Here is a 52,804-nt window from a genome sequence, read left to right as displayed (position 1 = left end):
CCGGCTGTGATCAGGTATTGGCCAAGTCAGCATTCTCACAGATGCTTCCGGCTTTGCTCTCACAGCTCGCCTGAGCTCAACCTTACGCCAAATTAAAGACCACGCCCCTTGTAGGGGGTATCGTTGTTGGCGTCCGCTGACATGTGGTGTTTTGAACCGAGCGAGCTCCCAGCAGCGGCGGCAACCGCCGACCAGAGGAGCGCCAAGCGTGCAACGGCTGGAACAACAGAGCAAGCCCTGTGGTGGTCTGTTCGTGACGCGCCATAGCAGCGCATCCGTGATGGGGCCTTGACAACATGAACGAGTTAATGAGGGAACGGGTCGCGCCCCTTTAGGCAAGAGGGCTTGGGGATGACCTCCACCCAGATGGTGCACATCTGGCAATGTGATCACGGGCCACTTGCATGGCCGCTGGATGCTGCCCCACCATCATGCCGATGTCATCAAATGCGCACAGAAAGTCGTTAGGACGTCGCTTGGGATGTTCTGCTCCTGCTCTCCAGGTCGCTTCATAAAAAACAGCCTTTCTCGGAACTCTTGGCAGCAGGGGCGATTTTTAATTGCGTTTAGCCTTGTTGCCCCGCATCTTGCGCGTAATGCACGTTGGAAGCGGGCGCTCCCAGCGTAACTTATTCGCAAACCGCTCTAGTGCAACCCAGTGCGCTCTAACGGCAGGCGGGGCTAATCAGCCACGGACATCTATCTGCTCTACAACTAACACCAGTTGCGTCGGGACGGGACGCCCGTCAGCCAGCGCCGGACGAAAGCGCAAATTGCTCAATGCGCCTTGCACACGAGCCACGAGTTGAGGCGAGCTCGGCGGGTCTAACACTTCGATCAAGGAAGCTCGACCGTCGGAGCGAACATACGCTAAGACAACAATGGACGCGGCAGGCAATCCAACCGATGCCAGATCAATCTGACTGCCGCGTTGGACTCGCGGAAATGCGTAAGACCCCGCGCGAGGCAGTGAGTCATCCCGACCATTGACCTGATCAAACTGAGCCTGCGTTAACTGCACAAATCCGGCAGTCGAAACAACGTTGAGGGGGATTGGTTTGAATTGTCCTAAGATCGCTCCCGAACAGAGGATCGTGATCAGAAAACTGCAGACAGTGGAAACGAGCCGTGAATGGATGAACGCGAAATTAACCAGCGACCGCCACAGGGTTGGCTTCGGCTCATAGCGAAGCTCTTTGAAAGCGACGACGGTTCGCTCAACAAAGTCTGTGGGTAAACTGGGCGCTGAAAGGCGTGCCAGCCGATCCGCGACTGCTTGAAGCTGCGCCAAATACTCGCGGCACGCTCGACAGTGGCTCATGTGCTGCTTCAACGTCCGTTGCATTGCTGGGTCCAACTGACGATCGTGATAAGCGGATGCCAGTTTTTTGTATTGCACGCACTGCATATTCTCAAACTCCTCATCGCACCAACAACAGGTATGATTCACCGGCTCCGGCTTGGTCCGCTCCAGGCGGACAGAAGGGTTGTTGACCTGACGTTCAACGAGCCCGCCGTTTGACCCATCGGCGTTTTTCAATTTTCAAGCCGGAGCTGGTCAATCATCCGAGCCACCCACGCGGGTCCTGGATCACCTCTTGCCTCAACAACTCTCGGCCCCGCCAGATGCGCGACTTGACCGTTCCAACGGAAATCTTTAGCACGGCAGCGATCTGCTCGTAGCTGAGTCCTTCGATGTCTCGTAACACGACGGCCACCCGATAGGCGGGTTTGATCTTGAGCAACGCTTGGGCTAATCGGCCATCGCGTTCGCGCTCCAGCAGCGCTTGCTCCATGCTCGGATGTTGGTCGCTGATCGTCTCGCTCAGCACGCACTGCTGCTCATCCGCCGGCTCGTCCAGCGAAAGCGTGCGATGCCGCCACCGGCGTAACCACCATCGGCGATGATTGATCGCCTGATTGGCGGCGATCCTGAGAATCCACGTTTTCAAATCAGCCTCTCCACGAAATTGGTCAATCTTCTGATAAACCTTCAAAAACGTTTCCTGAGCAAGGTCTCTGGCTTCTTCCCCATCGCCAATCATGCGGTACAGCAAGCGATAAACGCTGTGCTGGTAGGTTCTCACCAACTGCTCAAAGGCGAGGTGATCGCCACGTCGAATCCGCTCGATCCACTGCGCTTCTATCTCGTGGCCCGCCACCTGGACCGACGCGCTGGAATAAACCTGGTCAACAACCACTGCCGACATCATGCGGCTCCTATTTGACGAACTCGGCTCGTTCACCTACGCTCTTCTCAACGTCTTCTTTGACCCGAATTACTGAGACACCGGATCGCACCGATCTGTTCCCAGAAAATTGAGAAAATTTATTGTAGCAGTGAATCCCCGCGAGGAAAAACGGATACAAGGCATTTCACACCCGCTATCAAATTGCCTCTGGAAAAATGTTCAGGCTATAATGCCGCTTGCAGATCAACCGCCACAACACGATGAATACCTCATCGTCGGCAAGCACGACAAGGAAAGACTGAAGTCATGGAAGCGAAAAAATTCATACAAGTAGCGCTGGACGAAGAGATGCGGCGCAGTTATCTGGACTACGCCATGTCGGTCATCATTGGCCGCGCGCTGCCCGACGTGCGCGATGGATTCAAGCCGGTCCACCGTCGCATTCTCTGGGCTATGCATGAGCTGGGCAACACGCATAACAAACCACACAAGAAAAGTGCGCGCGTCGTTGGCGACGTCATCGGCAAATACCATCCCCACGGCGACTCAGCGGTCTATGAAGCGATGGTTCGGTTGGTTCAGCCCTTTTCCCTGCGCTATCCGATACTGGATGGACAAGGCAACTGGGGAAGCATTGATGCTGACGAACCTGCCGCCATGCGCTACACCGAAGTCCGCATGGGTCGGCTGGCCACGCAGATTCTGGCCGACATCGAAAAAGAGACGGTTGACTTCCAGCCGAATTACGATGAATCGCTGCAAGAACCGGTCGTCTTGCCGGTCCGTTTTCCGAACCTGCTGGTTAATGGCGCGTCAGGCATCGCCGTGGGCATGGCCACTAACATCCCGCCGCATAACTTAGGCGAGATCATTGACGCGACCATCTACCTGATTGAGCATCCCGACGCAGACATTAAAACCTTAATGAAATTTGTGCCCGGGCCTGACTTCCCCACCGGTGGATTCATCTACGGTCGGGCCGGCATTCGACAGGCCTACCACACCGGTCGTGGGACAATCATCATGCGGGCTAGGGCGGCCATTGATAAAGTGGGACGAGGCGCGCACGAACGGGATGCCATCGTTGTGACGGAAATTCCCTATCAGGTGATCAAAGCCAAACTGGTGGAAAAAATCGCTGAATTGGTCAATGAGCGCAAGCTGGACGGCATTGCCGACCTACGCGATGAATCCGACCGTGAAGGCATGCGGATTGTCATCGAATTGAAACGTGATGCTATCCCGCAAATCGTGCTGAACAACCTCTACAAGCTCACGCCCATGCAATCCAGCTTTGGCGTGATCAACTTATCCATCGTCAATGGCCAACCGCAGGTGCTGAACCTGAAGCAGACGTTGGAGGAGTTTATCTCATTCCGGCGGGAGGTCGTTCGTCGGCGCACGGTCTTTGAGCTGAATAAAGCAGAAGCCAGAGCCCACATCCTGGAAGGTCTCAAACGGGCGATCGACCAGATTGACGCCGTTATCGGGTTGATTCGCGCCGCCAAATCAACAGCCCAGGCGCGCTCAGGCCTGATGGAGAAGTTCCAATTCAGCGAGAAGCAGGCCCAGGCAATCCTCGACATGCAATTGCAACGGCTCACCGGCCTCGAACGACAAAAACTGGTTGATGAATATCAGGAGATCATTAAAAAAATCGCTGAGCTGAAAGAAATCCTGGCGAATGAGATGGTGCTGCGTAACGTTATCGTTGAGGAGCTTCAAGCCGTTCGTAAAGAGTTCGCCGACGCGCGACGCACCCAGATTGTTGATGAAGAGGTCGAGTTCGCACTGGAAGATTTGATTCCTGATGAAGAAGTGGTCATTACGGTTACTCACGCCGGTTTCATCAAGCGCACGCCGCTGGCCATCTTCCGCAGTCAGACACGGGGCGGCAAGGGGCGCTCCGGCATCAGCCTTCGTGGCGAAGATTTTGTCACCCATGTCTTCGTTGCCACCACTCATAGCTATATCATGATCTTCACCAATCAAGGCAAGGTTTACAATCTGAAGGTTCACGAAATTCCCGAAGCGCAAGCGGCCAGCCGTGGCAGAGCGATTGCCAGCCTGGCCCACTTCTCGAGTAACGAGAAAGTAGCCGGCGTCATTGCTGTGCGTGACTTTCCGGAAGACCGCTACGTGGTCATGGTCAGCCGAAAGGGCATAATCAAAAAGACCCGGCTTTCCGAATTCGATAACTTGCGAGCCAGCGGCTTGATTGCCGCCAGTGTGGAATCAGACGACGAGCTGATCAGCGCGGAATTGACCGACGGGACGATGAAGATATTTCTTGCGACGCATGACGGACAGGCCATCTGCTTTGACGAATCGGATGTTCGCGCGATGGGCCGGCAGGCGCGTGGCGTTCGCGGCATCGCGTTAAGTCCGGGCGACTACGTCGTCAGCGTGTGCGCCGTCACCGGTGATGAACAAATGCTGTCCATCACGGAGCGCGGTTATGGCAAGCAGACGGCGCTGTCGGAATACCGGGTGCAATCGCGTGGCGGCAAAGGCGTCATCAATGTGAAAGTCACTGAGAAGACCGGTCATGTCGTGGCTGTCATGCCGGTGAAAACCGACGATGAAGTCATGCTGATGTCTCATCAGGGGAAAGCGCTTCGATTGGAAGCAGCAGACATTCGCGAAACAGGACGTAATGCGCAAGGCGTCCGTGTGATCACGCTGGAGGAAGGCGATAAGGTCGCATCAGCCGCGTTAGCCGGGCGAGGGCAAGAGGACGTTGATCGCGCCACCGATAACAAAACGGCGCCAGCTCCACAGCCACCTGAGCAGCCCGACACAGGCTCAGATCAACTGACCGACCAACCTTCTCAATAGAGGCGCTATGACCGCGATCAATTGGCAGAGAGCAAAGCGATGGCTGCAAGCACCAACGAGAGCACCGCTCCCTTTTGCCAACTTTTATCAGAAGACCGATTGACGATGCCGGTAGCCTGTGGTTCAATTGCCAATCGTTAAGGAATCGTTTATGTCGCTGGTGGCGACGCGGGAGAAACAATGAAAAACAAGCACAGATTCGGTGAGTGTGAAAACCTGTTCATCAGTGAATCTGCGCCTGCCTTTTCACAGGAACCGCCCATGAGCTTTGCGCTCATCACGAACGATGAAAATAGAATTCTTTCGTGAGGTTCGTGTGTTTCGTGGGCGATTTTCAGAGGAGTTGTTCATGTTGTCTGGACGACACGAGAGAAACGATGAAAAACACCACAGGCGGGAACGCCTGTGCCACTTTTTCAGAGGGGAAAGCGCCGTCGCCGCTTCGCTCTGCCGGCGCACTCCAAGGTAAAGTCAGGAGCATATAAGAATGCGTTTTGGAGTGCGGCGGCAAGCCCGCAGGGCGCGACGCCGCTTTGGCCAAGATAAAGTCAGGAATCGCCCATGAGCTTTGCGCTCACCACGAACCATGAAAATGGTTATCTTCGAAGGAGAAACAATTTTCTATGGATCAAACCGGGCATCGGGAGTCAATCCAACCGATTTTGCAGCGTGTGCTGAGCGGACAGCGCATGACAGCGGAAGAAGCTGTGACGTTGCTCGCTTCAGACGATATGCCCGCACTGCGGCAAGCAGCTCACGCAATGCGGCTGCGATGGCATCCAACAAACATCGTCACCTACATCATTGACCGCAACGTCAGCTACACCAACGTGTGCGTCGCCTTCTGTAGCTTCTGCGCGTTCTATCGCTTGCCTGGAGCCGATGACGCATACGTCCTGCCAAAAGAGGCTATCTTTCAGAAAATTGAAGAAGTCCTGGCCCTGGGCGGCACAGGCATCCTGATGCAGGGCGGCTTGAATCCATACTTGAAAATTGAATGGTACGAAGACTTGCTCCGCTCGATCAAAGCGCGGTATCAGATTCACCTGCACTGCTTCTCGCCAACTGAAATCGTCCACATCGCCAAGGTCTCGAAACTGTCCGTGCGTGAGGTCATACGGCGACTCAAGGCGGCTGGGCTCGATTCAATTCCCGGCGGTGGCGGCGAAATTCTAGATGACGATGTCCGCATGAGCATCAACCGGCGTTGCACCTCAGAAGAATGGCTGGGAACTATGCGCATCGCTCATGAAGAAGGTCTGCCAACAACTGCTACGATGGTGATCGGTTTTGGTGAAACGCTGCGGCAGCGCGTCATTCATCTGCAACGGATTCGCGACCTGCAAGACGAAACAGGCGGATTCACAGCATTCATCGTGTGGACCTATCAGCCAGATAACACTGAATTGGGCAAACATGGCTGGAAGAAAGCAACGGCGGAAGAATATCTGAAACTGGTTGCCGTTGCGCGTCTGTTTCTCGATAACATTGCTCACCTACAAACCTCGTGGCTGACGATGGGCTATGAAACAGCCAAGGAAGGCTTGCACTATGGAGCCGACGATTTCGGCAGCATCATCATCGAAGAAAATGTCGTCACAGCAGCCGGCATTCCGCACATCTACCCAAGCGAGTTAAAAGTTCGCGAACTGATCAGAGAAGCCGGCTTTGAACCGCAGCAACGCGATACGCTCTATCGCTACGTGACCAATCGCCAGGTGGCTAATGTCTAATCAGCCATTGAACATGCCCAACCCATCAACCACCATTCCCCTGGTCAACCTGAACGCCCAATACCAGACGATTAAACCGGAGATTGATGCAGCTATCCGGCGGATCATTGAGACCAGCTCGTTTATTCTTGGCGAGGAGCTGGCCGCGTTTGAGAAGGAATTTGCTCAATACTGTGGCGTTCAGTTTGCCGTTGGCACCAGTTCAGGGACAACAGCAATTCATACAGCGTTGGCTGCGCTCCGAATCGGGCTCGGCGATGAAGTCATCACCACGCCGATGACGTTCATCGCCACAACCGCTGAAATCACGCATGCGGGGGCGCGGCCTGTCTTCGTTGATATTGATGAACAAACATTCACCCTCGACGTGGAGAAAGTCCGAGAACGGATTCATGCCGATTACTACTTTGACGAGCGAATCGGATATCTCGTCAACCGCCTGTCACAACGACGGCTGAAAGCTATCATGCCGGTTCATCTGTACGGACAGATGGCCGACATGAAACCGTTGCTCGAACTAGCACGCAGCTATAATCTCCACATCATCGAAGACGCAGCCCAAGCGCACGGCGCCGAAGCGCGCGATGAACATGGCGCCTGGAAACGGGCTGGCAGCTTCGGCATAGCCGCCACATTCAGTTTCTATCCTGGCAAAAACTTGGGCGCTTACGGCGATGCCGGGTGTGTCGTCACTGACGACGTGCGCTTAGCCTCCTACATGCGATTGTTTGTTGACCAAGGTCGCACCGATAAATATACCCACGCGTTTGAGGGGCGTAACTATCGGCTCGACACCTTACAGGCAGCTATCTTGCGAGTCAAACTGCCCTACCTTGATTCGTGGAATGCTCGACGTCGTGCAATCGCGCAGCAGTACAACCGACTCCTGAGCGATCTGCCGGACGTTACAACGCCGACGATTTCAGACTTGCGACGACACGTCTTCCATCTGTACGTCATTCAAACACCACGGCGCGATGAGCTGTTCCGATGGCTCAATGAACAGGGCATCAGCGCCGGCATCCACTATCCGAAGCCACTGCATGTGCAACCGGCCTATGAATATCTCGGCTACAAACAAGGCGACTTCCCTGTCGCTGAAGCCTGCGCACAACGTGTTCTGTCATTGCCTTGCTATCCAGAATTGACCGACGAACAAATCGAATTCATCGTTGAGACGATCAAACGCCTGTTGACTGGCCACCGACCATCATCTACCAACCAATGAGCGCAAAGCTCATGGCAAGCACATTCACAGAGATTTATCGCATTGTGAAACGCATTCCGGCTGGGCGGGTGCTGTCATACGGCGATGTGGCGGCGATGTGCAAAAGTCCTGTCTCGGCGCGCACAGTTGGCTGGGCGATGTCGGTTGCCCCTGATGGCGTGCCCTGGTTTCGCGTTGTAAATCATCGAGGTGAATTATCCATCGGCAAACGGTCGGTCGCGCTGGCCGATCTGCAAAGGCATTTGCTTGAAGCGGAAGGTGTCGCGTTCATGGCCTCAGATCGGGTCAACATGGAACGACATCGTTGGCGGCCCCGAGCTACGCAACAGCCGCATCACGCACGCCACGCGACGAACAAACGATCCACCGGCGCGACCCGCCGTTCACCGGTTCGATGAATGGAGATGATACTCCTGCAATGTGCAGACCTCCAATTGCTCCCGCTGCAATGATTCAATTGCGCTGACCGTCGCTTTAGCGCCCGTCATAGTCGTAATGCAAGGCACACGGTACTGAACAGCGGCGCGGCGAATGGCTTTCTCATCAAAAAACGAGGCGCGGCCAAGCGGTGTGTTGATGATCAATTGGATTTGCTCGCTCTTGATCAGGTCAACCACGTTTGGTCGTCCTTCATTCACTTTAAATACTGAGCGGGCAGCCATGCCATGGCTCTGGAGCAAGTTCGCCGTGCCGCGCGTGGCGACAATCGCGAAACCAAGTTCAAGGAGTCGGCGAGCAATGGGCAGCAGCGCCGGCTTATCACGATCATTGACGCTGAGAAAAACAGTACCCTGCCGCGGCAAGCTCATGCCTGCTGCAAGCATGGCCTTGAGAAACGCTGCGCCAAAACTCTCGGCAATGCCCATCACTTCGCCGGTTGAACGCATCTCAGGGCCGAGAACTGGGTCAACGCCAGGAAATTTGGAGAACGGAAACACAGGGGCTTTGATGTAAAATCGGTCTACACTCAGCTCCGCCGGCAGATTGAATTCTTTGAGCCTCCGACCAGTCATCAATCGCGCGGCGATCTTAGCCAGCGGCACGCCGGTCGCTTTGCTGACAAATGGCACGGTTCGTGAAGCTCGCGGGTTCACTTCCAGGACAAAGACCTGACCATCTTTGACCGCATACTGCACGTTCATCAATCCAACCACATGCAGCGCCGAGGCTAATTGCCGCGTGTAAAGACGAATCTTTTCAAGCACGCTCGGCGTCACGTTGGTTGCTGGCAACACTGACGAGCTATCGCCTGAATGGATGCCGGCCTCTTCGATATGTTCCTGAATGCCTGCGATCACACATTCATAGCCGTCGGCCAGCGCATCCACATCATACTCAACGGCATCTTCCAAAAACCGATCAATCAGCACAGGGCGTTCAGGCGAGGCAGCGACGGCTGAGGTCATGTAATTATCCAGGTCGCGCTCATCATAAACGATGGCCATCGCGCGCCCGCCGAGCACATAACTGGGACGCACCAACACAGGATAGCCAATTTGCGCTGCCACGCGACGAGCCTCTTGGGCGCTACTGGCCGTCCCGTGAGGGGGCTGCGCAATATCCAGATCGCGGAGCAAGCGCCCGAAGCGCTGCCGATCCTCGGCCAGATCAATTGAATCAGGAGAAGTGCCAATGATCTTGACGCCCGCTCGCCACAGGCGCATGGCCAAATTCAGAGGCGTTTGCCCACCAAACTGAACAATGACGCCATCGGGTTGTTCAACCTCGTAGATGTTCATGACATCTTCGAATGTCAATGGATCAAAATAGAGGCGATCGGCCGTGTCATAGTCAGTCGAGACCGTCTCAGGATTACAATTGACCATGATCGTCTCGTAGCCATCTTCCCGTAGCGCGAAAGCGGCATGGCAGCAACAATAATCAAACTCGATGCCCTGCCCAATCCGATTGGGTCCGCTGCCTAGGATCATGATCTTCTTACGTGGTTGCGGAGAGGATTCATCTTCCAGACCGTAGGTTGAGTAGAGGTATGGCGTGAAGGATTCGAATTCAGCCGCACAGGTATCCACGCGATTATAGACGGGTCGCACGCCCATCTGCCGACAATGGCGACGCACATCTTCGACTTCACAGCCGAACGTCAGCGCCAGCCGCGCATCAGAGAAACCTTTTTGCTTCAAATTGAACAACTGCGCTGCCGTCAGGCTCTCCAGCGTTTGCTGCTTCAGCCAGAGGCGGTCATCAATAATCTCACTGAGATGCTGCAAAAACCACGGGTCAATGTTGGTCAGTTCAGCGACCAAGTCAACGGAAAAGCCCCGCTCAAACGCATGCTGGATGTAGTAAAAACGCTCGGCATTGGGCACAATCAGTTTGCGCCGCAGCTCATCGTCACTGAGCGGTGGCGGAGTAAACACGCGGCCAATTTCGAGCGAGCGCACAGCCTTCTGAAACGCTTCCTTGAACGTTCGACCAATCGCCATGACTTCGCCCACCGATTTCATCTGAGTGGTCAACGTCGGGTCGGCATCCGGGAACTTCTCAAATGCCCACTTGGGAATCTTGACCACCACATAATCAATCGTCGGTTCAAAGCAGGCCGGCGTTTTCTGCGTGATGTCATTGGGAATTTCATCGAGCGTGTAGCCGACGGCCAGTTTGGCGGCAATTTTGGCAATGGGAAAGCCCGTCGCCTTAGACGCGAGCGCCGATGAACGCGACACGCGCGGATTCATCTCAATCACGCGCAGGTCGCCGTTGCGTGGATTGACGGCAAATTGGATGTTCGAGCCGCCGGTTTCGACGCCCACCTGACGAATCACCGCGATTGCCGCATCGCGCATGCGTTGATACTCTTTGTCCGTCAGCGTCTGAGCCGGCGCAACCGTCACTGAATCGCCTGTGTGGACGCCCATCGGATCAATATTCTCGATGGAGCAAATGATCACGACATTGTCCGCGCGGTCCCGCATGACTTCCAGTTCAAATTCTTTCCAGCCGATCACCGATTCCTCAACCAACACTTGATGAATCGGCGACGCAGCCAACCCGCGCTCGACGATCTGAACAAACTCCTCGTCGTTGTAAGCAATTCCACCGCCAGTGCCACCCAACGTGAAGCTCGGACGAATGATGATGGGATAAGGCAACTGAAACTCTTCGACGACTCGCCATCCTTCGTCCACCGAATGAGCCGTGCGAGCACGCGGCATCTGCAGGCCGATCTGTTCCATAGCTTGCCGAAAGAGCTGTCGGTCTTCAGCAACTTTCACAGCATGCAGATTAGCGCCGATCATGCGCACGCCGAATCGCTCAAGGACGCCACGCTCGGCCAACTCAACAGCCAAATTTAATGCGGTCTGCCCACCCACCGTCGGCAAAAGGGCGTCGGGACGTTCGCGCTCGATAATTTTTTCGAGCGCCTCCACCGTCAACGGCTCCACGTAGGTGCGATCAGCGATTTCTGGGTCCGTCATGATCGTTGCCGGGTTTGAATTCACTAAGATGACCTCGTAGCCTTCACCGCGCAGCGCCTTGCAGGCTTGCGTCCCCGAATAATCAAACTCACAGGCTTGACCAATGACAATTGGACCAGACCCGATGATGAAAATGCGATGAATGTCTGTTCGTTTCGGCATTGTTGATCTTGTTGGGCGACAGATGATAGGCAATTGAACCATCAAAGACAAGCGTCCACACAGCGATGCCTATACAGACGTGCGCCACACGGCCATACACAGACGCTGAAACTTTAGCAGGCGCGAGGTTGCTCGGTTTAAAGCACCAAACTTCAGCTCAAAGGCATTTGGCACGAGGCCGCCTATATACTCCCCCAACCGAAGCCGCAAACAACGCCAATAATCCTTGTAAGCCAGATACTCGGTCAACTGATAACCCATTGATAACACACGAGAAAAAAACTATTGTTTGACACTTCAAGCGATTTTATGTTAGGGTTAAAGCGCTCGCGCATGAGAGAAGGCCGTGGGCATATCCGTGGGGTTGCGTGAAGCGCCAGCAGTTCAGGCGCAACATTATTTTGGAGCGGAAAGAACGGATGATAAGAAGAATAATCTGCACGGCGCTGATAGTGTTGGTTCTCATGCCTTCATTGGTTTTAGCTCAGCATCATTCCTCTTCGATGCCGGAAGCAAAGGTTGATGCCATCATGGCCGCAGCCCAGCACCACTACGATCTGGGCCTGCAAGCGCTTCAGGCCGAAGGCATGGAGGCAGCGAGAGTTCAATTCGACCAAGCTGTTGATGCGATCCTCAAAAGCGGCTTTGATACCCGTACTCACCCTCGCTTACAAACCTACTACCGAAACTTAATCGAAAAGATTCACCAGCTCGAGGTTCAAGCTGCTTTGCGGGGTGATGGCGTCAGTGAGCAACATTATGAGCCTTCTTTGTTAGACGAGCTCGCTCAAGTTGAGTTAGATGAGGAAGACCTAGCTGCTGCTAACATCGTCATCGAAAAGCCATCATTGGATTTTGCTTTTACGCTCACTCCGCAGGTTCTTCAATTCATTCATTATTTTTCGCAGAATCCCAAAGGTCGCGCCACGATGGCTGCCGGTCTACAGCGAGCGGGACGCTATTTAGCGTTGGCCAAGAAAGTGTTCAAAGAAGAAAAAGTCCCACAAGACCTTGTTTGGCTGGCGCAGGCTGAAAGCAATTGGAAGCCGCGCGCCCGATCGTGGGCTGGCGCCGTTGGCATCTGGCAGTTTGTGTCAGGAACCGGTCAACGATATGGCTTGAGGCAGAATCAGTGGATTGATGAACGAAGTGGAATCGAACAGGCCACGCGCGCGTCGGCGCGTTATCTGCGGTTTCTCTACAATCGGTTTAACGATTGGCAATTGGCGATGGCGGCGTACAACTGCGGTGAAGGACGTATTGACAGCGCCATCGCGGCAACGGGCTATTCTGACTTTTGGTACTTTTACAATCGCGGCCTCCTGCCCAGAGAGACAAGCAACTACGTGCCAATCATTCTGGCCATCATCATCATCGCCAAGAACCCTGAGCGATTTGGCTTCGGTCATATTAAACCGGACGCACCGTTGCAATATGAAACAGTTCCTGTGACCGATTCAATTGACCTTCGGTTGGTCGCTGAGATCACAAATACGCCCTATGAGACGATTCAGGAATTGAATCCTGAGCTGAAGCGTGGCAAGACGCCACCCGATATGCGATACCACCTGCGACTGCCGCCGGGAACAGCCGCGACGTTCCAGACCGTGATCAGTCGCATCCCTGAAGACCAGAGAGACTCGTGGCGCGTCATTCGCGTCAAGGATGGTGACACGTTAGCCAGCCTCAGCGAACAACATCGCATTGAGGTTGAAGAGCTGGCCCGAATCAATCAACTTGCGCTTGAGGAGACGCTCCGTCCTGGGATGCCGTTGGTGTTGCCCATCAGCACGGCTCGTGCTCCACTGCGCAATACGGTTGAACCGGCAAGCATCCAACTGGCGCGAGCCTCAACGACCCGCATGTCCATAACCGTTCGGCCCGGCGATAACCTGACGATGATCGCCGCTCGCTATGGCGTGTCAGCCCGCGAGCTGGCCAGACTCAACCGTATCAGCACACGAGCCAAACTGCGCACCGGTCAACGACTCTACTTGAACGTCCCGAACCAATCTCACCCGATCGCATCGGCGGCTTCACGGATCACGACGAAAGCCCAGCCACCGACCATGCACCTGGTCCGGCGCGGCGAGACATTACAAAGCATTGCTCGGAAGTATGGCGTGAGCATAGCCGAGCTACGCCAGTGGAATGGCCTGCGGTCATCCACGGTGAAATATGGTCAACGTCTGGTGGTGACGCCCCAAGGCATGTCCTCGCCAGAACGTTCGGCCAATGCCAAATCGCCAGCCAAAAAGAACTCCGTTTACCGCGTGCGTAAAGGCGATACCCTGTCCAGTATCGCTGAGCGGCACGGCATCAGCGTGGCGACACTGAAGAGTTTGAATCGAATGAAGACCAATAAGGTCCTGGTTGGATCGGTTTTGACAGTGCCCCGCTAAGCTATCAGATGCCTTCAACCACCAATCATGCTTGCCACGTGGGCTGCTTCGTGTCGGTTGCATAACCGCATAGGAATTTGGGTTGCTGCCAAAAATTGACAGTCAAATAGCGCCTATGTATAATCGCCACCTTTCGTGAGTTCATTGTATGGAGGCAGGACCTGTGAATTACGCGGTCATCGAAACTGGAGGAATGCAGTTTCGCGTTCAACCAGGAGAGCGCATTCGTGTTCCTTCAATCAAGGCAGAGGTTGGCTCGACCATCGAGTTCAAGCCGCTTGTCCTCAAACATGAGGGCGGCATTGTCATCGGTCAACCACGTGTGGAAACGGCATCGGTCACCTGCCGTGTGGTTGAGCATGGGCGTGGACGGAAACTGGTGGTTTTCAAATTCCGCCGAAGAAAACAGTACCGCTTGAAGAAAGGACATCGTCAAGGTTACACGACGCTCCACATTCAGCAGATTACGCACGCATGAGGAATTTGCATCATGGCACATAAAAAAGGATTGGGCAGTTCTCGCAACGGCCGCGACTCCAACGCGCAACGATTGGGCATCAAACGGTTTGGTGGAGAATTCGTCAGCGGCGGTTCAATTCTCGTGCGGCAACGAGGCACTCGCTACAAACCCGGACTCAATGTTGGCCGCGGAAAAGACGACACCTTGTTCGCCAAGATTGCCGGGACTGTTCAGTTCGTCAATCGAGGCAGCAAAGGAACGTACATCAACATCATTCCGACAACAACGAATTGATCCGTTTCCACTCGTAGCCGGGATGACCCTTCCAACCCGCTCCCTAGGCCGGGCGCCAGCGACGCATGTTTGTTGATCAGGCCAAGATTTTCGTCAAAGCTGGTGATGGCGGCAACGGGTGTACAGCTTTTCGTCGGGAGAAGTATGTGCCCAAAGGAGGCCCATCGGGCGGGGACGGTGGACGAGGCGGCCATGTTTACATGGAAGCAGCGCCCGGCATGAGTTCCCTGCTCCACTTCCGTTTTAACCCTGAATATAAGGCTGAACGAGGCCGGCACGGAGAAGGCAACCACCGTCATGGACGCAATGGTGAAGACCTCACGATTCGCGTGCCAGTGGGGACGGTCGTCACCGACGCTGAGACAGGCCAGATGATCTACGATTTTGCCAAGCCCGGCGAACGCGTTCTTGTGGCACGCGGCGGGATGGGAGGTCGCGGCAATGCTCGATTCGCTACGCCGACACGCCGCGCGCCTCGCTTCCATGAACGCGGACAACCGGGCCAGCAACGCGTGTTGCTGCTGGAACTGAAGCTGCTGGCCGACGTCGGACTTGTTGGCCTCCCCAACGCAGGTAAGTCAACGCTCATTGCCCGAATCTCCGCTGCCAAACCGAAGATCGCTGATTATCCCTTTACCACGCTCGTGCCTAACCTCGGCGTGGTTCGATTGAGCGATGATCGCTCCTGTGTTGTCGCTGATATTCCTGGGCTCATCGAAGGCGCTCATCAAGGCGCTGGGCTGGGGCATGAGTTCCTGCGACACGTTGAGCGAACGCGATTGCTGCTCCATTTGATTGACGTCTCCGACACCGCGCCAGAACCAGACCCAGTTCGTCGTTTCCACATTATCAACGATGAACTTCGCGCCTACTCAATCCAACTGACGCAAAAGCCTCAGATTGTTGTGGCGACCAAGATGGACATCGCGCAAACAGGGCATGGGGCGCGCGCTTTGCGCCGTTTCTGTGATGACGCCGCATTGCCTTATGTCGAGATTTCGGCGGTCACCGGCCTGGGCATAGATCGCTTACTCGCCCTCATTGACCAGTATTTGCCACCTGTGCACGAAACGACTCAGGCGGACTCGAGCGAAGTGATGGAACCAGTCACACTATGAAGCCATTGCGCATTGGCATATTCGGCGGCTCATTTGATCCTGTTCATCAAGGCCACATGGAAGTGGCTGTTGCAGTGTGTAACCGACTGTCACTCGACCGCGTTGAGTTTGTCCCCGCGTTTCGCGCTCCACACAAAAAATCAGCGGCCACAGCCAGTCACTGGCACCGGTTTGCCATGCTGGTGCTGGCGACAACGGCTCATGAAAAATTCTTCGTCTCTCCGATTGAACTGGAATTATCCCGACCGGCTTACACCATTGAGACGATCCAACGATTCAAGCAGCAGTGGCCTGATCAAACGGAATTTTATTTTATCCTGGGCGCTGATTCGCTTGCAGAGATCACCTCGTGGAAGGATTATGAAACGTTGCTCAGCAGTTGCCATTTCGTCGCAGTCAATCGGCCAGGACATGACCTGTCTGTGAATCACCTGCCTGAGAGCGCGCGTCGGCGCGTGATTGACTTGCGCGTCAGCTCCTTGCCCGCCACGTCGCCTCATGAACCTGTGATTTATCTTTGTACAGATGTTGCCAATCCTATTTCCTCGACCGACATCAGACGAGCCCTGAAGGAAGGAAAACGGGTTGAAGCGATTCCACCGATGGTTTGGCAACACATCGAAAAATACCAACTCTATCAAGGGACGGATGAAACAACAGAGTGATCACTCAGAAAACATGCTGATGGAGGTAAACGAGAACTTAGTCGTGGCAGCAAAGGCCGCGCTGGAAAAAAAAGCGCTCCGGCTGACCGCGCTTGATCTGCGCAATATCACTTCGATTGCTGATGCCTTTTTGATCTGTAGTGGGACATCCAATCGTCAGGTTCAAGCCATTGCTGATGCAATCATAGACAAACTCCGCGCGGCAGGCTCACGGCCAATGCACGTTGAAGGATACGACGTGGCGGAATGGATTTTAATTGACTACGGGTACCTCGTTGTTCACGTCTTCAGCGAACGAGCCAGAGACTTTTATGATCTCGAACGACTGTGGCGAGATGGCGCGCGAATCGAGATTCAGGACGTCGCGCCATAAGCGCGAGCGACTGACCCTGTTGTTGATCTCCCCTCATGAGGCTCACGTTTATCTGGGTTGGAAAGACCAAAAGCCGACATTGGGCGGCGCTTGAACAGACCTACCTGACTCGCATCAGTCATTTCACGAGCTGCACTGTGAAAGTCGTCAAAGAAAGCGACCCACACGATGCCGCTGCCAGACGAGCGGAAACTAAAGCGATTGAGAAGCACCTCAGAGCAGAAGCGACTACCATCGTGTTGGACGAGTCGGGAACTCACCTCTCATCAAGTGAGCTGGCCGAGCGACTGGCCGGTTATCAACGCAACGGGATTAAAGAGATCGTGTTTATTGTCGGCGGCGCCGCTGGATTATCACCGGAGCTTCGTCAGCATGCTGATTTGATCTTATCGTTAAGCCGCATGACGTTGCCTCATGAGATGGCGCGCGTCATCTTGCTTGAACAGATTTATCGCGCGTTTTGCATTCTCAACCATCTGCCCTATCACAAGGAATGAGCGCGGGTTTCACGGCAACGAGGCGGGAATTGTTCCCTGGTCAAACACCTCGCCATGTTTGCTCACCGCTTGGAAGCGCATCTGCCTTGCGTCAATTTCGATGTACATGAAGTGATGCACCTGATCGTTCCCTTTGACGGTGAGCTTTGATGTGCGATCCAGATCGCCCCGACGTAACTTACCGGCTGCGCCGGTGACAAAGTAATGGATGCCACGTTGAGGAACAAGGCGCTCATAGACGTGGTCATGGCCGGAAAACACAACCCGCACGTTTCCTTGCAACAAGATTGGCTCGAGGATCGCCCGCAGCTTGTGGCTTGAGCCATGCGTCTGGCCTGACGAGTACAATGGATGATGAAAAAAGGCGATTTTCCACCGAGCTTGCGAGGCGCTCAATGCTTCGGTGAGCCAACGCAGTTGATCGTGATCTCGTTGGCCGTCACTCATGGTTGTGGAATCAAGGGCAAAGAACTGGACCAAGCCATCACCTTTGATGAACGTATAATACCGTTGCCCACCCATATTGAAATGAGGATAGTGAATGGCGTAGCGTTCGTTATCGCCTCTGACATCATGATTGCCAAGCGCGGCATAAAACTTCACGCCGCGGGCCAACAACGGCGCATAAGGCTGTTCAAACTTTTTAGGGTAATCGCGCGGATTTCCCGACGGGTAGATATTGTCGCCAACCATCAATACAAATTCGTATCGGTTGACGTCATGCCAGGCCAGCATTTGCGCGGCGACGCGCTTTTGATCTTCACCGCCCGTCCCGCTATCGCCGATGACGGCAAACTTGACAACCGGGCTGGCCGACCCTGCAAGAGCCTGGCCGGCGGCCATCAACGTGGCGGTCAACCAGAGACCAACCACGAGCAATGCAACCAATGATTTGCTCAACCGATTAATAGGATTTTTCATACTTGCACTCCTGCAGCAACTTCAGATAGCTCTCGTAGCGCAACGGGTGAATCAAACCTTCTTGGAGGGCTTGCCGGACAGCGCACGCTGGCTCGACTGTGTGCGAGCAATCACGAAAACGGCAGGCGCGACTCTGCTCAGCTATCTCCACGAAATAGCAGGCCACGTCTTCGGGCGTCAGGTCCCAAAGACTGAACTGACGGATGCCTGGCGTATCAATCACGTAGCCGCCACTGGGCAAACGGACCAATTCAGCGCTGGTCGTTGTATGTTTGCCCCGCCCTGTTTTGCTGCTCACTTCCTGAGTCTTGACTTCAATGCCCGGACACAATTGCTTCAGCAACGTCGTCTTTCCAACGCCGGAATGACCAGCAAACACAGACGCGCGGCCTGACAGATGGCGTCGCAGCTCGTCCACGCCTTGTCCCGACTTGGCGCAGGTCATCAACACAGGATAATTGAGGCGCTCATACAGCTCGGCAATAGGTTGCACTTCAGCCAGCACGGCCAGGTCAATTTTGTTGATACAAATGATCGGCGATAACCCTCCCTTGAGCGAAGCTACCAGATAGCGATCAATCAATCCAGGACGCAAGGGCGGATTGTGAGCAGAGGCTACAATGACAACCTGATCAATGTTGGCTGCCACGACGTCCTCTTGAGCAGCGGCATCATACCCATCAGCCTGTTGTTTGCGAGACAATTTGGTTCGTCGCGGCAATACTTGCACGATGACGCCTTGCTTATGCTGCCAGTCCTGCACGTCAAAGAGAACGTGATCGCCAACGGTGATCGCCGTGGACGATTTGACCGATTTAACCAGGACATCACGAGCAACGCAGCGGAAAACTGTGTCGTCAGCCTCAACCCAGTAGTGCCCGCGGATCGCTTTCAAGACAATCCCTGCAAACCTATCACTCATACGCTGTCACAAGCTGGGTTGCCGCCATGCGGTTTATGTTGCTCAACAATACACCCACAACGATTTTCGTCATACGACCGTGCTAATTGTGGCGGAGGTTGACAGGAAATGCAACGGCTCGCCACACCGTGAGCCAACCAGAATCACAAGAATGATAAAATTCCCTTGTCCAACACGACTCCAGTAGGCATAATACTGCCATCTTGCAATCAAGCGGGGTTCAGTACTGCGTTGTTCCCGATAAAGCCCTTCGTAGAACTGACCCCGATTGGTTGCAGGGGCAGCAATGTGACACGGATCACGGCCACGCTGACTTTCAACCATGAGGCGGCGAGCACGAACCAACGTCACACAGGCCAGCCGATGCGTTGATTGACACAACTGAGCGCCAACGTTACCATTGCTGCCTCATGGCAGAACCCCTTCTGGCACACCTGAGCAACGAGCGACTGACCCTGACCGTCACCCAATTGACGCAACAGATCAAGACGTTGCTGGAAGGCAAGTTTCGCGATGTGTGGGTGCGCGGCGAGATTTCGAATTTCAAGGCGCACAGTTCAGGTCATTGGTATTTCACACTCAAAGACGCCACGGCTCAGTTGCGTTGCGCTTCATTCAAAATGTTCAACCGGCTGATCAAATTTACGCCGGCTGATGGCGTTGAAGTGTTTGCGCGTGGGCGCGTCACCGTCTACGAGCAACGAGGCGACTATCAACTGGTCGTCGAGCACATGGAGCCGGTTGGCATCGGCTCATTGCAGATGGCGTTTGAGCAACTCAAAGCGCGATTGCAACAAGAGGGACTGTTTGATCAAGCTCGCAAGCGGCCGCTTCCCTTGCTGCCGCGGCGTGTCGGCGTGATCACCTCACCGACAGGCGCTGTCATTCGTGACATGCTGCGCGTCTTGACCAGACGTAACAAAGGCGTCAGCGTGTTGTTGTATCCGGTCGCCGTGCAAGGTCAAGGCGCAGCCCAACAAATTGCTCACGCTATCAAGGTGATGAATCAACGAGACGATGTAGACGTGCTGATTGTCGGACGTGGCGGCGGCTCGATGGAAGACCTATGGGCGTTCAACGAAGAAGTGGTCGCTCGAGCCATTTTTCATTCCCGATTGCCAGTCATTTCAGCAGTGGGACACGAAACAGATTTTACCATTGCCGATTTCGTCGCTGACGTCCGCGCGCCGACGCCGTCAGCCGCGGCTGAAATGGTGGCAGCACGACGGGATGAGTTACTCGATGCAGTAGCTGCTTACTCGCGCCGCTTGCATAAAGCAATGAGCTTTCAATTGACGACATGGCGACATCGCCTTGCACAATTACAAGCCCGTCGTGGCTTCAATCAGACCGCAGGAGCCTTGCAGCAATACATTCAGCGTGTTGATGAGCTCGCTCATCGGCTCTACGTCAGTCTGACAACCTTGATTAAGGCCCGGCGGGAGCAATTTGAGCGATTGTCGCGGCAGGTAGCCAGCGTGCGGCTGCGTGAGCGCATCGCCCGACAACGCGGGCACATCAATCTTGCACAACAAAAGCTGCTCCACGGATTGCGCCAGCGACTGGACATCTGTCATAGACATTTTGAGGTGGTTTGCTCCAAACTGGATGCCCTCAGTCCGCTTCAGGTGTTACAACGCGGTTACGCCATCGTGTGGGGACCCACTCACCAGATTGTGCGCCGCGCGGCAGAGGTTGTTGTCGGCGATCCATTATTGATCCGGTTAGCAGAAGGACAACTCACCTGCATCACACAAGAGGTCATAGATGATGACAAAAGCAACACGGGAGCCGACATTCGAGTCAGCTCTGAAAGAACTGGAAAATATCGTTGAACAACTTGAACGGGGTGATCTCCCGCTGGAGAAATCCCTTGAATTATTTGAACGAGGCATTGGGTTGACGCGAATCTGTCAACAACGACTGGACGAAGCCGAGCGCAAAATCGAGATGCTCGTGCAAACGCAAAACGGACAAACGACCACCGTGCCGTTCGACGCTGACTTGAAGGATGGCTAACTTCGACGAGTACATGCGAGTCAGGCGTGAACAGGTTGATGCCTGGCTCGACGGTTATCTACCGCCCGAAGATACGCCGCCTGGCGAAATACATCGAGCCATGCGGTATAGCATCTTTGCCGGCGGAAAACGACTACGTCCTATTCTGGCGCTCGCGGCCGGCGAAGTCTTCAACGCGCCGGAAGATTGGCTCAAGCCTGTCTGTTGCGCGCTTGAGATGATTCACACCTACTCGCTCATCCATGATGATCTGCCTGCTATGGATAATGACGAGATGCGACGTGGGCAACCAACCTGCCATAAAGTGTTCGGCGAAGCGATTGCCATCTTAGCCGGTGATGCATTGCTAACACGAGCGTTTCAAACGCTGGCTCAGGCATCGAGTGACCCATTGTTTCTTCAACGACAGAGTCAATTGATAGCCGAGATCGCGATGGCTGCCGGCACCGAACAAGGGATGATCGCAGGACAAGTCATGGATATGTTGGCTGAAGGCTCGCCGATTGATGCGACCGCGTTGGAACGCCTGCACCGAGCCAAAACAGGCGCCTTAATCAAAGTATCCGTCCGCGCTGGCGGCCTACTGGGCGATGCCAATGAGCTGGAGCTTCAGCGGCTCACCGCTTATGCAGAAGCCATTGGACTGGCTTTTCAAATCGTGGATGACATCCTCGACCTGACCGCTACGCGCGCCCAACTGGGAAAAACGCCGGGCAAGGACATGAAGGTCGGCAAAGCGACCTACCCGGCATTCTACGGCCTCCAGCAGTCGCGTCAGCTTGCACATCAACTCGTGGATGGAGCCGTGGCCGAAATTACCTACCTGCATCGTGATGTCACTCGACTTGAGCAACTGGCGCGTTACATCATCGAACGAATCTCATGACCGCCGATGCTGTGACAGGCTGACATCGAACAACAGTAGATTGGTCGGTCAACAGCTTGATCGCTCGATCCTGTGCGCCAGTGGGCGCCGCGCGTATACGTTGTGTGGACGGCGAGGGTCAGTCAACGGCTTGATCGCTCGGTCTCTTGCGCCAGTTGTTCCCAGCGAGCTCGCAAGTGATCCATTAACTCGATGAAGCGCGGTTCCTGACGTATCGGATCGAGGTTAGGATTTCGCTCAAACCAGGGGAAATTCTCGTAACCGATGCGGGTCGCCAGCGTCAACCATTGGATGGCCTCATCGGTCTGTCCCAACAAAGCAAAGATGGAGCCAAGCCAAAAGGCGCCGTCGCCATCGGCTCGGGCAAAGGTTTCCACCTTCTCATCAATCATCTCACGCGCTTTCTCAGGCTCGCCTTTTTTGGCGTAGCACATGGCAAGGAAGATGCGGGAATATTGCACATTGGGATTAGCGGCCAGCGATTCGTTCAGCATCTCCATCGCCTCATCTATGCGACCCATATAAAACAGCGTTTCAGCCATGAACGCTTTCAGTCCAGCGTGATGAGGTTCGATGGCCAGCCCCTTGTTGAATTCTTCCAAAGCGCGCTCGTAGCGTCCCTGATAAGTGAAGATGCGCGCCCGACCGGAATACCCTTCCGGCGCCGCCACAGGAAACAAACTAATGCGGATGTTGTATTGTTGTAAGGCGGCCTCGTAAAGTCCATCCCAGCGATACAGATTGGCAGCTACGGCATGCACAGTGGCATCGTTCGGAGCGCGTTGAAGCAATTCGCTCACTTCCTGTCTCGCTTTTTCTTTCTGCCCCTTGAAGAGGTAGATATAGACCAGATGAATGCGCGCATCAATTAACCCATCGTCCAATTCTAATGCCTTTTGAAGAACGCTTTCAGCCAGCTCATAATACTGCACACCGCCCAAACTGCGAATGACATAATTGGCATAACATCGTCCCAAACCGGCGTAAGCCTGAGCAAACTGTGGGTCCAGGGCAATCGCTTCTTTGAACATCTGGACGGCTCCATCCAGATCATCTTTGCTGTAGGTTTGATAAATTGCCTTGATCTGCAGGTGCTTGCCACGCAACATAGCCTCGTAGGCCTCCGGGCTGGTGGTTGTCGGGCGATTCATCTGCTCCTGCTCGGCCTGACTGAGCTTCACCTTCAAACCGGTGACAATCTTGCCGGCAATAGCATCTTGCAACGTGATGATGTCCGCATGATCTACATCAATTTTATCCGTCCACAAAATCTCTCCGGTCACGATGTCAACCAGTTGCGGCGTGACACGAAATCGCGTCCCTGCCGATAGAAAACTACCAACTAACACGGCATCCACCGACAGCTCGCGACCAGCCTCGCGCGGGTCAATGTCACGATGTTGATAACGGGCAATGTAACTGGACGGTGTTACCACCAACGATTGTACTTTTGCCAACTCGGTGATGACACTATCGGCCAGTGAGAATCCATAGAAATCGCTAGCCGGATCAGCGCCAAGATTTTTGAACGGCAGAATGGCCAGCGTCTTGCGCTCCTTGGTTGTCCAGGAGCTAATGGATGGCTCCGAGGGTGTGACGGTTCGCTCCGCCGGCGTGCCGGCCGAGACGGTCTCAACCGAACCGGGCGAGCGGCGTGATTTGCCAAACAATTTGTTGAACAGGCCCTTGCCGAACCACGGGCGCTCCAGATGTTGAGGTGAGCTGATATGAGCCGACATCTCGCCGGGAATCATGCCGGTTTCGCCAAATTGCTCGCGCGCCACCTGCTTCAAAGCGTTGAGCAAGTCGCGCGTGCGCGCATAGCGGTCCTGACGATCCTTGGCCAAGGCGCGGCGGACAATTTGTTCGAGCTCAGGCGAGATTTGCCGATTGAACTGGCTCATCGGCGGCGGATCGTGAGCGATCACCGATTGGAGAATTTCGACGCGCGACCGCCCTTTGAACGGACGCTCCCCCGTCATCATCTCGTACATGATGATGCCCAACGAGAAAATATCCGAGCGAAAATCAACGCGCTCGCCGCGAGCTTGCTCTGGCGACATGAACGACGGCGTGCCCAACAATGCGCCTTGCATCGTCAATTCATCGCCGGTAGCCCCTTCGCCATACTGCTTGGCGAGTCCGAAATCGAGAATTTTACACTGGCCTTCCGGGGTGATGATGATATTGGCTGATTTCATGTCACGGTGAACAATCCCGCGTTCATGAGCCGCTGTCAGCGCATCGGCCAGTTGAATAGCAATGGCCAACGCGCTTTTCAGATCCAGTGGGCCTTTGGCCAGAATCTCCTTCAGCGTCTTGCCTTCGACAAATTGCATGACGATGAAGAATGTCCCCTCAATCTCGTTAATTTCGTAGATGGTGCAGATATTGGGATGATCCAGCGCTGAGGCTAATCGCGCTTCTCGCAAAAATCGCTGGCGGCCCGTTGGATCAAGAGCCAGATCACGAGCCAGCACCTTGATCACGACCGTGCGCTTCAGTTTTGTATCTTCAGCTTTATAAACGGTCCCGCCACCGCCTTCGCCGAGCTGCGACAAAATTCGGTAGTGGAGGATCTGCTTGTCCATATCAGCCACTCTCGTCATGGATTATAGGAAACGCACCATGACCATGCAACCAGCACCCAGAACGATTCATTTCTTCGTCAGGCTGTTGTAGACAATTTCGATCCAACGCTCCGTTGAGATGAAGCCGGAGCCCCACGACTTCCACTGATCAGGCAATCCTTCGGCTTTAATCTGTTCGAGCGTTTTGCCGGCTGCGATGCGCAGGCGAATCAGACTGGTCGTCTCAACTAACATCCGATGATAAGCCCGTAAATCATCGAGCGTGGATAGCGGCCCGTGACCCGGGATGATCTTGACATCCGGCGAGAGCTGTCGAATCAGCGTTTCGACGTTCTTGATAAGGCCGTCAACGCTGCCTCCGCTATTCAAATCCACAAACGGAAATCGGCCGGCGAAAAAGTCATCACCCATGTGCACCACGTTGGCCTTGGTGAAGAAGATGATGCTATCACCATCGGTATGCCCATGCGGAAAGTGAATCATCCGAATCTCGTCATCATTGAAGTGGATAGTGAGCGACTCATCGAACGTAATCACCGGCCAAGCCTCTTTCGGTTCAGCCGGCACATGTCGTCCCAGTAGATGCTGGTCTGTCATCAACCGCTTTCGCACATTCTCATGAGCGATGATAGTGGCTTCGGCGCCGAAGATCCGATTGCTGCCTGTATGGTCTCCATGCCAATGAGTATTTAACACAAACTTCAATTTGCCGGGATTGATCGCTTTGAGCGCCGCGCGGATTTTTTCGGCCAATGGGGCAAATTGATCATCCACGATCAATATGCCATCAGGGCCAGCAGAGACACCAATGTTACCGCCGGCGCCTTCAAGCATGTAAACGTGGCCGGAGACCGGCGTCGTTTTCATTTGCACGTTGGAGAAATCCTGTTGCGCGAGCGTCGGCTTGACGGCTACGGCAAGACAACAAAGAACCATCAACCACTTTGCACTCATTGAGGCCTCCTTGCTTGAGGTGTTGCCTGTTTGCATGGCGGGGCACATTCTAGGAGTCAAGCATGACCAAGTCAACCGATCGCCCATGGATAGATCGAACCGCAGAACCGATGATTTGCGCATGAAGAGGCGCTGTCCAACGCAGCACGAGCAAAAACCGCAGAGACCGCCACGGCGACGGACGGAGGGCGCATCTGGTGTTGAATCCAGCCGCCGTTGGCGAACTCTGCGGTTTGGGTCAAGCTTTATTCAACTACGGCAATTCATGCCGCTGTCCGAGAATGTCCGGCGAGGCCGGACCGGCATGTTGCCATACGGTGAAGAAGTCCAGCGGCGCTCGCCCGAACGTCACGGCGGGTTGCGAATCGTTATCCACGCCGTCAACGTTAATCGGCTCCTGTGGTCCCACGACGGCGATGCCATTCAATGGCACGCAGAAGATGTCGCCTAAACGATCGAACGACACAATGAATCGCGGCTGCAAGTTGGTGTCAAACCCGGACGCCACATCCAACGAGCGAACAACGCCACCCACTGGCACGATCAGCACCTCAGCCAACACCGGATTGGGCGCGACATCAAGGAACCGACCTCGAATCTGATTAGCGCCTTGCGCAATGTAGGCGATCAGGAATCGCCCCACACTCCGATGAAAGGCCACCGGCGCGTCACGGTCGGGAGACATCACGGCGGGCGTCGCGTTGACCACCATGATCGGACCCAGCGCCGGCCCACTGGCGACGCGACGCGCTAAGACGCGGGTATTGGCGTCAATCGTCGTAGCAACAAAGTAATTGGCTATGCCGGAGTCCCCGTAGCTCAGTCGCGGCATCGTCCGCGTCACGGTAAAAAGTTGAAATGAAGGACCGACTAACGCCCCAGCATTGGTAAGAAATTGACCTCGATTGCTGGCGGTGGGAACTTCGTGCCAAGCGACCAGAAACAGGCCATTGCTCAGCGGATCAGCGGCGACATCCGGCTGCCCTTCATCCGCCGGCGTACTTGATACGGGAAACGGAGCGCCGACCGGCACGCCGTTGCTATTAACCCGTCGCGCATAAATGTCATTGCCACCAGCAACGCCATATCGCCAGACAACCAGATACTCGTTGGTCGCCGCCTTAAAAGCGACGGCGGGTTGATCATCAGGCTGACCGGCATGTGCACTGATGTTCACCGGTCCGGCTAACAGCGTCCCATTATCGCGAAAGAGCTTAGCGAAAATTTCCTGCCCAGCTCCGACGCCCTCGGAATAGACCACAAGATAACGGCTGGCCAGCGTGTCATACGCGACATCGGGGCGCTGTTGCGGTAGATTGTTTGTTTCCACGGGAATCTGCCCACCCACAGGGCTGGCATGAAGTAATGAAAGTTGAGCAAGCAGCGTTACGACAAGCGCCACACACCTTCTCAACCAGTGATGAGTGAAAAATGTTCTTGAAATCATCATTGCCTCTCCTTTGGTTTGATTTGGGTTCATTGGAACCTCACAACCGGAGAGTGCAAGCAGTGTGCCATCCTCTCACAAATCCAGATGATGCCGATCTCACCCAATGACAACACACTGCACGTCAACCGTTAGCCTGCGTCACACTGCGTTGGCTCAATGCTGATCAGCCCGCACTCGATGTGCGACCGTGTTCATAATCGTTGACACTTCGTGGTCACCGCTGACGCGCTACTGCTTGACACAGGGCATGTTGGCTAACACTGACAACGATGTTCACAATCTGTCCACGTCGTGACAGAACCTGATGACCACGACGCAGCAAGGCTCATCACTGATGTTTTTCACTTCTCTTGACGGGCGCTCGGTTGCCCGATAGATTTGCCGCTCGGTTCGCTGATGCGTCATTGACTCGATGGCGCGACCTGCGAAAACGGTGAACCCATAGGCGCAAGATAAAACCTCTTGCGCCACATTGTTGGAGGAGTTGCTGATGTCGTCCGTGACGACACGGGAGAAACGATGAAAAACAAGCACCGCTGATTGACTGATTGAAAATCTGTTCATCAGTGCATCTGTGCCTGCATTTTTGGAGGAGCTCAGCATGATGTCACATTTACTCACTCGCATCACCATAGGTTGCTTGCTTGTCTCATGTGTAGTTTTTGCGGCGTCGGCTTTTGGCCAACGACAGCGCCTCAGCCCATTGGACACGGCCGAGTTCACGCTTGATGGCAAGAAAATCACCGTGACCTACAGCCGGCCCTCAATGCGCGGACGCAAAATCATGGGCGCGCTCGTTCCCTACGATAAGGTCTGGCGCACCGGTGCTAACGAAGCTACCAGCTTCACCACCGAGGCCGATCTTGTTATGGGTGGCAAAACTATTCCTAAAGGCAGCTACACACTCTATACCATCCCGTCACCCAACAAATGGACGCTAATCATTAACAAACAGACGGGACAGTGGGGAACCGTCTACGATGAGTCGCAAGACCTGGCGCGTATCGAAATGAAAGTCGAATCGCTTCAGACGCCCGTCGAACAGTTCACCATCAGCTTTGACAAATCGGGCAAAGGCGGCGTGATGAAACTGGAGTGGGAAAACACGCGCGCCAGTGTCGAGTTCAGATTGAAGTAAGGTTGCTGCTTCGGTGGCCTGAGAGCAGGCGCGGGTTCACTGTCAGCGGCTCACCCGCCCGGGCTCGTGGAGCGAGCGTCCTCAGGCGCCGGCCTGTGACTGGAACTTGGCGGCTTTGTGCTGCGGCGGCGCATGGCTGGAGGGGTGTCGCTCCGTGGCTGCCCGCTGACGTCGAGCAGCCGGCGCGGTAGCCGCCCGCACGGCCGGTAGCCAGATGTGCAACGTCTGGGAGCCGTCATCCCCCAATCCGTCACGCCTTCAAGAGGCGTCACCTCGTTCTCTCAGAATCCCGTTCAGGCTCTCCAATCACTGGCCACAAACGCGCTTGCTGTGGGGCGTCTGCAACGCGCCACGATGGTCTGCTTTGCTGCCCCAGGCGTTGCACGTCTGGCAACGTTGCCACAGGCCGGTTGCGCGGCTTCCGGAGGTGACCCACCATCATGACGAGGTCATGAAATGCGCACAGAGAATCGGAGACCGGCGCTTGGCAACTTCTGCTCCCGCTTTCCATGTCATTTCATCAAACATGGCCTTTCTGCGGATTATTGATATTATCATCGCGGCTGCGCGCGCTCCTATTGCCGCTCTCTGGCAGAAGGCAATTGAAAACTACACATGATCACTTCTCTGCCATCACCGCCGATACATAATTTGCCCCACGATAAATCGCGACCGGAAGCAACTTCTCGCCGGTCGCTGGCGAAGCATCGGGTATGACGCGGATCATGAAGTGGCCGCTCGTCACGCTAGGGAACAATGTGGATAACGATTGTCGCGTGAAGGTATACACGCCGCGAGCTGCCACCGTATGAGGCGCCGCCGTGGCCGGCGGGGATTGGATCGTATTCCCCGCTGTGTCGGTGACGATAATTCGGAACCTGACCGCGTTATTATTCGGGTTCATGACCAGCAAACCCGTTACTGTCGGCGGCTGGTTTTGTAACCGAGCGAAAATCAGGTCGGCTGCATCCAGACCCTGCGAGGCAAGATCAGCAGCTAACTGCACCGTCGTTAGGTAGCTTCCTGACGAGCGATCCTGACTGGGATTGGCTCCAACCAATACCGAGTTTTGATCCTCGACGCGCACATAACTCACCGCCGATGCGACCGAGCCAAACAATGAAGCTATAGATCGCCGCAAAACATGATGCCCAGGCAACGGCATAAAATCGCGCGTCGGGAAACTGGCCAGAAAGCGTCCCGATGAGTCAAAGGCAGAGAAGGCGACAAGTTTGTCGGTATCACTCACGTTAGCCACCACCACATCGGTATTGTTGGCCGAATCAACGTAGAGGGCAAAGAGGCTATGCTGCCGCGCCGCCGGTGGCACTAACGGATCAAACTGGCAGCTTCCCGTGCCTGTCGCCCGACATCCGGCAGGCAGACCGACAGCATTTAACGCGGCGAGGTTTCGCATCGTTTCTCCATACAACTGCACACCGACAATATCACCTCCGCCGAGCGATTCGACAATGAGCGAACCGCCGTCGAGCTGATCAAATGGTATTACCAGCGAAGGTTCTCCCGATGATGTTCCTATGCTGGAGCGGACCAGTTTTTCTTGTGGTCTGAGCAAGAGGGTATGACCGAGCACTTCGCCACCGGTGGCGCTGAAGGCAGTGATTCGCAGTTGAACATCTGCCTCATTGGGATTGAAAATGTGAATTTCTGTGAAGGCCCCGCCTTGTGTTCGCAGGTTGGGAAACACAATCGCTGGTTGTGGCGAAGTAATGGCCTGGACGCCGGTAAGGACCTGCGGGACGTCAATGAAGTCATTCGCAGTTTCGTACAAGCCGCTGACCGGCCCGTCGGCGCGCGCGACAATCGAACCTTGTAACCCTGGAAAGAGATTTGATACGAGCACTGCGGCTCGCCGACCGGCCGGCAACAAAATTGTCTGTTGCAAGCCGTGTGGGCTACCATCGTTGTTATACGCGAATAACCGAACCGTTCGTGCCTCGTTCTGAGCCAGATTGACGAACGACAATTGCGTATCCCGCACCGACGGCTGACCGAACACTGCTGGGAAGTAGAGCGTGTGCGGCTGTTGGGATGATTGCGCCACCGACGTGGGCGAGTTAGCCACTTCTTCATAGGCAGCCACTTCGTACCACGAGGGAACGAGCGGCATGCGGAGGCGGCCCGAGGCTTGGCTAATCGGAGCAAACAAAGCAAACGTCCCAAACACTTCAACGCCCGACGCGATGGCGAAATCACCAAAGAATAATGTTCCTGGCAGTGTCACTTCAGCTTCTATACCGGTATCCAAAAAGGCGAGTCCATCGTCCGTTTGAGCCAGTTGGAACAATGGTAATCGGGTTCCGACAACGAAGGCGCCGCGAAATGCCGAGCGCAACGGAATCGTCATATCCATCGCAGGACTGAACGCCACCGCGTCACATGGCTGCGCTTCAAAGCGAACCAACTCCGAAACACGCACAAATCCGGCGACCGGCCGCACTCGCGTGGAGGCATCAATCGGCACATCGCATTGATTATTGATCAGCGGCAATCGTTGGTCAGAATCCAGCACAACGATGTTCACCCGCACATCCGTTTTCAACGTGTATTCCGGTATGCGCACCATCGCGCCGGTTTGTGCATCGTCGGTGACCACACCGCCGACGTCGAACCGGACAGGTTGGCCGCTATCTGTAGGCGGTTGGCCGCGAGCAACGGCTGGCTCGGTGGTGAAGGTACTAAGCAAGTCCCTTCCCAACCTGACGATGGTTTCCTCTACTCTTCCTTGAATGCTGGCGGCGAGCCTGATTTGAAAAGTTGTTTGCGCCGGCAACCGTTCGCTCGGGAAGAAAAACGCTCGGTTGCCAACGGCTGCCACGGTTCCAGGAATCGGCTGACCGGCCAGGGTCGTCAGCGTGAGCGATTGCGGCGTCACTGAGCTGGCCACAAGCGGCGCAGAAAAATCAACCTGAATGCGCGTCTCCTGCGGCACATTCTGCGCGCGATCTGCTGGGAATATGTTGACCACATTGAAAGCCTGTTGCGGTGAGGTGATGGTCAGCGCAACGGTAGCGATATTGTTCGTTTCATTTGATTCAGCCACCGCATTCGCAGCATCAGCGATGACGCCAAGGAACATCGGGCCGGGCGCCGTCCCGGCGGGAATCGTGACCGGCAGTTGCGTGAAGGTCGCTGCTGCGCCGGGACTCAGCGGATTGGACGTAATCACCAGGAGCAATTGATCTGCTGATGTAATCACGGCATCGCTGGACAAGCGAACCTCATGAGTGGCGGCGCCCGCTGAACCGGTGCCTTGATTGAGAATGGAGACGTTCATCAGCACCTGGCCGCCTGCTTGCACGCTGGTCGGCGAAATCGTGAGTTGGCTCACGACGAAATCAGGCAGCGCCGGCGCCGTGGTATTGACTGTCACAGTCACCGATTGGACGCCGTTTTGCGCGCCGGGGGCTGTGACTGTCAGTATTGCCTGCCGGGTTCCCGGTTGCGTGGGAGGTGTCACAACGACAGTGATCACATTCGACTGACCACCGGCCAGCGTGCCTGATTCTGGAGAAACGCTCACCAACGCCGGATTGTTATTGCTGATGCTGTAACTGAATGCCGCAGTGCCTTGATTACTGACGGTGAAGCTCATTGTTGGCGGCGTTGTTTGTCCGACCGTTGTGTTGAATGTCAACGTCGTCGGCGATACATTCAATATGCCGGTCGGCGCTTGCACGCCAACGCCCGTGAGACTGACGTTCACTGACGATTCATCCGGGTCGTTACTCGTGATGCTCAACAAGCCCGATTGTGTGCCCACAGCCGTCGGCGCAAACCGAACTGTCACCAGTTGCTCTCCGTTGGGCGCAATCGTGAGCCCGCCGGCGAGTCGCCCACGAATTAACCAATCTCCGTCAATGCCCACATTCGGCGTTAGGGCGAATGTTGTTCCATCGGAAGAAAAATAGGAGCGACGATTTGATGGCGGCGTCGTATCCAACGCGCCGGGGAAGACCGTGTTGGGAATCGTCATGCGAAAACCGACGACAAAATCGCCTTCGCTGATGGTGACATCAGGGACATCATAGGTGTTGAAACCATCGAGTAGTTGCACACTGGCGTTGGTCGCCTGAAAGTTCGTCCCGTTGATATTCTCATCGCCATCAGGATTGACGCCAACCAGCACCGCCAGAGCCGCTCCCAGTGACAAATTCGACCGACCACCGGCAAAGAAAATTCTTACATGCGAGAGCGTCGCCGGATAGCTCGATGGTCGCAGCCGATTGATGCAATAGATCGTGCCAGCCTGATTCAATCCGATGAGTGATTCCGCGCTACCATCATCAATCGCCAGCTCGGTTCCTGCGACTCCGCTGGGGGAAACGAGCGTGAACTGCGGATTGTTGATGCTGAGCGCGTCAATGAGCAGCGCAGCGTTGCCCACGTTCCTGATGGTGAATGACTGGTCACGGCTCTGCCCAAGATTGACGTTGCCGAAATTCAGGCTCGTGGGGGCAACATCAATATCCGGGACAGCCGCCGGCGCCAGCACGCCACGAACGAATAAAATTTCACGATTGGCCGTTGAATTATCATCCCAGGCGATGGCCAGATTGCCCGTGGTTTGCGCGGCGATGACCGGAAGAATTGAATTACCTGCTGTCTGAGACAGGTTGACGGCTGAGGAAAAGCTGGCCCCGTTGTTCGTCGAGCGAGCGAAGTAGACTTCGGCAGGCAGTGCTGTGATACCAGAGATAGCCAACGCGCCAACGACATTGATTGCGCCACTACTGTCAATCGCAACGTTGGGATGTGAAGCGGCCTCGCCCGGCGATGTCGGCGCAATTGCACGCGTTACCGAAAGCGTTCCTTGCAACGTAGACCGAGCATGCAAAATGCCGGGCAGCGGGCCGCCGTTCTCAGCCCAGACGATGCTAAACAAGCCCAGTTCATCAACCGCTATGGCTGGTTCCGTAGATGGCCCTGGAGTGGTTGAGATAGTTGTCGGCGCGGAGAATGTCGCGGCCTGATTCGTTGAACGGACAAACCGAATGCGGAATGGAGTCGTCTGTGAATCTACCTGCGAATGCCACACGACGTATACGCCGGTCGTTTGATCAACGGCAACATCGGGCTGAGAAGGCCTCGTATCAGCAGGAGCCGATAAGGTGAGCGAAGGACCAAAAGACACGCCACCGTCGCTCGAACGTCGAAGTGAAATAACAGGCCGACCATCGGGGTTCACCTCAGACCAAACAACATAGACATTCCGGCCAGCCATGTCGGTAGCAAGAGCAGGAGCTGTGGCTTGTGTACCTGTGGAAAGAACCACCGGTTGCGAAAAGTTAGCGCCGGCGTTGGTTGAACGACAGAAATATATTCTGGCGACTTGTCCGCCTCCGCCGGGCAAAGTTGCAGCAAATGCCACATAGATGTTGTTGCCAGTTTGGTCAACTGCCACATCCGGCTCTGCTGTGCTGGAAAAACCGACGGCTACAGTGACGGCAGCGCCGAAGTTGGTATTGTCACCCGTCGTCCGACGCAACAAGATGCGCCCGGCATCAGCCCAGACAACATGGATATTGCCTGTCGCGCGCGCTATGGCAATACCGGGTTCTGTTGAAGGCGAAGGGGTATTGGAAAGATTCTGCGCAGAGGAGAACTGTTGCGCTACTGCTAACCGATGCCGTTCAACGCCAACGCAAAGCAATACCAACAAACACGTGAAAACCAACCAACGTCTCATCATCGCCACTCCTGTTTTGAGCACCGGGCTGCTTTGGAATATCCTGACGCACCCTCAGGTGCGCTGGTGATCGGTAAAGACGGCACAAGTGTAGACGCACAGGTCAATCAACGTCAACGTCATCCATTTTTGATCCCATACCGCTTCATCTTTTTGATCAGGCCCTGCCGACTCAGACCCAAGACCTTGGCCGCTTGCAATTGATTCCATCGGCAATTGTCCAGCGCCTCCAGGATCATCCGCTTCTCAATCTCCTCAACAACCTCCTTGAGCGAGCGGCCCGATTGAATGCCGGCCAGCAACTTGGCAGGTCCGGGGCTGCGGATTGCGTCTGACAAATCTTCTTCGGTTACAATCGTGCGCCGCACAAAAACAGCCAGGCGCTTCATTTCATTTTCGAGCTGTCGCACATTGCCTGGCCAGGCGTATCCGGTCAGGCAGCGGAGCGCCCCAGCCGATAATCGCTTCGGCTCGCGGTTCATCTCCTGGCAGTACTTATTCAAAAAATAGTTGGCCAAGAGTGGTATATCTTGTGGAATCTCTCGCAATGGCGGCGTTTGAATATGAATGACCTTTAACCGATAGTAGAGGTCTTCACGAAACGTTCCTTTCTTGATTTCCGCTTCCAAGTCTTTATTGGTCGCAGCCAACACGCGAGCATCAACCGGAATGAGCTTTCGACCGCCGACACGCTCAACGACTTTTTCTTGGAGCACGCGCAGAATTTTCGCCTGCGCGCTCAGGCTCAGATCGCCGATTTCATCCAGAAACAACGTGCCCCCGTCAGCTTCTTCAAACTTGCCGATCCGGCGATCTACGCCCGTCGCGACGCCTTTTTCAATGCCAAAGAGTTCACTCTCGACAAGGTTCTCCGGCAAGGCAGCGCAATTCAACGCCACGAACGGCTGTCGCGCACGTGGGCTGTTGTAATGAATCGCTTTGGCCACCATCTCTTTCCCCGTGCCGCTCTCGCCGGTGATGAGCACGTTGACTGTCGTGTCGCTGATTTGTTCGATAAGTCGGACGATGTGCTGAATCTTTTCACTTGTGCCAAGGATGTTGTGAGCCGAGAAACGGCCTTCAACTTCGCGCCATAATTGCGTATTTTCTTCGAGCAACTGATCGCGATGCTGTTTCAGTTCACCCAACAGTTGAGCCGTCTCCAGCGCAATCGCTGCATGAGCAGCTAATGCGTTGAGTAGGTCTTCGTCGGCTTGAGTAAACATTTCGCTTGTCTTTTTGTTGAGCACCTCGAAGGTTCCAATCACCTCGCCTTCATGATTCCGCAGCGGAACGGCTAGAACACTCTTTGTGCGGTAGCGCGTCCGCGCATCAATGCCCGGATTGAAGCGTGGGTCTCGACTTACATCCGGCACATTGACTGCCCGGCCAGTCAACGCCACTGCGCCGGCAATACCGAGTCGCGCGTCAAACCGAATGGGATCACTCTCAAGCGCCACGATGGACCACAATTCACTTCGCTCTTTATCCAATAGGAAGATGCTCGCTCGGTCGGCCTCAAGTAATCGCGCCGCCTCACGGGCAATCAAGTTAAAAAGAGCCGGCAAATCGCGCTCTGAATTCATCTTTTGACATATATTCAAAATGGCCAGCAGCTTGTCTTCTGCCGGAGTCATGACGTTGATCTGTGTGGCTTTGGTTGATTGTGACATTGCGCCTCCTTCACGTCCAATTACGAACCATCCATTCCCCATGATGACGATGGGTGGATGCTGCAAGTTTGCCGCCAGCCTACCACGAGATCACCCGCCTGTCAACGACGTTCACAAAACGTTAATTTCGTTACCACGTTCGATCAACTGGCGATGCGTGCGCAATTTACCGACTGAAAGCAGATTCCGATGTCAACCTTGAGCGGGCCGGTCTATCTCAAGCGCAATGGAGAGCGATCATCTTGGTGGATGCGGCTGACGAAGCGTAACGCATTGTCGTGACAAGCTCTGACCAATAGGCCTGCACCATCTCTGAGACCTCTTCTACTGATGGCACAGCGGTTGCACAACAGCTCGCTCTGAGTTATGAGCAACACACATCACACCAAAGGAGATAAAACGATGCACACACTACTACGATACGCACTGATCCTCACATTGATCGTGAGCGCCAGCGCCACCATGACGTGGGCGACGACGCTCATTCCCAAAAACCTGAATGAACTGACCAATGAAGCGGAGATGATCTTCACCGGTCGCGTCATTGATATTCGCAGCGAATGGTCACCCGATCATACCACCACTTATACATTCGTGACGTTCGCGCTGAGTGAGGCGCTCAAAGGTCAAGTCGGTAGCACCGTTGAGTTGCGGTTTGAAGGTGGCACCGTCGGCGATACCACGATTGAGGTCGGCGAAGTGCCAATGTTTGAACGAGACCAGCAGGTCTTGCTCTTCGCTCATGGCAACGGTCAGGCCATCTGCCCGTTAGTCGGCTGGTCGCAGGGATACTTCCGCATCGAGATAGATGATCAAGGCCGTGAGACGATCCTGGATGCCGCCGGTCGGCCTATTTTAGGAATTCGCAATGGTGAGCTGCTCAAAGCTGAAGAGGCTGTCCAGTTAAAGGCCGATGGCAGTGCCTTTGGCGGCATCACTGAAACAGGGCAAGTCAGTCAACCTGTCAAAACCAATCCTCGACGTGGACTGCGACAGGCCATGACCGCGATGGAGTTCCTGGTCAACGTCCGGCAGCTTGCTGAAGAGATCAAGCGCACTCCTATCAAATTGCAGCAAGAGCAAAAGAATGTCTCTCCCACGACTGCGCCCCGACAAGGCACCGAGAAGCCGGCTGCGCCGCCTGATGGCGAGCTGAGCGCCACGCGACCTTCATCATCCTCCGGCAGCAGCCCGTTGAGCTTGATGGCTGGTCTGCCACTCAGCCTTGGCGCGCTCCTCTTCTTCCGTTCACGCTCACGAAGCCGCAATCGCCGCTCCAGCCTGCAAAAGCTGATCGGGCTATGCCTCATTATTGGCTGCGGCGCCAGCGTGGCATTTCCTTACTCATACCGAACCTCTGGTGGCAACAAAGTGGTGTGGGAAGATGCGCGAATGACCTTCGATCTGCATCCGGTCAGCTTCCCCGAAGGCAGTACCTGGAATCTTAACGCGCAATATGCGATGAGCGATTGGAATGCGGTGACAGGCTCCGCGTTCCGCTTCTACGTGCGCACTCGTTCGACCAATCATCACGATCATAATAACGGCATCAACTCTGTCGTCTTCATGAATGGATCGAGCTTCGATAGCAGCAGCATTCTGGCTGTAACATTCCATACCGCCTCTGGTGATGAGATTCGCGATAAAGATGTGTGGTTCAACGTGGATCAGCCATACGTGCCCGGCTTAGATGCCGATGCCGCGCCGCCTTATTCAAATTTCAGCTTCCGCGGTGTCGCCCGTCATGAGTTCGGTCACGCGCTGGGCCTTCGACATGAAGATCGAAGCGTTGTCGCCACCATGAATTCGATCTATTCGTATGGCGCCGCTGTTGAAGGCTTTCATGCCGATGATCGCGCTGGCGTCCGGTTCCTCTATCCTGGCAGTGGCAGTGAGCGCAATCTGTATGCGAGTAACTGGGTCAAGCGAACCGACAGTGAATCCACCGCGGCAGTTCGTGTCAATGCCCTGCCCACGCGGATTCGTCGTGGTCAGAGTGTGACGTTGGAATACAGCTTTGGCAATAGAGGCAATCTCAATTCCGGTAACTTCGAGATCGGATTCTACCTGAGCAGCAACAACATCATCTCAACCGGCGACCGATTGCTTGGATTCAACACCGGCGCTTTTGCGAATGCTGGCGGCTTTGGCTCGTTCACGCGCACGCTGACGATCCCCGCCGATGTCACGCCAGGCACTTACTTCATTGGTGTCTTCATGGATCGCACGGGCATCGTGACCGAAAGTTCTGAAGGTGATAACGGATTGGCCCACTATCAATCCATCATTGTAGACCCATAACCGAACGACTGCCGGCGTCGCTCGTCCTGCATGAGCCTGCCAGGACGAACGGCGCATTACAGGGGGAGCGGCCCAGTGCCGCTCCCTTTTTGTTTTGAAAATCTGATACCAAACCCTCTTCGAGGGAAATCCGGCCCTCTTCGAGGGAAATCCCAAATCCCAAGCACGAAATCCGAAACAAATTCAAAATCCAAAACCCTAAACCGTCTTCGGGAGAGATCCGAAATCCGAAGCTCGAAATCCGAAGCTCTTCGAGGGAAATCCGAAGCCCTCTTCGAGGGAAATCCGAAATCCGAAGCTCGAAATCCGAAGCCCTCTTCGAGGGAAATCCAGCCCTCTTCGAGGGAAATCCGAAGCCCTCTTCGAGGGAAATGCGAAATCCGAAGCTCGAAATCCGAAACAAGTTGAAACGTTCAAAATCCCAATCTTCCAAACACTGCCCCACTCCCTTTATCACATTTGAGAGTTTGGTCATTGGAATTTGTTTCGGATTTCGGATTTCGTGCTTGGGATTTCCCCGCAGGGGCTTGGGATTTCCCGCTCCGCGGGCTTTGGGCTTCGGATTTAGTGCTTCGGATTTTTTGGAGTTTGGTCATTGGAATTTGTTTCGGATTTCGGATTTAGGGTTTGGGATTTCCCTCGAAGAGGGCTGATTTCCCTCGAAGAGGGCCTCGGGTTTCGGATTCCTCCTGCCCCTTGTATCTCTTCGTGGTTCACTATAGCGAATTGCAGTTGCATTGCTACTAGAGCGGCTTGTGAATGAGTTTATCCTGGGAGCATACGCTTCACCTTTAGCCGCAAGATGCGAGGCCCTGGGCTAAAGGCAATTGAAAACTACTCTAAAACGCCAGGCGCAGCGCCAGTTGAATCAGCCGTGAAGATGTCGAGGTAGCTGTCAGCTCACCGAACTGTGGCGAGAGAATATTCACTTCGGGATCAGCAAAATTCGTGTGATTGAACAGATTGAAGAACTCAGCTCGCAGTTCGATGTTCATGCCTTCGCGCAGACGGCTCAAGCTTGTGACCTTGCGCACTGCCAGATCGAATTTGATGCGACCCGGGCCGGTCAACAGGCCACGTCCCAATAACAGGTTCGGATCAAACGGGCGGAGCAGATTGGGCCGTTGATCGAAGTAGGTTGGCGCGGTTGGATCGAAGAAATATCGCTGTCGTCCCGGCGTGACGATGTTGCGACTCCGTTGACAAGGAAATGAGCTCGTCGTGGGCGTTCCATTGAAATCACAGAACTGATTATCGCCGCCGGTCGGGTCGCGGAAAAAGCGTGTGTTCCCGTTCTTCCCGCCACCGGGCACAAGCAAGTCATTCAACGAACGACCCGGGACTAAAAAAGGACGATCATTCAATACGCCATCGCCATTGACGTCATAACCGGCCAGCAACGTCAAGGGGAAGCCGGTCTGGATAACCGTGATGCCGCTGACCGACCAGCCTTCCAGCAGACGGCCACCAACTCCATTCACATTGCTCAGAAACGTCCGGCCCGGCCCCAGCGGCAAGTCAACGACATAGTTGAAGACCAGCCGCTGCCGCACGTCAAAGGCCGAACGACCCCGTTCTGAAGAAAGATCAAACGAATTCTGCGGGAATATGCTGCCGCCACGACCGGCATCGGCCACGTTGCTGGAGGCGTCATCCAGCGATTTGCCGATCGTGTAACTAACTTGAAACGAGATGCCGCGACTGAATCGTCGCTGTGCGTGCAATTGAAAAGCGTGATAGATCGAGTTGGCCGAAGATTCCTGCCAAGTCACCGAGCCAAACTGCGTATTCGGTCGGCGAAATGAGCGAAAATCGCCAAAGAAAATTTGACCCAACGCTGGTTGATCAATGATGAACGGCCCCAGGTTCGGCGTGCGCACGCGCAGCAAGCGAGTTCCTTTCGAGCCGACGTAGCTCAGCTCAATCAAGGTATCCTGATCGAGCTCGCGTTGGATGGTCAGATTCCAACGTTGCGTATAGGGGTCGCGAGTGGCCGGATCAATCACGTGCAAGGGCAACGGATACCGCCCTGGTTGGCCATTTGGCCCGATCGCGACGTTGCCGCCCAGATCGGTTTGCAGCAACGCGCCCGGCGCCAATCTCACCGGCACAAGGCCAACGCGACCAAACACACGAGACTCATTCGCCAAGATGATGTCATTGGGAATCGAGAAGCCTAGCACACCCGGCGGATTCAATTGACTGGGGAATATCGTTGTCCCCTGAATGTGGTCATAGTAGATGCCGTAGCTGGCCCGCACAGCCATTTTCCCGTCACCGAATGGGTCCCAGGCCAAGCCCAGTCGCGGCCCGAAATTGTTCAAGTCGGCGTCGCGCACCGTGCGACCGATGCCTGATCCAAATTGTTGTACCGAGAAATTCGGTGACAAAGTCCCATTCGGTAAAAACTGCGCGTTCGTAGCCCGCGACAAGAAGCTATCAGCTTCACCTTCTCGTCCAAAAATTTCATACCGTAAACCAGCATCCAAGGTCAGTCGGCGCGTCAACTTCACATTGTCTTGAATGAACAACCCATATTCGGTGCTGCGCAAGCCGCGGATGATCGGGCCGTCAGGGATGCCGTCGCCATTGCGATCTGAAGCCGCGCACGCTCTCATATCGCCGGCGCCGCATTCGCGCGTGAAGAAATAGTTTTGCTGGCCGCCGAAGATTTGATCTGAACTGATGCCAGGAATACTGCCAGCAGCGCGGTCAGGAATATCTACAAGAATGAACGACGGTCGCAGGTGGAATCCAGAAATAGAATTTTGCTGCAACCGGCGAATATCCATGCCCGCGCGAATCGTGTGACGTCCAACCACAGCCGAATAGGTGTCGCCAAACTGGAATGTGTTGCGCGCTCGGCCTTGTGGAAACAGACCGGCGTCAACGCCGAAATTAGCAAACGTGCCGCTCGGAAAAATGAAGTAAGGAAACCCTTGGCTGGTGCTGTTATCAGCGCCGAAACGAATGGACGGATACAACTGAGCGAAGGTTCGCCGACTCTGCTGACATTCAACGCTGAAGGCTTCAGCGCCGCAATCAAGCGCTTCAGCCAGTGTCATGCCTGCCAGCCTCTGAATTGCCATCGGCGTTTGTGCGGTCGGGAAATCAACGCGATTGCGACTGAAACCGAAGCGAAATTCATTCACCTGATTGGCCCCGATCAGATGGGTATTGACAATCGAGACGTTCTGCGTGCGAAAGTCCTTGCCAGCGCCGCTGCCAGGCAGACCGTTGCCGACAATACTTTCATCGCCATTGCTCAGCCCGTAGCGCACGTGCATGCGATTGCTGGCTGTCAGTTGATGATCGGTTCGCACGATGAAACTGTCCGTGTCGTTCTGGAACGGAACCGTCGTGTCGAAAATGCCGACGACTGAATCCGGCTCTCCGCTTGGCGTGATCAGCGGCCGCGTCGGGGCCGGATAACCGAACTTGAACAGAGCGGTGAGCAGCGGACTAGGAAAGCTCGAAGGCGGCAGGCCACTAGGTTCAAGGTTTTCGACAAAGCGGAATTGCGCTTCCAGTTGATTGCGAAACAGGTTCACGCCGTCTACTTCCCCAACGGTTGGCACGCGCGGATGGCGCGGCAATCCTTCGCGATTACGAAAGCCCTCATAGCTCGTGAAAAAGAACTGACGATCTTTCACCAGCGGCCCGCCGCCATTAGCGCCAAATTGATGGCGCAGCGCGGGCGGCTTTAATCCACGCTTGATGAACTGCGGATCGAGATCGAAAAAATTTCGCGCATTCAGCTTATCGTGCATGAAGTAGTGGTAGAGTAGCCCGTGAAACTCGTTGCCGCCGCGCTTGACGAACAAGCTGACTTGTCCGCCTGAATTGCGTCCATACTCAGCATTCGCGTTGCTGGTGATGACGCGAAATTCTTGAATGGCATCAAGCGAAACTGCCCCATCTTCAAACAGCGAAGGGAGCGCCACATCAGCATCGGTATTCTCTGTGCCGTCGAGCGTGAAGTTTTGCGCTGTGCCGCGTCCGCCGTTGAACGAAGCGAATCCTTCTCCGCCGTTTTCATCGAACACGCCTGGCTGAAGCTTGAGCAGATCAAGGTAATTTCGCCCGTCGAGCGGCAATGCAGTGATGCGCTGCGGCTCGAACGACCCGCCAAGTTGCCCTTCACGCGTATTGACCACCGGCTCTTTCACATCAGTGCCAAGCTGAAATTCAACGGTTGAAATCACAGGGACACGGAAGCCATCTTCCACAGCGACATCGGTTGAAAAAGCCACGCGACTGCGCCGACCGAGCACAATCTTGAGGATTTTGGAGTTAGCCGTCAGGACTTCAATCGTCGTCGTCACTGGCTCGAAAAATGCGGCCTGAACAGTCAACCGATAGAGACCCGGATCAACCTGATCAATGACAAACACACCATTGCTATCGGAGTTGACCGTTCGAGCTTGCGGCATCACTGCGCCTGTGGATGGCGCTGCCCCTTGATAGGCCAGCGTGACGCGGACATCAGCCAGCGCAACCCCAGCTTCGTTCTCAATCGTTCCCACTACTCGACCGGTAATCGGAACCTGCGCCGCAGCAGGCACAGCACAGATCATGAGCAACCACACGTAACGCATCCACCACCTCCACCGTATCTGCATTGTTTCCCTCCGTGATGATCACAGCCGACGATGAGCGATCACGGCTGCTGATTCTGTTGTTGCACCGTCGAAACGAGCTGGCTGGTGCGATACGTGGCTACGGGAATGACCCGGCCGCCCTGCCCCGGTCCGGGCACCGTCGTCACGAGCACATTGGCGTATCCGCCATTCAGGGTTAACCCGGAAAACAGCGTGGCTAGCGACAGCCGCGTCAACGTATACGCTCCAAGCGCCGGCGCGGTCAGAACCGATGATTGCCGGAGCTGACCGGTAGGCGTCGTAATCCGGATGCGAAACTGAAGCGAATTCAGCGTCGGATTCATCACCAGCATACCTGTCGTCTGACGTGGATTTGCCGAAGCTGGATCAATCTGCACGCGCGAGAAGTACGTGCTGGTAGGAATTTGCGTAATCTGCGGATCGTCAGGAATCAGCGGAATGATCGTGGCAAATCGGCCGGTTGACGTGTTGCGATTGATCAATCCACCGACAAATGCTGAGTTCTGATCCTCAACACGCACATAACCGGGGCTTGGATTAAACCCGAAAAGGGTCATTGGGTCAGCCTGAAACACCTGATGAGGCGCAATCGTCAAAAAACCGGTCGGCGGGAAACTGGCCCGGAATTGTCCATCCTCGCCGTACACGCGAAAGCCCAGCTCAGCCGGATGCTCGCTGACATTGACTAAATAGATGATCGAGCTGGCCGGGTCATTCTCGAAATACGGAGCATACATCGTGTGCTGATGAAGCGCACTGGGCACGGGTGACGTGGCGGGGTTGCCAACTTGACAAGCGCATGGGTCGGTGCTCGAAGGTAAACACCCACGCGGGAACGGTAAACTGTTAAGCAACGCCAGGCTCATCTGCCCGCTCATCATCTCGCCAAACAGTTCTCCACCGGTGATCGCAACAGCATCAACCGATTGAACGAACACATAACCACCGTCAAGATTGGTAAAATCGAGACGCACGTTGGCTTTTGTTGTCGAGCCATCGTTGTAAACAATTAACTTCTCAAACGGCGACAAAGAAATTGTCGTCAGCGGTTGACCGATGGCGTTGGTTGCCGGCACACGTGTTCCTGCGGCAGTGAACCCTGAGAGCGTGATATTGACCGGCATCCCATGTGGGTTGAACACATGCACTTCCGTGAATACCTGATTCAACGACTTGACCACCGGAAAGAGCAACGTGGTTTGAAGCTGTGTGGCGGCTTCAGCGCCGCTCAGCCGATTTGGCGCCGTGAAGCTATCGGCGATTTCGTAAAAGCCCGTCAGGGCGCCGCCAGCTTGACGCTCGGCGATGATGGCTCCGCTCGTCAATGTCGGAAATAGATCAGACACCAAGAATGAGGCTTGACGATTGGCATTGACCGTGCGCAGTTGCGTGCCGGCTAGCGTTCCGTTATCGCGGTAAGCCCTGAACAGGATGTCCACGTTGGCGCTTGTATCGGGATTGGCGATAGAAATTCGCGTGGCGCGCCCGCTGCCCTGGCTGATGACGGGAAAGTAGAGCCGAACCGGATTGTTCTGCTCAACGGCGGATGTCGCCTCGGCCACCGCGAAGTCGTCCGCATCGCTGCCCGAATGTTTCTTCTGAGATATTTGCCGGAAGGCAGCAAAGGTACCGAAAATCTGAATATCCGGCGTGGTAACGAAATTGCCGCGCGTGCGATTTGTCCCGCCTTCCGAGGTGAGCTTAGCCGCAATGCCTGTGTCGAGGAACTGCAATCGGCCGCCGCGGCGGGATAACTCGAAGAGGCGAAATGGGGCTGTTGAGCGAATCGGTAAACCTATAGGAAATTTCTGCTGGATCAACGGCAATAACAAACGGCCTCCCGGCGCAAAAGCAACCACGCCGCAAGGGTCCGCCTCGTAGCGCACCACCTCAGTCACACGCTCAAAGCCGGGAACCCCCGGTAGCTCTTCGCCTGGTCGAATTGGCACGCCACAATCGTTGTTGATCTGCTGATCAAGCGTATCGAGCGTAAGCACACGCACGCGAGCCGTCACCCGCAGCGTATTCGGTGGGATAATAATGGCAGACCCACGACGCGGGTCTGTGACTGTGCCGCCTTGCTCAGGTGTAACCTCCGTGCCATCGCCTGCGCCCCCGGAGCCGGTGGTAAAACGGCTGGTGAAATCCTGAACCAAAAACGACGGGAATCCGAAAAGACCTCCGGCCACACCATTCGGACCACCTCGAATGAGCACACGGTAGGACGTATTGGGTGACAATTCTTGAAGCGGCGCAAAAACAGCAAGCGGACCAGTGGCGGTGACAATACCTGCCACGGGTTGGCCGGTAGGCTGAATCAGCAGAAAGGTCTCTCGGTTGACAGTCTCTGCAATCAGGGTTTGTGAAAAAGTGGCCACTATCGTCGTTCGCGTCGAAACGCCTGTGGCATTATTGGCCGGCGTGATCGCCAGCACGAGCAGCGGCAGTTGACCTGCTCGGCTCGTTGGCAGTAATGGCAAGCATAGTGTCACACTCACCATGATAGCTAGCCATGATCGTGTCATGATTCTAAGCCGAACCCCTCTGTTCATAATTTGAATTCTCCTTGAACGAACTTCACCGGGCGGCTAATTGAAATCGGTCAAATGCGCGGTCAAAGTCTGCGCGAGGCACGGACGGCAACGTTTCTAAAAATCGAATAAATTGGTTCAGCGGCGCCTGCGCAGCAGGTTCGATGTCGGCCGTTTGTTGTAAGCGTTGTTGAATGAGGTTGCGCGCCTGCTCTCGGCTGATGAACAAGTAAGCCAGATTTCTGTATGCTGTTCGATTGGTATAATCGGGTTGCAGAGCGCTGATGAACGCCGTCACAGCCTCATCTATCCGATTCAAGCCAACGTAAGCTAGTCCCAAGCCGATGCGTGGGGCTGCCTGTCGTGGATCAGCTTCAATCGCAGCGGCGAAATCATCGCGGGCTTGTTCAAACTGCTGTTGCTTCAACCGGCAGACTCCGCGATTATGCAATGCGGTGGCATCCTGGGGATCGAACTGCAATGCCCTGGCATATTCAGCCTCCGCCGCCGCGAGTCTGTTTTGCATCAACCAAAGATTCCCCAAATTACTGCGAGCAACAGCGCGGTCGCGCAATCGCAATGATTGGTTCAGATTGGCTTCCGCTGCCAGGAATTCGTTTCGCTGGAAAAACGCTACTGCGCGGCCGTTCAGTGGCGCGGCGTTGGTTCGATCCCGTCGAATGGCTTGGTCGTAGTCAGACAGGGCCTGCTCGATTTTCTCACTGCCCTGTATGAGCAGAAGATTGCCGCGATTATTGTAGTAGATTGAGTCACGGTCGCGGCTCAACGCTTGATTGAACGCATCGGCCGCCTGCGCATATTGGCCGAGCTGTGTCAACGCGACGCCGCGACCGTTAAATATGGCTGCCGGTCGAGGCGAAATCCGCTCGGCTTCATCAAACATACTCAAAGCATCTTGCGTCTTTCCTAAAAACAGATACGCATTGGCCAGATTGATCTGCGGTGCGACGGCGCTCCGTTGGACGCGGCTTTCAAAAAGAGCGCGGATCAGGTCTTCATGTAACCGTTGGCGCAGTCGTTCGTCGGTGACCGTGGCGCGGATGACCGGGTCTAAGTCAAGGCCGAAAAGGACAAGCTCTCTGACTTCCTCAAATTTAGGCACGCGCGGTTGGCTCGGTTGATTGGGACCGAACACATCCGTCACTCTCTTTTCAGTGACAGCAACGGTCAGTGGATTGGGGCCGAGGTTAGTCACGCGCACTTCTCCTTCCCAAACAAAGACGCGCGCTCGCTCGCCATCAATGACCAACCCATACTCCGTGCCCGGCGCAATCGCTTGAACATATTTGGTCGTCGCTTGCACTTTGCCTTTGACCCATCCGAGAAAGCCTTGCTCAGCCTCCGCGCGAAAACTATCTCGACCGGCCAGATAGACAATCCCCCGGCCGGGGCCAATCTTGAGTTGTTGACGGGTCGGATCCGTGAAACCGACGATCACCCGATAGACGCGAGGATCAGCACTGCGAACGGCGATGCCATCGCCAGCCTGCAATGGCATGTCCTTGTAGCCAAAATCGCGCGGGCCATTCTGGCGAAAGACTTCCACGCTACGGACTAATTCGCGCGAGGCAAATTCGCTGGCGCCCGTCGGCGGCTTCTCAATGTGACGAATCTGACCAACTTGCGTCTGGGCCAACACCGGCGTAGCTAGCATGCTCACGATGACAATCAATAAACAGACCTGGCTCTTGTGAAGATTCTTGCTCAGCCTCGGCAACATACGCCCGATCTCCATCTCTCGATTTGAGCCTGCACGCTATTAGACGCGCAATGGTTCAAAAGCGTTATCACAGTGAAAGATTTTTTTGGTCACCGCTTCACGTAGACCAATATCCCTGTCAACACAGCGGCTAGGTTGGGATAACTCGCATCGAACCAAATGCGCTCACGCAAGAATAAGAACAATGCGACTGCAAACATCACCACGCAAACGCCAGCGGTCAACGCTGCGATTCTCCATGATGGCGCAGGCCATCTGATAGCAAAGGCCAAAATCAGATAAGCAGCAGCCAACATCACGAGCAACTTGCCCAGGCCATCAAACCGCCGGATATACTGCTTCAGCAACATCGTATTGAGGGCGCTGGCGTGAATTTTGTAAGGCGACCATTGCCCCAAGGGTGTTGAGCGGTATGGCTCAAAATCGGGAAACTCGCTGCCAATTAACACATACTTCTGAAAGAAATCGTCCCGCTTAATTTCGCCATTGATAAGGCTCGCATACGAGACAGTGCGAAATGGCTCATCGGGGAAATTGACCAGCATGTTGTGATACTGATAGTGGTATGGCCCCGGCGGCAAATTCTTCAGGTAGGGCGAACCACGATCAAGTGGGATGTGCACCTGAGCGACAGTCAATATCCCACCGGCCGGCTCTATGCCAATATCGTACTGTCCAGCAGTCATCATCAAAAGCGAGATCGAAGGAAACCATAGCGTGGCAGCATGGCCATCGAGGCTGGCCGTGCGAACGATCTGCATCGGCACGACACGAACAATGCCCTGCTCGAAGCCAGGTCCACCGGTCTGATCCGATAATACAATAGGATGACCCCAAAACGGCTGATCCGGTGAATCGGCCAACGCAGCTTGCAGTTTCGTTGTGGTCGGCACGAATTCGTGCTGCTGTGGATCAAAATCTTGTCCAACGATTATAGGAATCTGATGTTGGGTCCGCACCTCGCGCAAGGCCTCAGCAAACGCATCATCATACTGAGGCACTTCGCTGACATGGCTGAAGTACAAATCGAAGGCGATCACCTTTGGTTGCGCGGCAGCCAGTTTGCGCAGCACAATCGGATGGTACTCGCGCAATTTCCACAGATCGGCGCCGCTTTTCAGCGGTTTTTGCAACACCGTGTCGAAATAGGCCTTCGTTTCCGCATCAATGGCTACCAATACAATGTCCTGGCTCACCGGTTCATGACGAACGGCGTATCGCCAATCGCCCCAGCTCTGCCAGCCCATGAAATCGAAGAAACTCATCGCCGCCAGACAAACCAAAACCAGATTGACCATCAACAGTGGAAATGCCAACGCACTGGTTTCATGAACCAGTTGGCGCATGAACATGAAGCGGCCGGCGAGCCACCTGGGCAATTGAAAAATCATCACCGGCAGCGCAATTAGCAGGGCTAGGTAGAACAGCGCGGCGATGGCTGAAGATGCCTGCCCAACTTGATGAACCAGGAACAAAGCCGGCACGAGCGCCAGTCCACTGCGCACCAAGGTCGGCATGACGGGCGGTCCAGCAGCAATCCTTTCTCGTGGCCACTCAACGGCGCGTTCAGCGATGGTGGCCATTTCGGTACGCTCGTCAGCCACGTATCGAAGCTGCTTCAAATCAGCGATCAACTCAGCCGCTGTCTGATAGCGGGCGTCAACATCACGAGCCAGACACTTTTTCAGGATTGGTTGCCACGGCTTAGGAATTCGATTCAGCGGCGCTGGCCACAACGCAGGGTCCGTCTCGAGCAATTCGGCGACCACTTCACCCATGAGTGACAATTCCCCAACCAGCATCTCGCACAAAACAACGCCGTATGAGAACAAATCACTGCGTGCATCAACGTCGGCGGTCATGCGTTGTTCCGGTGACATATATTTCGGCGTGCCGAACGTCACGCGGGTTGCTGTTAATCCGATGGCGATGCTCTGTGTCTGAGCATATTGAGAAAGCTCTTCGGGCGTCAGCCGCTTGGCCAGACCAAAATCGAGCACCTTGACGTGACCATCACGCGTCAGCATGATGTTGGCCGTTTTGATGTCGCGATGAATGATCTGATGATTGTGCGCGTGAGCTAGCGCCTCGGCTCCTTCCAGAGCAAATTGATAAGCTTGCTCCGGAGGCAGCGGGCCGGCCTTGACCTTGTCCAGCAGCCGCTCCCCATCTATGTATTCCAAGATGATGAACAGTTGCTGGCCATCTTCAATGATGTCGTGGATGGTGGCTACATGTGGGTGGTTCAATTGCGCCAGTAATTTTGCTTCGCGGGAAAATCGAGCGCGTGAGGTCTGATCGGCCAGCACGCCTTGACGAAGCTCTTTGACGGCGACGATGCGACCAAGCTTCCGATCCTTGGCCTTGTAGACCTTGCCCATGCCACCTTGGCCCAACTCACCCAGTATTTCGTATCGCGCTTGCAACGCGGCTGAAGCCGACACATCGGCCGGCATCTGGCCGACGGTCGCCGCCATGAGCTGTTGCGTGCGGAGTGATTCCAGGTCGCGTTGCATCTCAACCACCGACTGATACCGCTCGGTCGGATTCTTGGCCAACGCTTTTTTGACGACATGTTCGAGCTGGCCCGGCACAGAGGCATACTGGGTCACCGGATTGGGGTCAACGTGCATGGTCGCAGTGATCCGTTCGACGACTGACTTGCCGGGGAATGGCGACTGGCCAGTGATCATCTCGTAGAGCACGACGCCGAATGAGAAAATATCAGCGCGCGCGTCAACCGGTTCGCCGCGCCATTGTTCAGGAGCCGTGTACCCAGGCGAGCCAGCCGCGAAGCCTTCTTGCGTAACCCACAACGACTCGGCCTTAACGGTTTGCTCAATGGTCGGATCAATCGTTTCAACGCGCTTGGCCAGCCCAAAATCCAGTATTTTCACGTGTCCATCCGGAGTGATCTTGATATTATCCGATTTAATGTCCCGGTGAACGACATGCTGTTTGTGAGCGGCTGCCAACGCACTAGCGATTTGTAAGCCGATGTCAAACACCCGATCCAACGGCAGCGGGCCGCGCGCCGTCAGCTCACGCAGCGTCTCTCCTTCAACCAATTCCATCACGATGAAAGCTTCACCATCGGCATCGAACACATCGTAGATGGTAGCGATGTTGGGGTGACTCAGTTGCGCCGCCAGCCGCGCTTCCCGCAAAAATCGCGCTTTTGCCTCTTCACCGCCGAGCGAGCTAGGCAGCAATTTCTTGATAGCCACAACCCGCTTCAGTTGAAGATCACGCGCTTTCAACACCTCGCCCATGCCACCTTTGCCCAAGGTGCCAAGCACTTCATAGCGAGCCATCAACGGCGTACTCATGAGTTATTTCCTCGGAGTGAGTCTCTTGTGAGCCATCACTATGCTTGACGACAGAAGCAGCGATTCATTTTCGACGGATCTCCTGCGCCCGTGTCCTGATTGATCAACACCGAGCCATAGAGTAGTGATCTGCCGAACCTGTGTCAAGCCTGCGATTGAGCGGCCTCCTGCCAGGAGCCCGCAATGTCAGTCTGCAATCTGATAACTCATCCAAGCTCCTTGGCCAGCACGCAAATTCGGCAGCAGGGCACACTTTAGAATTTTCTTGACAAGGGATAGGCAATAACATAGAATGGGCGCGCCTTAGATATGTCACCCAACATCTCGATGGAGGTCACTATGAAGAAGGGTTTGGCGCTGATTGGCATGGTTGCTATTCCTCTTGCTTGCGCGGTTCCCGTGGCTTTTCCCAAAGTTGGACTCCTCCTGGCCGTGTTATTGGGCTCGAATACGTTGGCCTTGGCGACGTTGGTTATTGGGTTCCTCATTCTCATCTTCGGTAACCCAGGACCGGCGGGTGGCCCTGGAACGCTTGCTATACCTATTATCTTCTAGCCCCAGAGAGTGACCGAGGGCACGAAGAACTAGGCAAATCATTTTTGGTTGACACGTGCAGAGTTTTGGCTTCTTTAGAAAGTAAGTTTTGGCTGCCGAGCTGGCTAAACTCATTAGCGCGGACGCCTCATTGTAAGGAGTTGGTCAATGCGCCGCTCTGATTCGCGTTCAAACCGAGTAGGCGAGCGGGAGGTCCGCAGCGCAACACTACCGACCAATTTCCTTTATCACCTGCTGACCCTAGCATCACGGCCTGCGACGAATTTAGACCGGCTGGTGTGTCATCTGCTGGAACGGGCGCTGGCACTCACTCGCTCGGATGTAGGAGGTGGCCTGTTCGTCTTCGAGCTTTTCGCTCAGGAGCCGAAGTTAGTCGCTTCTGCGCTGCGTGGCGCGTTAGCTGATACGCCGGCCGATCTGGTAAAGAAGTGGAAGCAGAATCCGCGAAGCGCCATCGAGCTGGTCATACAATCAGGCCGGTGGTACAGCAGTGACGACCACCGCCACGATCCGACTCATTTTCCCTTGCTGGCCGGCAGCCGCTCATCGCTTTGGGTGCCGTTGCTGGACGGGGCGCAAGTCATGGGCATACTGTATGTGGAGTCGTCCCGCCCAAGATACTACCGTGAGGCGCACCGGTGTCAGCTTGAAACATTGGCGGCGGACGCAGTGCTGGCCATCCGTCGTCTCTTGTTCAGAGAAGAGATGAGACGGAGTGAGCTTCAAGTAGACATGATTGGAGCCAGCTCGGCCTTTCTTGAGCTAGAGCGGCAGATCCGTCTCATTGCCAGCACTAACGCCCCTGTGCTCATCACCGGCGCGCGTGGCAGCGGCAAGGAAGTTGCGGCCCGCGCGATTCACTTTTGGAGCGACCGGCGGGACAAACCATTCGTGCCGGTGCTCGTCTCCGCGCTTCCAAAGAGCATGGTGGCCGATGAACTGTTCGGACATGAGCGGCATGCCTTCACAGGCGCGGCCAGCAAACGGGCAGGCAAATTCCAAGCGGCTGAAGGCGGTACGCTCTTCCTGGACGAAATTGCTGATACCCCTCGGACAGTTCAGGCAGCATTGTTGCGGGTGATTGAATACGGTGAGGTGCAACGCATCGGGCGGGATGTGCCGCTTCGTGTGGATGTGCGGCTGATCGCGGCGACGAACCAGGACCTCTCTGTGTTGTTGGCGCGAAGGCGGTTTCGGGAAGACCTCTATGACCGCTTGAGTGTGTTTGCGCTCCGAGTGCCGCCCTTGCGCGAGCGCCGTGAGGACATCCCGTTGCTGGCCGGCTACTTTCTTCAGAAGCATTGTCAACAGATGCGACGCGACCTACTGGGCGAAGGCGTCTGTGGTGTTTGCCATCAGGTAGAGACGGTGGGCTGCGCCACGACGGCGTTCTACGAGGCCTTGCAAGCCTACGATTGGCCGGGCAACGTGCGCGAGCTAGAACATCTCATTCAGCGGTTGGTGGCCACCGTGCCTGGTGAAATCCTGGATGTCAAACACCTGCCGGAGCCGATCCGAACAAGCCCAGTGAAGGCCGCTGAGCCAGATGTGAAAGACCTAAGCCTGGAGGCCGCCATCCGAGACCGGATTGAGCTTGCGCTACAGATGACCAACTACAATCAGAGCCAGGCCGCTCGGATGCTCAAGATTCCCCTCTCCACACTTCATAGCAAGATGAAAAAGCTGGGAATTGAAATCAGGAAGAAATGAAGCGCGGGTTTGCGGAACGAGAACTTGTGATCGGTCGCAACCCGATTGTGGCCTGTCGCAACCTGCTTGCGATCTGTCGCAACCTGCTTGCGATCTGTCGCAACCATGGCTTCTGGCTGATGCTGAAGGATTTTGCTTCATTTCCTTGAGATGAGCGACTTGCAAACTTGCGATATTTCGCAACCCATGCCTCCGACAGGTCTCTACTCGCTCATCAGCGAATTTCATTTATCCATTGGTAGAGCTAAGTGTTGCCACTTCTCTGATCAACTCGCTCCCACATGGCACACTGATTGCTCTGTCTTGAGACGTTCGCTTGATCTTTGAATTTTTGAATTCACGAAATCCGGCC

General features: G+C 55.0%; 34 protein-coding genes. 19 read left to right on the top strand and 15 right to left on the bottom strand.

The window, feature by feature from the left end; all coding sequences use genetic code 11:
- Nucleotides 1–685: 685 nt before the first annotated feature.
- Together NZ823_03060 and NZ823_03055 are read right to left on the bottom strand one after the other, a co-directional pair.
- Entirely contained in the window at nucleotides 686–1,408 is a 723-nt protein-coding gene (locus tag NZ823_03060) for a zf-HC2 domain-containing protein (GenBank protein ID MCS6804106.1), read from the bottom strand.
- Between the two features lie 154 nt (nucleotides 1,409–1,562).
- A complete protein-coding gene (locus tag NZ823_03055) occupies nucleotides 1,563–2,213 on the bottom strand; it encodes a sigma-70 family RNA polymerase sigma factor (protein ID MCS6804105.1) in 651 nt (216 codons plus the stop codon).
- A gap of 285 nt (nucleotides 2,214–2,498) precedes the next feature.
- On the opposite strand from NZ823_03055, the gene gyrA reads away from it, so the two are divergent.
- The 4 genes from gyrA (at nucleotide 2,499) to NZ823_03035 (ending at nucleotide 8,389) form a co-directional block, all read left to right on the top strand.
- On the top strand, nucleotides 2,499–5,030 hold the full coding sequence (gene gyrA, locus NZ823_03050) for a DNA gyrase subunit A (protein ID MCS6804104.1): 2,532 nt from the start codon (nucleotides 2,499–2,501) through the stop codon (nucleotides 5,028–5,030).
- A 623-nt stretch (nucleotides 5,031–5,653) separates the two neighbouring features.
- Nucleotides 5,654–6,763: a dehypoxanthine futalosine cyclase gene (mqnC, locus tag NZ823_03045; GenBank protein ID MCS6804103.1), complete on the top strand. Its 1,110-nt coding sequence runs from the start codon at nucleotides 5,654–5,656 to the stop codon at nucleotides 6,761–6,763.
- Between the two features lie 13 nt (nucleotides 6,764–6,776).
- On the top strand, nucleotides 6,777–7,991 hold the full coding sequence (locus NZ823_03040; protein ID MCS6804102.1) for a DegT/DnrJ/EryC1/StrS family aminotransferase: 1,215 nt from the start codon (nucleotides 6,777–6,779) through the stop codon (nucleotides 7,989–7,991).
- Between the two features lie 11 nt (nucleotides 7,992–8,002).
- Nucleotides 8,003–8,389 (top strand): MGMT family protein, encoded by a 387-nt coding sequence (locus NZ823_03035; GenBank protein MCS6804101.1) that lies wholly within the window; start codon nucleotides 8,003–8,005, stop codon nucleotides 8,387–8,389.
- Here NZ823_03035 and carB read toward each other — a convergent pair.
- Nucleotides 8,375–11,590 (bottom strand): carbamoyl-phosphate synthase large subunit, encoded by a 3,216-nt coding sequence (gene carB, locus NZ823_03030; protein ID MCS6804100.1) that lies wholly within the window; start codon nucleotides 11,588–11,590, stop codon nucleotides 8,375–8,377. The genes NZ823_03035 and carB overlap by 15 nt on opposite strands.
- 419 nt (nucleotides 11,591–12,009) lie before the next feature.
- Between carB and NZ823_03025 the strand changes: the two genes are divergently transcribed.
- From NZ823_03025 to NZ823_02995, 7 genes are all read left to right on the top strand, one after another.
- Entirely contained in the window at nucleotides 12,010–13,992 is a 1,983-nt protein-coding gene (locus tag NZ823_03025) for a LysM peptidoglycan-binding domain-containing protein (GenBank protein ID MCS6804099.1), read from the top strand.
- Nucleotides 13,993–14,155: 163 nt separating this feature from the next.
- Complete coding sequence (rplU, locus tag NZ823_03020) at nucleotides 14,156–14,470, top strand: 50S ribosomal protein L21 (protein MCS6804098.1); 315 nt, start codon at nucleotides 14,156–14,158, stop codon at nucleotides 14,468–14,470.
- 12 nt (nucleotides 14,471–14,482) lie between these two features.
- Nucleotides 14,483–14,746 carry a 50S ribosomal protein L27 gene (rpmA, locus tag NZ823_03015; GenBank protein MCS6804097.1) on the top strand — a complete coding sequence of 88 codons (264 nt, stop codon included), beginning with the start codon at nucleotides 14,483–14,485 and terminating at the stop codon, nucleotides 14,744–14,746.
- A gap of 65 nt (nucleotides 14,747–14,811) precedes the next feature.
- Complete coding sequence (obgE, locus tag NZ823_03010; protein ID MCS6804096.1) at nucleotides 14,812–15,864, top strand: GTPase ObgE; 1,053 nt, start codon at nucleotides 14,812–14,814, stop codon at nucleotides 15,862–15,864.
- Nucleotides 15,861–16,529 (top strand): nicotinate-nucleotide adenylyltransferase, encoded by a 669-nt coding sequence (nadD, locus tag NZ823_03005; protein ID MCS6804095.1) that lies wholly within the window; start codon nucleotides 15,861–15,863, stop codon nucleotides 16,527–16,529. The genes obgE and nadD overlap by 4 nt, the downstream gene beginning before the upstream one ends.
- Entirely contained in the window at nucleotides 16,513–16,902 is a 390-nt protein-coding gene (gene rsfS, locus NZ823_03000; GenBank protein ID MCS6804094.1) for a ribosome silencing factor, read from the top strand. Before nadD ends, rsfS begins: the two co-directional genes overlap by 17 nt.
- A 35-nt stretch (nucleotides 16,903–16,937) precedes the next feature.
- Nucleotides 16,938–17,399 (top strand): 23S rRNA (pseudouridine(1915)-N(3))-methyltransferase RlmH, encoded by a 462-nt coding sequence (locus tag NZ823_02995; GenBank protein MCS6804093.1) that lies wholly within the window; start codon nucleotides 16,938–16,940, stop codon nucleotides 17,397–17,399.
- A 9-nt stretch (nucleotides 17,400–17,408) separates the two neighbouring features.
- Here the strand turns inward: NZ823_02995 and NZ823_02990 are convergent, their stop codons facing one another.
- Nucleotides 17,409–18,320: a metallophosphoesterase gene (locus tag NZ823_02990; protein ID MCS6804092.1), complete on the bottom strand. Its 912-nt coding sequence runs from the start codon at nucleotides 18,318–18,320 to the stop codon at nucleotides 17,409–17,411.
- Entirely contained in the window at nucleotides 18,304–19,242 is a 939-nt protein-coding gene (gene rsgA / locus NZ823_02985; GenBank protein MCS6804091.1) for a ribosome small subunit-dependent GTPase A, read from the bottom strand. Before rsgA ends, NZ823_02990 begins: the two co-directional genes overlap by 17 nt.
- A gap of 410 nt (nucleotides 19,243–19,652) precedes the next feature.
- On the opposite strand from rsgA, the gene xseA reads away from it, so the two are divergent.
- Genes xseA through NZ823_02970 form a run of 3 tightly spaced genes read left to right on the top strand, consistent with a single transcriptional unit; the run spans nucleotide 19,653 to nucleotide 22,147 of the window.
- Entirely contained in the window at nucleotides 19,653–21,077 is a 1,425-nt protein-coding gene (gene xseA, locus NZ823_02980; protein MCS6804090.1) for an exodeoxyribonuclease VII large subunit, read from the top strand.
- Nucleotides 21,010–21,261, top strand: coding sequence for an exodeoxyribonuclease VII small subunit (locus tag NZ823_02975; GenBank protein MCS6804089.1), 252 nt, complete (start codon nucleotides 21,010–21,012; stop codon nucleotides 21,259–21,261). Before xseA ends, NZ823_02975 begins: the two co-directional genes overlap by 68 nt.
- Entirely contained in the window at nucleotides 21,254–22,147 is an 894-nt protein-coding gene (locus NZ823_02970) for a polyprenyl synthetase family protein (protein MCS6804088.1), read from the top strand. The genes NZ823_02975 and NZ823_02970 overlap by 8 nt, the downstream gene beginning before the upstream one ends.
- A 122-nt stretch (nucleotides 22,148–22,269) precedes the next feature.
- On the opposite strand, the gene NZ823_02965 is transcribed toward NZ823_02970, so the two are convergent.
- From NZ823_02965 to NZ823_02950, 4 genes are all read right to left on the bottom strand, one after another.
- Nucleotides 22,270–24,738, bottom strand: a complete 2,469-nt coding sequence (locus NZ823_02965) for a protein kinase (protein MCS6804087.1) — start codon at nucleotides 24,736–24,738, stop codon at nucleotides 22,270–22,272.
- Nucleotides 24,739–24,804: 66 nt separating this feature from the next.
- Nucleotides 24,805–25,692 carry an MBL fold metallo-hydrolase gene (locus NZ823_02960; GenBank protein MCS6804086.1) on the bottom strand — a complete coding sequence of 296 codons (888 nt, stop codon included), beginning with the start codon at nucleotides 25,690–25,692 and terminating at the stop codon, nucleotides 24,805–24,807.
- 253 nt (nucleotides 25,693–25,945) lie between these two features.
- Nucleotides 25,946–27,142 (bottom strand): hypothetical protein, encoded by a 1,197-nt coding sequence (locus NZ823_02955; protein ID MCS6804085.1) that lies wholly within the window; start codon nucleotides 27,140–27,142, stop codon nucleotides 25,946–25,948.
- 273 nt (nucleotides 27,143–27,415) lie between these two features.
- Complete coding sequence (locus NZ823_02950) at nucleotides 27,416–27,706, bottom strand: hypothetical protein (protein ID MCS6804084.1); 291 nt, start codon at nucleotides 27,704–27,706, stop codon at nucleotides 27,416–27,418.
- A 37-nt stretch (nucleotides 27,707–27,743) separates the two neighbouring features.
- Between NZ823_02950 and NZ823_02945 the strand changes: the two genes are divergently transcribed.
- Nucleotides 27,744–28,280 (top strand): DUF2911 domain-containing protein, encoded by a 537-nt coding sequence (locus NZ823_02945; GenBank protein ID MCS6804083.1) that lies wholly within the window; start codon nucleotides 27,744–27,746, stop codon nucleotides 28,278–28,280.
- Nucleotides 28,281–28,899: 619 nt separating this feature from the next.
- Here NZ823_02945 and NZ823_02940 read toward each other — a convergent pair.
- Complete coding sequence (locus NZ823_02940; protein ID MCS6804082.1) at nucleotides 28,900–33,993, bottom strand: choice-of-anchor D domain-containing protein; 5,094 nt, start codon at nucleotides 33,991–33,993, stop codon at nucleotides 28,900–28,902.
- A 116-nt stretch (nucleotides 33,994–34,109) separates the two neighbouring features.
- Complete coding sequence (locus NZ823_02935; protein MCS6804081.1) at nucleotides 34,110–35,663, bottom strand: sigma-54-dependent Fis family transcriptional regulator; 1,554 nt, start codon at nucleotides 35,661–35,663, stop codon at nucleotides 34,110–34,112.
- Between the two features lie 402 nt (nucleotides 35,664–36,065).
- Here NZ823_02935 and NZ823_02930 point away from each other — a divergent pair, with 402 nt between their 5' ends.
- Nucleotides 36,066–37,964 (top strand): matrixin family metalloprotease, encoded by a 1,899-nt coding sequence (locus NZ823_02930; GenBank protein ID MCS6804080.1) that lies wholly within the window; start codon nucleotides 36,066–36,068, stop codon nucleotides 37,962–37,964.
- 839 nt (nucleotides 37,965–38,803) lie between these two features.
- On the opposite strand, the gene NZ823_02925 is transcribed toward NZ823_02930, so the two are convergent.
- The 4 genes from NZ823_02925 to NZ823_02910 form a co-directional block, all read right to left on the bottom strand.
- Entirely contained in the window at nucleotides 38,804–42,562 is a 3,759-nt protein-coding gene (locus NZ823_02925) for a TonB-dependent receptor (protein MCS6804079.1), read from the bottom strand.
- Between the two features lie 62 nt (nucleotides 42,563–42,624).
- A complete protein-coding gene (locus NZ823_02920) occupies nucleotides 42,625–45,138 on the bottom strand; it encodes an Ig-like domain-containing protein (protein ID MCS6804078.1) in 2,514 nt (837 codons plus the stop codon).
- A 25-nt stretch (nucleotides 45,139–45,163) separates the two neighbouring features.
- Nucleotides 45,164–46,858 (bottom strand): tetratricopeptide repeat protein, encoded by a 1,695-nt coding sequence (locus tag NZ823_02915; GenBank protein ID MCS6804077.1) that lies wholly within the window; start codon nucleotides 46,856–46,858, stop codon nucleotides 45,164–45,166.
- A gap of 89 nt (nucleotides 46,859–46,947) precedes the next feature.
- Nucleotides 46,948–50,187 carry a protein kinase gene (locus NZ823_02910; GenBank protein MCS6804076.1) on the bottom strand — a complete coding sequence of 1,080 codons (3,240 nt, stop codon included), beginning with the start codon at nucleotides 50,185–50,187 and terminating at the stop codon, nucleotides 46,948–46,950.
- 339 nt (nucleotides 50,188–50,526) lie between these two features.
- On the opposite strand from NZ823_02910, the gene NZ823_02905 reads away from it, so the two are divergent.
- From NZ823_02905 to NZ823_02895, 3 genes are all read left to right on the top strand, one after another.
- The gene (locus tag NZ823_02905; GenBank protein MCS6804075.1) at nucleotides 50,527–50,742 is read left to right on the top strand and encodes a hypothetical protein; all 216 of its coding nucleotides are present in this window, start codon (nucleotides 50,527–50,529) and stop codon (nucleotides 50,740–50,742) included.
- A 147-nt stretch (nucleotides 50,743–50,889) separates the two neighbouring features.
- The gene (locus NZ823_02900) at nucleotides 50,890–52,452 is read left to right on the top strand and encodes a sigma-54-dependent Fis family transcriptional regulator (GenBank protein ID MCS6804074.1); all 1,563 of its coding nucleotides are present in this window, start codon (nucleotides 50,890–50,892) and stop codon (nucleotides 52,450–52,452) included.
- Nucleotides 52,449–52,601 (top strand): hypothetical protein, encoded by a 153-nt coding sequence (locus tag NZ823_02895; protein MCS6804073.1) that lies wholly within the window; start codon nucleotides 52,449–52,451, stop codon nucleotides 52,599–52,601. The genes NZ823_02900 and NZ823_02895 overlap by 4 nt, the downstream gene beginning before the upstream one ends.
- Nucleotides 52,602–52,804: the final 203 nt, after the last annotated feature.

Source organism: Blastocatellia bacterium (genome assembly GCA_025054955.1).
Taxonomy (GTDB): Bacteria; Acidobacteriota; Blastocatellia; order HR10; family J050; genus JANWZE01.
This window is presented reverse-complemented; position numbering and strand designations above follow the sequence as displayed.

What these genes read in the sequence shown, in the direction of transcription:
- NZ823_02965 (MCS6804087.1), bottom strand. Translation starts at nt 24,738, where the DNA reads ATGGACAAGCAGATCCTCCACTACCGAATTTTGTCGCAGCTCGGCGAA.
- NZ823_02900 (MCS6804074.1), top strand. Translation starts at nt 50,890, where the DNA reads ATGCGCCGCTCTGATTCGCGTTCAAACCGAGTAGGCGAGCGGGAGGTC.
- NZ823_03040 (MCS6804102.1), top strand. Translation starts at nt 6,777, where the DNA reads ATGCCCAACCCATCAACCACCATTCCCCTGGTCAACCTGAACGCCCAA.
- mqnC (MCS6804103.1), top strand. Translation starts at nt 5,654, where the DNA reads ATGGATCAAACCGGGCATCGGGAGTCAATCCAACCGATTTTGCAGCGT.
- obgE (MCS6804096.1), top strand. Translation starts at nt 14,812, where the DNA reads ATGTTTGTTGATCAGGCCAAGATTTTCGTCAAAGCTGGTGATGGCGGC.
- NZ823_03035 (MCS6804101.1), top strand. Translation starts at nt 8,003, where the DNA reads ATGGCAAGCACATTCACAGAGATTTATCGCATTGTGAAACGCATTCCG.
- NZ823_02960 (MCS6804086.1), bottom strand. Translation starts at nt 25,692, where the DNA reads ATGAGTGCAAAGTGGTTGATGGTTCTTTGTTGTCTTGCCGTAGCCGTC.
- NZ823_03060 (MCS6804106.1), bottom strand. Translation starts at nt 1,408, where the DNA reads ATGCAGTGCGTGCAATACAAAAAACTGGCATCCGCTTATCACGATCGT.
- NZ823_02920 (MCS6804078.1), bottom strand. Translation starts at nt 45,138, where the DNA reads ATGAACAGAGGGGTTCGGCTTAGAATCATGACACGATCATGGCTAGCT.
- NZ823_02950 (MCS6804084.1), bottom strand. Translation starts at nt 27,706, where the DNA reads ATGAACAGATTTTCAATCAGTCAATCAGCGGTGCTTGTTTTTCATCGT.
- NZ823_02975 (MCS6804089.1), top strand. Translation starts at nt 21,010, where the DNA reads ATGATGACAAAAGCAACACGGGAGCCGACATTCGAGTCAGCTCTGAAA.
- rpmA (MCS6804097.1), top strand. Translation starts at nt 14,483, where the DNA reads ATGGCACATAAAAAAGGATTGGGCAGTTCTCGCAACGGCCGCGACTCC.
- NZ823_03055 (MCS6804105.1), bottom strand. Translation starts at nt 2,213, where the DNA reads ATGATGTCGGCAGTGGTTGTTGACCAGGTTTATTCCAGCGCGTCGGTC.
- NZ823_02990 (MCS6804092.1), bottom strand. Translation starts at nt 18,320, where the DNA reads ATGAAAAATCCTATTAATCGGTTGAGCAAATCATTGGTTGCATTGCTC.
- NZ823_02940 (MCS6804082.1), bottom strand. Translation starts at nt 33,993, where the DNA reads ATGATGAGACGTTGGTTGGTTTTCACGTGTTTGTTGGTATTGCTTTGC.
- xseA (MCS6804090.1), top strand. Translation starts at nt 19,653, where the DNA reads ATGGCAGAACCCCTTCTGGCACACCTGAGCAACGAGCGACTGACCCTG.
- NZ823_02905 (MCS6804075.1), top strand. Translation starts at nt 50,527, where the DNA reads ATGAAGAAGGGTTTGGCGCTGATTGGCATGGTTGCTATTCCTCTTGCT.
- NZ823_02955 (MCS6804085.1), bottom strand. Translation starts at nt 27,142, where the DNA reads ATGATGATTTCAAGAACATTTTTCACTCATCACTGGTTGAGAAGGTGT.
- gyrA (MCS6804104.1), top strand. Translation starts at nt 2,499, where the DNA reads ATGGAAGCGAAAAAATTCATACAAGTAGCGCTGGACGAAGAGATGCGG.
- NZ823_02925 (MCS6804079.1), bottom strand. Translation starts at nt 42,562, where the DNA reads ATGCGTTACGTGTGGTTGCTCATGATCTGTGCTGTGCCTGCTGCGGCG.
- NZ823_02895 (MCS6804073.1), top strand. Translation starts at nt 52,449, where the DNA reads ATGAAGCGCGGGTTTGCGGAACGAGAACTTGTGATCGGTCGCAACCCG.
- NZ823_02935 (MCS6804081.1), bottom strand. Translation starts at nt 35,663, where the DNA reads ATGTCACAATCAACCAAAGCCACACAGATCAACGTCATGACTCCGGCA.
- carB (MCS6804100.1), bottom strand. Translation starts at nt 11,590, where the DNA reads ATGCCGAAACGAACAGACATTCATCGCATTTTCATCATCGGGTCTGGT.
- NZ823_02945 (MCS6804083.1), top strand. Translation starts at nt 27,744, where the DNA reads ATGATGTCACATTTACTCACTCGCATCACCATAGGTTGCTTGCTTGTC.
- NZ823_02995 (MCS6804093.1), top strand. Translation starts at nt 16,938, where the DNA reads ATGAGGCTCACGTTTATCTGGGTTGGAAAGACCAAAAGCCGACATTGG.
- NZ823_03025 (MCS6804099.1), top strand. Translation starts at nt 12,010, where the DNA reads ATGATAAGAAGAATAATCTGCACGGCGCTGATAGTGTTGGTTCTCATG.
- NZ823_02930 (MCS6804080.1), top strand. Translation starts at nt 36,066, where the DNA reads ATGCACACACTACTACGATACGCACTGATCCTCACATTGATCGTGAGC.
- NZ823_02915 (MCS6804077.1), bottom strand. Translation starts at nt 46,858, where the DNA reads ATGTTGCCGAGGCTGAGCAAGAATCTTCACAAGAGCCAGGTCTGTTTA.
- NZ823_02970 (MCS6804088.1), top strand. Translation starts at nt 21,254, where the DNA reads ATGGCTAACTTCGACGAGTACATGCGAGTCAGGCGTGAACAGGTTGAT.
- NZ823_02910 (MCS6804076.1), bottom strand. Translation starts at nt 50,187, where the DNA reads ATGAGTACGCCGTTGATGGCTCGCTATGAAGTGCTTGGCACCTTGGGC.
- rsfS (MCS6804094.1), top strand. Translation starts at nt 16,513, where the DNA reads ATGAAACAACAGAGTGATCACTCAGAAAACATGCTGATGGAGGTAAAC.
- nadD (MCS6804095.1), top strand. Translation starts at nt 15,861, where the DNA reads ATGAAGCCATTGCGCATTGGCATATTCGGCGGCTCATTTGATCCTGTT.
- rsgA (MCS6804091.1), bottom strand. Translation starts at nt 19,242, where the DNA reads ATGAGTGATAGGTTTGCAGGGATTGTCTTGAAAGCGATCCGCGGGCAC.